Source organism: Klebsiella sp. BIGb0399 (genome assembly GCF_003752615.1).
In the GTDB taxonomy this organism is placed as follows: Bacteria; Pseudomonadota; Gammaproteobacteria; order Enterobacterales; family Enterobacteriaceae; genus Klebsiella; species Klebsiella lignicola.
The window spans coordinates 286,888-344,558 of record NZ_RKHT01000008.1 but is presented as its reverse complement, the minus strand read 5'-3'; the positions used below and the strand labels follow the sequence as shown (position 1 = coordinate 344,558).

The window sequence follows — 57,671 nt, the reverse complement described above, 5'->3', positions numbered from 1 at the left end:
TACTGGTTGCCAAGCTCAGACAGGCGCGCGGCAATCTCGCCGTAACGCTGCTGTTGCTCTTTGGCGAGGCCAATACCGGACAGTTCGAAATCACGCAGCGCGTTATCGACCGCTTTCTTCTGGGCGGTATTCAGGGTGGCGTAATGGTCGCCATCGCGCAGGTCGCGGTAGGCTTTGTACAGGCCTTCGTGCTGGCCAACCCAGGTGCTGTATTCCGACAGCAGCGGCAGGGTTTGCTCGTAGGCTTCACGTAGTTCAGGGCTGTTTTTCACCGAGTTCAGGTGGCTGACCGGGGAGAAGATGCGTCCCAGTACGTCATCCACTTCAGCCAGCGGCTGGCAGAGGGTTTCCCAGCTGTACGGCGCGCCTTGCGCCACCACGCTTTCTACCGATGCCCGGCAGTCGTCCAGCGCTTTGCTGACCGCAGGGACGACATGTTCCGGCTTGATCGCAGAAAAAGGCGGCAAAGAAAAAGGCGTCAGTAATGGATTGGTCATAAGCGCAGTCCTGTTGAAAAGGGTAAATGAAGCGCGCGTTCCGGCGCTTTAGCATGAGATCTAGAATGGGGGATCATTGCGGGAATTTCAATGTCACGCCGTGCCAGGCGCCGGGTATTACTGCAATAAGCCCGGCCGTTGAGCAAAATCCCGGCTGGCACGATGCTTCGCCGGGCTGTGTGAGATCAATGCGCTTTCTGCGCCATCTGATAAGCCGCCGGCAGATTCAGCCGCTGCCAGAACTGCTGGTCGGCGCTCTCACCCGACAGCGGGTAGCCCGCCGGTAGCGCGGTTTTCACCATCAATGCCCGACGCTGCGCCCCTGAAAGATGAGGCAGTGCGGTCTCCAGCAGCACCTCCGCCCCTTCAGGCGCCGTCAGCTCGGGCTTCTCGCCCTTCTGCTGCGCCAGATTATAGGTCATGGTGAACTGGTAAAAGGCGTTCATGGCCGGGTCGCGGTAGGGATCGTCTTTCCCGGCGGATTTTGCACACTCGGCAAGCGACGTGCCGCACTCTTTTTCCAGCGCCGCGCGCAGTTGATCGCGCGCCTCATTGAACAGCGCGTGATACTTCGCGTCGTTGAGGTAATGCGCAACGTTACGTTGCGCCACCATCCGCGACCCCATCACATCCAGCGGATAATGCACGCCGAGCACGATGCGGGAGTATCCATAGCGCGCGCCGCGCGTCACCAGGGCATCAAAGCGCTCCGGGATCATTTCCGCCATCAACAGCGCATCGGTATAGCCGGTGTTGGTGTGTCCGCTGGGGAACGAGCCGCCGTCGGCGGTATAGGGCTGGTTATCCTTGACCACCACGTCGTCCGGCACCAGATGAATGGTATTGCCCTGGATCAGGAACGGGCGCGGGTAGTTAAAATGCTTTTTCGCCGCCCCGGTGCTGACTTCACTGGCCTTAATCAACGCCGCCGCTTTACCCAGCTCGCCTTTATCGTAAGCGGTGAGGAAGGCTTTCCCCAGCCGCGGGCCCAGCGCATCGCTGAGGAAGTAGAGATAGCTAATCCCTTCCGCATCCGCCAGCGCCTGATGACGGGTCGCCTGAGTCGCATCGCGGTTAATGGCGGTCACCGTTGCCAGGTTGGCCTTCACCACCGCATCCGGGAGGGTGCTGAAAGCGGCAAGCAGCGCAATGCCCGCCTGTTGGTTTTCTTTCCCCTGAAAATCATAACCGCTGGCCTTCAGCCAGGCCTTATCTGCCTGGGTTTTATTCTGTTTCGCGTGCTCCAGTTGGTCGCGGGTGAGGGTCGCGGCATCACCTTTCAGCGCCGCGCGTAGCCGGCTCAACGCCTGACTTTCAAGGTCGTCAAACGCCGGGCTGGCCGCCGCGGGCGTGACGCTACCGGCGATTGCCGCCGCCTGATTTACCGGTACCGCGTGCGCCAACGCCGGCAGCGCCAGGATCAATGCTGATGTCAAAAGTGTGATTTGCAGTTTCATTATTTTTCCTTTTATTCAAACAATTACCTTGCCTGCAGGCGACGCTAGCGCAGATTTTTGACACTTTTATGACCCATTCACGTTTTGCAATCCTTTCACCACGATTGAAACAGCGTGGCGCCGCAGCGGTAATCCGGGCGGATCTGCGGTAAACTATCGGTAATCTTGTTCAATTCCCGGAATCTCTGCATCCATGCTCAGTTATCGCCACAGCTTTCACGCAGGCAACCACGCCGACGTCCTTAAACACACCGTTCAGAGTCTGATCATTGAATCGCTGAAAGAGAAAGAAAAACCGTTTCTCTACCTGGACACCCACGCTGGCGCGGGTCGCTATCAGCTGAGCGGCGAACACGCCGAACGCACCGGTGAATACCTCGAAGGGATCGCTCGCATCTGGCAGCAGGACGACCTGCCGGCCGAGATGGAAGCCTATATTTCCGTGGTCCAGCATTTCAACCGCAGCGGTCAGCTGCGCTACTATCCGGGTTCTCCGCTGATTGCCCGCCAGCTGCTGCGTGAGCAGGACAGCCTGGATCTGACCGAACTGCACCCGAGCGACTTCCCGCTGCTGCGTTCTGAATTTCAGAAAGATAACCGCACGCGGGTGGCTAAGGCCGATGGCTATCAGCAGCTGAAGGCGAAGCTTCCACCCGTCTCCCGTCGCGGCCTGATTCTGATCGACCCGCCGTATGAAATTAAAAGCGATTACCAGGCCGTGGTCGCCGGGATCCATGAAGGCTATAAACGCTTTGCCACCGGCACCTACGCGCTGTGGTATCCGGTGGTCCTGCGCGCGCAAATTAAGCGCATGATCAAAGAGCTGGAAGCCACCGGTATTCGCAAAATCATGCAAATTGAACTCGCCGTGCGTCCGGACAGCGACCAGCGCGGCATGACCGCTTCCGGGATGATCGTTATCAACCCGCCGTGGAAGCTGGAACAACAGATGAACAACGTGCTGCCGTGGCTGCATAAGAAGCTGTCGCCGACGGGAAATGGCCATGCCACCGTCAGTTGGATCGTCCCTGAGTAATCGCAACCATCGGTGGAACCTTTTACGCCTCGCGCTACAATCGCGGTCAATCAACGATTAAGAGCCTGCTCGGACAGGCTCTTCTAAGGATATACGCTATGAGCAAACATTATGACTACATCGCTATCGGCGGCGGCAGCGGCGGTATCGCCTCCATCAACCGTGCGGCAATGTATGGCCAAAAGTGCGCGCTGATTGAAGCTAAAGATCTGGGTGGCACCTGCGTGAACGTCGGCTGCGTACCGAAGAAAGTGATGTGGCATGCGGCGCAGATTCGCGAAGCGATTCACCTGTATGGCCCGGATTACGGTTTCGACGCCACCATCAATCACTTCGACTGGGATAAACTGGTCGCCAGCCGTAGCGCGTATATCGATCGTATTCATACCTCCTACGACAACGTGCTGGGCAAAAACAAGGTCGATGTAATCAAAGGCTTTGCCCGTTTTGTCGACGCGCACACCGTGGAAGTAAACGGTGAGACCCTCACCGCCGATCATATCCTGATCGCCACCGGTGGCCGTCCGAGCCATCCGTCGATTCCGGGCGCTGAATATGGCATCGACTCCGACGGTTTCTTCGAGCTGCCGGCACTGCCGAAGCGCGTTGCCGTGGTCGGTGCGGGCTATATCGCCGTTGAGCTGGCGGGCGTGATCAATGGTCTGGGTGCCGAAACCCACCTGTTCGTGCGTAAACACGCGCCGCTGCGCAGCTTCGATCCGCTGATCGTCGACACGCTGGTTGAAGTGATGAACGCCGAAGGGCCGCAGCTGCACACGACTTCAATCCCGAAAGCGGTAGTGAAAAACGCGGACGGCAGCCTGACGCTGGAGCTGGAAGATGGCCGTAGCCAGACCGTCGATTGCCTGATCTGGGCTATCGGTCGTGAACCGGCGAACGATACGATCAACCTGGCAGCCGCTGGCGTAAAAACCAACGACAAAGGCTATATCGCGGTCGATAAATTCCAGAACACCAATGTGGCAGGGATCTACGCCGTCGGCGACAACACCGGTGCGGTAGAACTGACACCAGTAGCGGTAGCCGCGGGCCGTCGCCTGTCCGAACGCTTGTTCAACAACAAGCCGGACGAGCATCTGGACTACAGCAATATCCCGACCGTGGTCTTCAGCCACCCGCCGATCGGCACCGTCGGTTTAACCGAACCACAGGCGCGCGAGCAGTATGGCGATGACGCCGTGAAGGTCTATAAATCCTCCTTCACCGCCATGTACACCGCCGTTACCTCACACCGCCAGCCGTGCCGCATGAAGCTGGTTTGCGTCGGTCCGGAAGAGAAGATTGTCGGCATTCACGGCATCGGATTCGGCATGGATGAAATGCTGCAGGGCTTCGCGGTCGCGCTGAAAATGGGCGCCACCAAGAAGGACTTCGACAACACCGTGGCGATTCACCCGACCGCAGCGGAAGAGTTCGTCACCATGCGTTAATCCTCCCGGCCCCGTGTTCTCACGGGGCTTTTTTTATCGGCTCCTGGTTTTGCAGGATCGCGTGGCCGATGTAGTTACTCCAGTTAAAGCTGTTTTGCAGCACCACCACCGCATTCTGATGCGCTTTATCGAAACCGATATAGCTGGCATAGCCGCCGATATACCCCACCTGATAGGTAATTTTCTGCTCGCCAAGGGTATCGGTCACCCAGGCAATATTGGCCGCCTCTTTTTCCCGCGCATAGTACTCGACGCTGACGTCGGCAAAAGCCTTATCCAACGCAGCATGATGGGTCGGCGAGAAATGGGCGCGGGCGTATTCAATCAGGTCGCGGGCGTTGCTGTACAGACTCGCCGCCCCCACCATATTGTTGCTGAACTGCCAGTCCGGGGTCAGCGCGCCGCGAGATTTAAACTTCGGCTGGTCCCCCGCATGACCAAGGGCCCGCTGCGGATAGCCGCGCAGCGTCTGCGGCGCGTAGCTGGTATTGCGCATTGCCAGCGGCTGAAAAATCATCCGCGCCGCCAGGGTTTCCACCGACTCACCGGTCTGATAGTTGAGGATGTAGCCGAGGATCGCGTAGCCCAAATTGGAGTATTCGGGTTCACGGCTCGCGGGGGCGTTAAAGGTGCGCAGATAGCCCAGCACCTTGTCGCTATCCAGCTCATGGTAGAAGTTTTCGCCGTCGCTCAGATAGGCCAGCAGATGTTCCAGCGACAGCAGGTTCATCGGCTGGCGCGGCAGGCCGGAAGTGTGGGTCACCAGCTGTAACAGAGTGATTTTTTTGGCATCGTTGCTCAGCGGCGTGCCCGGCGGCAGCAACGTCAGCAGCGTATCATCCCAGTGCAGCCGACCCTCGTTCACCAGCAAGGTAATCACCTCGGCGGTGGTTCCTTTACTCAGAGAGCCCAGCGCAAAAAGCGTGTCCGGGGCGATCGGGTACTGGTTTTTGCTGTCGGTTACCCCATAGCAGTGAAACTCTGCCGGGCCATTATGCTGGATGATCGCCACCACCACGCCGCTGACCTGCTTTTGCTGCATATAGCGGGTGACGAAGGCATCGACGGGCATCGGTTGCCCGTTTTGCGCAACCAGCGTGGTGGCATCAGAGGGAACGCTCATTTGCGAGAGCGTTCCGGAGCATCCTACAAGCAGCAGTGACGCCAATAACACAGGGCTCAGCTGCCTGTTCAAACCACACCTTCCTGCCGTACTGAAACCAATGGGGAGAAGCCAAGAGGCCTGGATCGTAACGGCTGTCAACGATCATTGCAAAGCGAACAGGCTGAAAATATCACCGTTTTTATCCAATTCTGGATAATCACGCCGTACCATTATTGCCATGACGCATAAATGCCGGACGTTGGTTCAGCGCCATATACCAGTGCTCCACTGCCGGCATCTCCGGATGGGCAAACGGGGTCATTTTCCAGCGATGTACCGACAGGCCAAGCACAATATCCGCTAGCGTAAAATGCGCCCCCGTGACCCAACCACCGGTGTGCTGAAGCTGCGACTCGACGATCTGTACGCAGCGGGTCCACGCCGCAATGCTCTCTTTGAGCGCCACCGGATCCTGAAAACGCGGGTCTTTGCGCACCAGGCCCATAAACGCATAGCGCCAGGCATTGTTGAACTCGGTGGCCTGCCAGTCCATCCAGCGTTCAACATCCGCTGCCTGTCGTGGCGCTACGGGCAGCAGATCTTCCCGTCCGGCTTTGCGCGCCAGATACCGGCAGATGCTATTGGACTCCCACAGAACCATATCGTCATCCAGCAGCACCGGCACCAGACCGTTAGGGTTGAGGGCGAGAAACGCCGCCGTGTCGGTCGGCTGGAAGCCGCTGCCGTAATCCTCCTGCTGATATTCCAGCCCTGCTTCCTCGCAGGCCCATAACACTTTACGCACGTTAATTGAGGTACGTTTACCCAGTATGCTTAGCATTGTGAATTCCTTTAGCGATGAGACGTCTCTTTCACCCTACTCTAACAGGCAGCTTGTCGGATAATGTGTATAGTTGATTTCAGCCTTTTTTGCTGACACAGGAACCCGCCATGCTGACTCCGTTTAACGTTTTAACGCCGGGCAATATCCGTTTTGGTCGCGGTCTTGCCGGGAGCGCCGCCCCCTGGCTGGCGCAGCATACCGCTCAGGTCCTCCTGATCCACGGCGCCAGCCCGCAGCGGGCGCAGTTTTTACTGGACGCCCTCCATGCCCAGGAAATCCACGTTGTCACCCTGTCTATCACCCGCGAACCGTGTCTGGAAGATATCGAACAGGGGGTACGTCTGGCGCGTGAACAGGGCATCGGCGCGGTGGTCAGCCTCGGCGGCGGTGCGGTAATCGACGCGGGGAAAGCCATTGCCGCACTGGTGCCGGCATCCGGGCCGGTGATTGATTATCTGGAAGTCGTGGGCAACGGGCGGCAATTAGAAGCGCAGCCGCTGCCGTTTGTCGCGATCCCGACCACCGCCGGCACCGGCGCGGAAGTCACGAAGAATGCGGTGATTAACGTCACCCAGCAGCAGCGCAAAGTCAGCCTGCGCGATGACCGCATGCTACCGGACCTGGCGATTGTCGACCCGGCACTCACCGATAACGCCCCGCGCTCGGTAACGCTCGGTTCCGGCCTTGACGCCATTACCCAGCTTATCGAACCCTGGCTGTGCACCCGGGCGAATCCCTTTACCGATGCGCTGTGCCGGGCGGCGATTCCACGGGGGATCAGGGCGCTCAATACGCTGATGGCAAGAGAGTGTCCGGACAGCCGCGATGAGATGGCCTGGGTCAGCCTGTGCGGTGGCCTGGCGTTAGCCAATGCCGGGCTTGGCGTGATTCACGGGCTGGCTGGCCCGTTGGGCGGCCTGAGCCCCGCCTCGCACGGCGCACTCTGCGGCAGCCTGCTGCCTTACGGGCTCGCGCTCAATGAGTCACAGATTAGCGATCCTGCCATACTCGGGCGCTTTGCCGAGGTCCGGCAGTGGCTGGCTGACGGGCTGAACATCGAGGCGGAGACCGCCTGGGACAGCCTGCGCGACTGGAGCCGCCGCGCCGGGCTGGGGAATCTGCGCGATCTGGGGGTGCCGCACGAGGCCCTGGAACCCGCGGCGCTGGCCGCCAGCAGCTCTTCATCAATGAAAGCCAATCCCGCACGCCTCGATAGCGAGCAGCTGCTGGAAATGCTGGAGGCGGCCTGGGAGTAATTTCCCCATCCCATCCGCCATAATTAGATTTTGTTGCAAAAACAATGGCGCCGCAGCCGGATGCTCACGGCGGCGCCATTGAGAATATTTTATGTTTAAAATCAAAGCATTGTAAAAACAGCGTTTTCTTCCCTCGCTGATAACTGTGACGCGACGCACAGTTTTTCTCCCGAACACCGAAGCGAATGACTACGCTTATTAATCAGGCCGGGAGAGGCCCGGCGTCCTGAACTGACGCGATCCGGAGGTCCGTATCACTATGTCCAGCCAGACATTACGCAACGATAATAGCAGCGCGCTGCCGATCGAAGACGAACTGCGCTACGGCGTCGATCCGTATGAGTTAAAACTGGATGAAATGTTCGATGCCGAACCGGAGCCGGAGATCATTGAAGGCTTTCCGGCTTCGGATGCCCTGACGCCCGCAGACCGTTATCTGGAGCTGTTTACCCACGTCCAGCGCTCGCGCATCTTTGCCGACAGCAAAACCTTCCCCGACTGTGCGCCCAGGCAGGATCCGCTGGATATTTTGATTGCCTACCGTCGGCAAAAGCGGATGCCGGAGTTCGATCTGCGGCAGTTCGTCGAAGATCATTTCTGGCTGCCGGATCATCGGGCGGAAGATTACATCTCCGATCCAGACCGATCGCTAAAAGAGCATATCGATCACCTTTGGCCGTTCCTCACTCGCGAGCCGCAGGATCATATTCCCTGGTCGTCGCTGCTGGCGCTGCCGCAGTCGTATATCGTGCCCGGCGGGCGCTTTAGCGAAACCTACTACTGGGACTCCTATTTCACCATGCTGGGGCTGGCGGAAAGCGGCCGCGAGGACCTGCTGAAATGCATGGCGGATAACTTTGCCTGGATGATCGAGACCTACGGGCATATCCCCAACGGCAACCGCACCTACTATCTCAGCCGCTCGCAGCCGCCGGTCTTTGCCCTGATGGTGGAGCTGTTTGAGGAAGATGGCGTGCGCGGGGCGCGGCGTTACCTTGATCATCTGAAGCTGGAGTACCAGTTCTGGATGGACGGCGCCGACTCGTTAATCCCCAACCAGGCCTATCGCCATGTGGTGCGTATGCCGGACGGCTCGCTGCTGAACCGCTACTGGGACGACCGGGATACGCCGCGCGATGAATCCTGGCGAGAAGATGTCGAAACCGCAAGGCACTCCGGGCGCCCGGCCAATGAGGTCTATCGCGATCTGCGCGCCGGTGCTGCCTCCGGGTGGGACTATTCCAGCCGCTGGCTGCGCGAGATGACCCGGCTGGCGAGTATTCGCACCACCCAGTTCATCCCCATCGATCTGAACGCGTTCCTGTTCAAACTGGAAAACACCATCGCCAACCTGAGCGGGCTCAATAGCGACCGGGAGGCGGAAACCGCTTTTCGCCACAAGGCCAGCGAGCGTCGGGCCGCGGTAAACCGCTATCTGTGGGATGAGGAGAGCGGCTGCTTCCGCGACTACGACTGGCGACGTGAGCAGCTGGCGCTGTTTTCCGCCGCCAGCATCGTGGCGCTGTATGTCGGGATGGCGACCCACGAACAGGCTAACCGGCTCGCCGCGGCGGTTCGCGCCCGCCTGTTAACCCCCGGCGGGATCATGGCCACCGAGTACGACAGCGGTGAGCAGTGGGATAAACCCAACGGCTGGGCGCCGTTACAATGGATGGCGGTGCAGGGCTTTAAAATGTATGGCCAGGACGCGCTCGGCGACGAAATCGCCCACAGCTGGCTGCACACGGTGAACCACTTCTACAAGCAGCACCACAAGCTGATTGAGAAATACCATATTGCCAGCAGCGTTCCCCATGCCGGTGGCGGTGGTGAATATCCGTTGCAGGATGGCTTCGGCTGGACCAACGGCGTGGTGCGTCGGCTGATCGGGCTTTACGGCGAACCCTTATAACCAGGTGCTATTCCGCCCGCTCCGGTCCTGTTATCGTCATACAACAACTCCTCGCAGGAATCGCTGTATGACCGAACTGATTACGCCACGACTGCACTGCACACCGCTGAAGCTGGAAGACTGGTCTTTTTTTCTCACTCTGCAGCGGGACCCGCAGGTGATGCTCTATATCGCCGATACCCGCCCGCTGTCAGAAATCCGAGAGGCCTTTGATTCACGCATTCCGCCGTGGTCGCCAGGGGCAAAACAGTGGCTGTGTCTGGTCGTGCGCAATCTGGAAACCGGCGTACCGCTGGGTCTGACCGGCTACCGGCACCTCGAGGGCGATTGTGCGGAAGTCGGTTTTTTATTTACCCCCACCGCGCAGGGTCGTGGCTATGGCTATGAATCCCTGCGGGCGCTCTGCGATTTCGCCTTTCACACCGGCGGCATACGGCGCCTGACCGCCACCGTCACCGTCGGCAACATCGCCTCTCGCAACCTGCTCCAGAAGATGGGCTTCCTGCAGGAAGGCGAGCTGCGCGAATGCTACTGGCTGAACGGCCGCTGGCACAATGACTGGCTGTTTGGCCTGCTGCGCCGCGATTACCACCCGCCGGAGTGAACGGCCGCCCTGGCCGTCCGCATCCCACGCGAGGCGTTGGATGATTACAGGAACATCCCGCCGGAGACTTCCACACGCTGGGCGTTCATCCATCCCAGGTCATCGCTCAACAGCGCAGCGATAGCATCGCCAATATCATCCGGTAAACCAACCCGTCCGAGGGCCGTTTGCGCCGCAATATGCTGATTAAGCTGCGCATTATCACGCACCGCGCCGCCGCCAAAATCGGTCTCAATCGCGCCAGGAGCAATAATATTCACCGAAATGCCGCGCGCCCCCAGCTCCTTCGCCTGATAGCGGGTCAGCACCTCCATCGCCCCTTTCATCGCCGCATAGGCGGAAAAGCCCGGCAGGGCAAAACGAGCCAGCCCGCTCGACACATTGAGGATGCGACCCTTATCCGCGATCAGCGGCAGCAGGCGCTGGGTCAGAAAGAACGGGCCTTTAAACTGGATGTTCATTAATTCATCAAACTGCGCTTCGCTGGTCTCAGCAAAGGGCACGTTCAACCCCACGCCAGCGTTGTTCAATAAATAATCAAAGGTGTCACGCCGCCAGCGCTGCTTCAGCACATCCGCCACGTTTTGCGCAAAGCCTTCGAAGCTCGCCGTATCGCCGACGTTTAGCGCTAATGCTGCCGCTTTCACTCCTTTTAGTTCAATTTCCTGCACCACTTCCAGCGCAGCCTGCTGGTTACTGTGGTAAGTGAGAATAATGTCGGTTCCCTTCGCCGCCAGCTTCAGCGCTGCATTTTTTCCCAGTCCACGGCTGCCACCGGTCACTAAAGCAATACGTTGTGTCATCAGAAAACCCCTTCTCGGTTACGTTTGTCTGGTTACAGAGCTTATTAGCTGCAAGTAAATCAATAAATACGCTAAATTACGTTTTACTGTTTCAATCTGAACAACAATAGAGTATCGGTATGGATAAAATTCACGCAATGCAGCTGTTCATTCGGGTGGCAGAACTGGAGAGTTTTTCCCGCGCCGCCGATACCCTGAGCCTGCCGAAAGGCAGCGTCTCGCGCCAGATTCAGGCGCTGGAAAACCACCTCGGCGTCCGCCTGCTGCACCGCACCACCCGCCGGGTACAGCTCACGCAGGATGGTATGGTCTACTACGAACGCGCCAAAGACCTGCTGAGTAATCTCGACGAGCTGGACGGCATGTTTCAGCACGATCCCTCCAGCACCAGCGGCCGCCTGCGGGTGGATATGCCGGTTGGGGTGGCCAAAAAACTAATTATTCCGCGCCTGCCGGCGTTTTTGCAGCAGTATCCAGGGATTGAACTGGAGCTCAGCAGCAGCGACCGACTGGTGGACGTGATTCGCGAAGGTTTTGATTGCGTGGTGCGCGTCGGCACGCTGAAAGATTCCGGCCTGGTTGCCCGTCCGCTGGGCAAGCTGACGCAAATTAACTGCGCCAGCCCGCAATACTTATCCCGGTTCGGTTACCCGACCACGCTTGAAGATCTGGCGGATCATGCCCTGATCCACTATGCGAGCACCCCCGGCGCGCGGCCGCTGGGGTTTGAAGTGGTGGGTGACGGCGTGGTCCGCTGGGTGAAAACCGGCGGGGTGCTCACCGTCAACAGCACCGAAACCTATCAGGCCGCCTGCCTGGCAGGGCTGGGGATAATTCAGGTTCCGCGCACCGGCGTGCGTGAAACGCTACGCACCGGCGAGCTGATTGAAATTCTGCCGCAGTATCGCGCGGAGCCTCTGCAGGTGTCGCTCATCTACCCTCACCGCCGCAACCTTTCCCGGCGGGTGCATCTGTTTATGGAGTGGCTGGGAGGCGTCATGAAAGAGTACGTCGATTAAGCGCCGCAGCGCTTTATGCAGTGGTCTGACGGTGCCGGATTGGGTGCAAGGCAAGCCCCTCGCAGGTTTTACGTATATATACCCGTCATACTTCAAGTTGCCTGGGTGTTGGCTGCTCCCGTTCACCCAGTCACTTACTTGAGTAAGCTCTTGGGGAGTTACGGTCTTGCCGCCTACAAGCAACTCGAATTATTTAGGGTATAATTTTGTAGAACCTCGTTGTAAAAAAAGGAAGAAATAACGAATGACACCGGAAAACGACAGTAAGCGCCCACCCCAGGAGCCGGGCCAGTCGCCAGAAAAAAGCAAAAGTAAGCTGGCAGCTATCAACGATTCTGCCGTGGCGCAGAAGGCCAATCAGGCGTTGAAGAGCGTAACCGGGACCGCCGAGAAAGTGCAGCGCAACCCGATTATTGCGCACCTGCTGCGTGCCGCCGAACGCTTCAATGACCGAATGGGAAACCAGTTTGGCGCGGCCATCACCTACTTCTCGTTCTTGTCGATGATCCCCATTCTGATGGTCTCCTTTGCCGCCGCCGGTTTTGTTCTGGCCTGGCACCCGACGCTGCTGCAGGATATTTTCGATAAGATCCTGCTCAACGTCAGCGATCCCACCCTGGCAGCGACCCTGAAAAACACCATTAATACCGCCGTGCAGCAGCGTACCGCCGTCGGCCTGGTGGGTCTGCTGGTGGCGCTGTATTCCGGGATTAACTGGATGGGCAACCTGCGTGAAGCCATTCGCGCCCAGTCGCGCGACGTGTGGGAGCGCACGCCGCAGGACCAGGAAAAAATCTGGGTGAAATACTTCCGTGATTTTATCTCGCTGATTGGCCTGCTGGTGGCGCTGGTGGTCACCCTGTCGATCACCTCGGTGGCCGGCTCGGCGCAGCAGATGATTATCTCGGCGCTGTATCTCGATTATATCGAGTGGTTAAAACCGGCCTGGCGGCTGATCGGTCTCGCCATTTCTATCTTCGCCAACTATCTGCTGTTTTTCTGGATCTTCTGGCGTCTGCCGCGCCACCGTCCGCGGCGTAAAGCGCTGATTCGCGGCACCCTGATCGCTGCCATCGGCTTTGAGATCATCAAGATGATCATGACCTGGACGCTGCCGGCCCTCGTGAAATCGCCGTCCGGCGCGGCATTTGGCTCTGTACTGGGGCTGATGGCCTTCTTCTATTTCTTCGCCCGTCTGACGCTGTTCTGCGCGGCCTGGATTGCCACCGCCGAGTACAAAGACGACCGCCGGATGCCGGGAAAAACGCACGATTAACGCCGCCATCGGACTGAGTAAAGACGCAAAATTCAGTCCGATTCATCATTTCAGCAGATAAATCCAACGTGTAACTTTTATTTAACTTAAAACTGGTTTTATCTGCTATTTTTTTATTTATGTTAAGTGTTTCATAGAAGTTATTTTTCTGGCGTAAAAATTATCCGCTTTTTGCCTGTTTTTTAGCCTCCGGCAGGCTCTGTTACAGATTGAAATGTCCCTTTTGCTGTGGCTATATGACCTTTCGTCCGCAAAAAATAAGAAAGATTTATGCAAGCCACAGCCACCACACTCGACAATTCGCAGGAAACCGCACCGGTTAACTCGCGCAACAAAGTCGTCGTCGCGTCACTCATCGGTACCGCCATTGAGTTCTTCGACTTCTATATCTATGCCACCGCCGCGGTAATCGTTTTCCCGCATATTTTCTTCCCGCAGGGCGATCCTGCTGCCGCGACGCTCCAGTCGTTGGCGACATTCGCCATTGCCTTCGTCGCACGTCCGATTGGCTCCGCGCTGTTCGGCCACTTCGGCGACCGCGTCGGGCGTAAAGTCACCCTGGTGGCCTCTCTGCTGACCATGGGGATTTCGACGGTCATTATCGGCCTGCTGCCTGGCTACGAGAGCATTGGTATTCTGGCTCCGATGCTGCTGGCGCTGGCGCGCTTTGGTCAGGGTCTTGGCCTCGGTGGTGAGTGGGGAGGCGCTGCGCTGCTGGCGACCGAAAACGCCCCGCCGCGTAAACGTGCGCTGTACGGTTCTTTCCCGCAGCTGGGCGCGCCTATCGGCTTCTTCTTTGCTAACGGGACCTTCCTGCTGCTCTCCTGGCTGCTGACCGACGAGCAGTTTATGGAATGGGGCTGGCGCGTGCCGTTTATCTTCTCCGCCGTGCTGGTCATTATTGGGCTGTATGTCCGCGTTTCGCTGCATGAAACGCCGGTATTCGCCAAAATCGCCGCGGCGAAGAAACAGGTCAAAATCCCAATGGGTACCCTGCTGACAAAGCATGTGCGCGTCACCGTGCTGGGTACCTTCATCATGCTGGCCACCTACACCCTGTTCTACATCATGACCGTCTATTCCATGACGTTCAGCACCGGCGCGGCGCCGGTCGGTCTTGGCCTGCCGCGTAATGAAGTGCTGTGGATGCTGATGATGGCGGTCATTGGCTTCGGCGTGATGGTGCCGGTTGCCGGCCTGCTGGCGGATGCGTTTGGTCGTCGTAAGAGCATGATCGTCATTACCTCGATGATTATCCTCTTCGCGCTGTTCGCCTTCAAACCGCTGCTGGGTTCCGGCGAGCCGATCCTCGTCTTCGCCTTCCTGCTGCTGGGCTTAAGCCTGATGGGGCTGACGTTTGGCCCGATGGGCGCGCTGCTGCCGGAGCTGTTCCCGACCGAAGTCCGCTACACCGGTGCCTCGTTCTCTTATAACGTGTCGTCGATTCTCGGCGCCTCCGTTGCACCGTATATTGCGGCCTGGCTGCAGGGTCACTACGGTCTGACGGCGGTGGGCATCTACCTGGCGGCGATGGCCGGGCTGACGCTGATAGCACTGCTGTTAACCCACGAAACGCGCCACCAGTCACTGTAATCACCTGCTGCCCGGCGCATGTCGTCGGGCAGCACATTCTCACGCCAGCCCCGTTGTTCCCCACTTCTGCTGCGATTGCCTGTACCTCACGTCGATGAACAATCCTGTCGGGATCGCCATTTTGCACTGACAAATGCGTTTTTCGTCACATTACGCGCGTCAGGTCAAAAAAATAATGGAACATTGTTTTAATATAATTGACCATAAAAACGGCACAGCGCACACTAGCGTTAAATTCGATTCCATCTCAGGTCATGACTATGTCTAAAAAAATTGCCGTCATTGGCGAATGTATGATTGAGCTGTCAGAGAAACACGCGGCGGTAAACCGCGGATTTGGCGGCGATACCTTAAACACTTCCGTCTATATTGCGCGTCAGACCGATGCCAGCGATCTCGCCGTTCACTACGTGACCGCGTTAGGTACGGATGCATTCAGCCAGCAGATGCTGGACGCCTGGCAGCAGGAAAACGTGCAGACTGACCTGATTCAGCGCATGGCTGACCGCCTGCCGGGGCTGTACTACATCGAAACCGACGAGACCGGCGAGCGGACCTTTTACTACTGGCGCAACGAAGCCGCCGCGAAATTCTGGCTGGAAAGCGAGCACTCCGCCGCCATCTGCGAAGAGCTGGCGACCTTTGATTACCTCTATCTCAGCGGGATTAGCCTGGCGATCCTCAGCCCCACCAGCCGTGAGAAACTGCTGACCCTGCTGTGCGAATGTCGCGCTAACGGCGGCAAGGTTATTTTTGACAACAACTACCGCCCGCGTCTGTGGGCCAGCAAAGAAGAGACGCAGCAGGTCTATCAGCAAATGCTGACCTGCACCGATATCGCCTTCCTGACGCTGGATGACGAAAACGCGCTATGGGGTGAAAAGCCGGTCGATGAGGTGATTGCCCGTACGCATGCCGCAGGCGTGACCGAAGTGGTGGTAAAACGCGGGGCGGACTCCTGCCTGGTGGCCGTTGCGGGTCAACCGTTGCTGGACGTACCGGCCGTGAAATTGCCAAAAGAGCAGGTGGTGGATACCACGGCGGCCGGGGATTCCTTCAGCGCCGGTTATCTGGCGGTGCGCCTGACCGGTGGCGATGCTGAGTCAGCCGCCAGACGTGGGCACCTGACCGCCAGCACGGTAATCCAGTATCGTGGGGCGATTATCCCGCGCGAAGCAATGCCGCTGTAACTTACCGTCGTGAATGGCGCGATTCGGGGAGGTTTCCCGGTCGCGCTGCGCTGACCGGGGCTATCTGTGAGGTTGCCGTTGTGATGTTGCAGGTGGCCCGGGAAAGCTCCCGGGCCTGCGGGCGCATTACTGGGCCGGTGGAATGTCGGTAACGTCGCTATGCACTTCCCCGGCGCTGTCAGCGCTGGTTGCCGCAGCAGGAGGCGGCACCATCAACCGTTCCCACGTCGCCTTCAGTTCCTTCATGTCATATTCCGGTTCACCCTGCGGCTGCTGCAATACCAGCGCCATATCCTGCGACAGCTGCTGACGCAGATACTGGTTCAGCATGTCGACGGTCAGCGAATCAAGGAACTCCTGACGCAGCTTCTGATACTGCTCCGGCGCGATATCGACCACCTGATTTTGCAGCGAACGCGTACGTTGGCTAATCAGGATATCGGTGTCGGTACGCGCATAGGTGGCAAACAGTTTCTGCAGCTCCAGGTTTTTCTGGGCGATCAGGGCGTCAAACTCTTCTGCCGGCAGGCCGTTATCACGCACCTTCGCCAGCTCGCGGGAGACCGCGCTCAGGTTAGCGTTGAGTTTATTGCCCGGCGATTCGATATTGATGGCGCACTGTGCGCGCTGATAGAGCACCCGGCAGTCGAAACCGAGGCTCACGTCTTTGACGTTGCCACGGCTCAGGCTCTGCTGAACATGCCAGAACAGCGCCTCACGCGCCAGGTCATCGCGCCAGTAGCGTTGCAGCGCGACCGAATCACGGATCGGCTGCCACGGTGCATCCCACATGATAGACAGCTTATCCTGGCGCACCGAGTTGCTCATGATACTGACCGGCGTGGTCGGCAATGGCGCCAGCGTCGGCACCGCCGCAGGCGTTTCACGCTTGCCCTGCAGTTCGCCGAAGGTTTTATTGATTTGCTCCGCCACGCTGCGGCTATCGACGTTACCCACCACAATCAGCGTCATGGCGTCCGGGGTGTACCACTTCTTATAAAACGCCTTCAGCTGCGCCGTATCGACCGGCTGTTTCAGCGGCGCGGCCGGGTCGTGGCCGAGCATCGTGGAGCCTTTCAGGCGATAGCGCCACCAGCCATCTTTGGTATCAAGCGGCCAGGTCGCCACCATATCATCGCCCTGCAGAGCGTGATTCACCGATTCCGGCGTGACCACCAGTTTGCCGCTGGCATCGGAGAGCCAGTTCAACGCCTCTTTGAGCAGGTCGTTACGGTTGTTTGGCAGACTGAGATTAAACATGGTGTAGCTGTACGAAACCAGCGCCGGCGGCATAGGACGATTAGGATCGATGCTTTGCTGCCACAACGAACGCGCCTGCATGGTCGGCAGGCTGCCGCTCTGTGTTAAGGCCAGACGCGGGATAAAGCGGGTGAAGCCGCTCTGCTGAGTGCTTTCACTCAACGAGCCAATATTCACGAACAGACGGACTTCAATACGATCGCTGGGACGCTGCGGAGTGGCTAAAACCTGCCACTGGAGTCCGTTGGCGAGAGTCCCCTGTTGCCAGGCCGGGTCCGGCTGGAGCGCTTCTGCTTGCACATAACCGGCCGCTGCCATCATCAGCAAACCACCCGTTAACAGTCGAATTTTTGTGCCCTGCATGTGAACCCCTGATGAACATTCCTGGTTACAAAAGCAACCCGCTCGCGGGCTGCCAAAAAGAGAGTGAGCAAAGTACGTCGTTTAGACCACGTGGAGATGAAAATGTCACACGGAGACGTAAAATAAACATAAGGCATCGTCCCCCGTTGCCAGGGAAGGATGCCTAATTATGCGCAGGAGCCCGGAGTCCAGCAAGGACAACGGGCTTAACAGAAGGATTTAAGAGGATAATTCGTGCGATTTGTTGGCCGGCGTGCGGTTATTCAGGACATCATCCAGCTGTTGGGTGTCCAGTTCCTTGACCCATTTTGCCACCACGACGGTTGCAACGCCGTTACCCACCAGGTTGGTCAGCGCACGCGCTTCTGACATAAAGCGGTCAATCCCAAGAATCAGCGCCAGGCCGGCAACCGGTAAATGGCCCACCGCAGAAATCGTCGCCGCCAGTACGATAAAGCCACTTCCCGTCACGCCCGCCGCCCCTTTCGAGGAGAGCAGCAGCACCACCAGCAGGGTGATTTGATGGAAGATATCCATATGGCTGTTGGTCGCCTGAGCAATAAAGACCGCCGCCATCGTCAGATAGATCGACGTCCCATCAAGGTTAAAGGAGTAGCCGGTTGGAATGACCAGGCCGACCACCGATTTACGGCAGCCCAGCTTTTCCATTTTATCCAGCATGCGCGGCAATGCCGATTCAGACGACGAGGTGCCGAGAACAATCAGCAGTTCTTCACGAATATAACGGATAAATTTGAAGATGCTGAAGCCGGTAATCCGGGCGATAGAACCCAGTACCACCACCACAAAGAGAATACAGGTGATGTAGAAGCAGATGATCAGCTGGCCCAGTTGCACCAGGGAGCCCACGCCATATTTACCGATGGTAAAGGCCATTGCCCCGAAGGCACCGATCGGCGCCAGGCGCATGATCATATTGATGATGCCAAAGATCACCTGCGAGAAGCTCTCAATGACGTTGAAAATGAGCTGGCCCTTGCTGCCGAGGCGATGCAACGCAAAGCCGAACAGCACCGCAAACATCAGCACCTGAAGGATGTTCCCGCTGGCAAACGCGCCAATCACGCTGCCGGGAATGATATCCAGCAGGAAGGCGACAATCCCCTGTTCTTTGGCCTGCTCGGCGTAGACCGCCACAGCATGTGCATCGAGCGTAGCCGGGTCGACGTTCATGCCAGCGCCGGGTTGCACAACGTTAACAATGATCAGCCCGATAATCAGCGCGATGGTACTCACCACTTCAAAGTACAGCAGCGTCACCGCACCGGTGCGGCCAACGGCCTTCATGCTTTCCATCCCGGCAATCCCTGTCACGACCGTACAGAAGATAACCGGGGCGATCACCATTTTAATCAGTTTAACGAAGGCGTCGCCAAGGGGTTTCATCTGCGCGCCAAGTTCCGGGTAGAAATGGCCCAGCAGAATACCGATCGCGATGGCAGACAAAACCTGCACATAGAGGCTTTTGAACAGAGAGGTTTTCATAGGGTGTCCTTAGGTATAACCACAGACATTGAGGGGTCATATGGCGTCTGTGGCCTAAAAGTAACACCAAGGAAACATTTCAGAAATAACTAACCGCAATAATGCAACGGAATTGTTAAAAACTTTGAACTGACACGCACAAGTTTACTCTGGTTTTACAAACTTGCACCCTCTTCACCCTGACGCAGATACTTGCCGCTAAACGCGTCTTGCGCTACCGCATCGCCGGAAAGCTGTCCTTGAACGACATCGACACCGGATGCCTGCAACCAACGATACTGCTCCTGCTTATCGACCCCTTCGGCGACAATGCGCAGATTCAGGCCGCGCGCCAGCTGGATAATCGCCGGGACCATGCTGGTATCCTCGGGCAACATATCAATAAATGCCTTATCGATTTTCAGAATGTCGACCGGCAGCGATTTCAGGTGCTGAAGCTGACGCAGCCCCGCATACCCCATGCCAAAATCATCCAGCGCAATGCGCACGCCAGCATCACGCAGCGGGCGCAGCAGCGAGACCACCATCTGCGGGTCGTCCAGCCGACGGCTGTCGGTAATCTCGAGGATCAGCGTGCCCGGCGCAATACGGTAGCGTTCGAGTAGGGTCAGCATTTCAGCGCCACGGTCGTGATGCAGTAGCTGCAGGAGCGAGACGCTCACCGACAGCGGCAACATCATACCGGCACTTTGCCACGCCGCGAGCTGGCGACAGGCGGCTTCCAGCACCCAGTAGCCCACCGGCACCGTCAGGCCACAGGCGTCGATACGCTCAAGCAGGTTCGGCGGCAGCGACCAGCTGCCATCGGCCTGATGCTGGCGTAGCAGCACTTTCGCCCCGCAGACCTCGCCGCTGGCGGTATTCACCTGCGGCTGAAGCCAGATAGCAAACTGATGGTTATCCAGCGCCGCCAGGATATCGTGCTCTTCCATCAACCGGCGCTGGGCTTTTTCCATCTGGGCGGGGTCGAAAAACTCAATCTGGTTTTTCCCTTTATGGCGTGCGGCAACGGCGGCAGAAAATGCCCGGCGGTAGAGTTGCTCCGCCGTCAGCTCGCCATTGAACATCGCAATCCCCACGCTGGCGCAGGGGCGCAGCTGGATACCGTGCAGCGGCAGCCGTTCATTAATAACAGTAAGTACTTGCTTACTTAATGTCACCGCATGCCAGGGCTCGCTCATTCCCTGGGCCAGAATCGCGAAGTCATACCCGCTGATTTGGGTCAGCACCATCCGCGGCGGGATAATACCGCGCAGTTTTTCCACCAGCGTCAGCAGCAGGATCTCGCGCTGGGTCTCTTTCAGCACGCCCGCCGTGTCCTGCAGGGTTTCACAGGCGATCACCAGCAGGGCTGAGGTTTGCGGTCGGGCCACCGTCTGCTCGAGCAGCGCCATCAAAAAGGCTTTATTGGGCAGCTCGGACACCGGGAAGCGGGTGGATTGCAATGCCAGCTCGTCGTGCTGACGCAGCAGGGTTTGCTGGTTGCGGTTGTAGCTGCGCACCAGCAGGCCCAGTTCATCATCATGGTGCAGCCGCGGCAGGGTTAACTGATGGCCCAGCCGGTCCTGCTGCGCGACATCGTTAAGTTCACGGGCGATTTTACGCAGCGGGCGCACAATCAGGCGGTTGATACACCATGTAATGGCGACCGTCAGTATCAGCACCAAAAGGAAGTAAGCGGTCACTAACGTAGAGAGCACGCTCATGATGAATTTGTAGGTCTGCCAGGAGTCAGCCTGCAGCACCAGGTAGGCAATCGGCTGTGGATTAGCCGGCCTTTCCAGCGAATAGACCGGGAGCGATATCTGAATCGGCAGCTCGAAAATACGGGTGATGGTCACCGGCACAGGGCGTTCAGGGATAAAGCGCATCCGCAGCGCCTGGAATTGATTCGGCAGCACCACATCGGCCCGGCTGACAATGCCAGCAGGCTGAATACGACTGAGGATGGTTTCCGCCTCCGGAATATCCCCCTTCAGGATGGCCGAAGACAGCGGTTCGCGAACCGCACGAGCGATACTTTCTAAGTGCGTGGCCGTCGAAAAGCGATTCTGTTGCACAAAGTGAAACAGCAAAATAGAGCAGAAGACCAATACAAATGCCATGGACACGCCCGCGACCATCGCCATTTGTTTAATTGTAAGTGAACGGCTGACGCGCAACTGGGTTCTCCACTGATACACTGATACCTGACACATACCCGGTTTAGATCCATCAAACCGGTCTTTTTCAGGCTGATTATATACTCAACGCCCGCCAGCCTGTAGCCCGGTCAGCGTAGCGCCGCCGGGGGAATGAACGACCCATGTAGCCAAAGACGGACGAAGTGTGACGAGTATACGCGAACGGACGGGTGGAGTGACGTCCGAAAGCGTAATTCAGGCGATTCTGTTACCAGTCAGCATAGGGAACGAGCGGCTGCGGCGGCATGTCCATATCGCCCTGCCAGCCAGCGGCGGAGTAGCGGACGTAGAGCAGCGCATGGCTCGGGGTGTAATCCTTCGCCTGCTGAATATCCACCGCCGCGCCGACAAACCAGTTGCTGGTGACCCGACGCTCAACCAGCGCCCGGGCGGTATAACCAAAGCCCTGGCTGCTGCTGCCTTCTTCCGTCAGCTGACTGGCGTCAGCACGGTATTCTGAGGGGATCAAATTCAACAGCGGATAGCGCGCCTGGGTTTTGGTCCGTGAATGCGACCAGGAGACGGAGCCCCCCAGTTCCCACGACCAGTTCTCCGTGCGCTGACGCCAGGTCACCGGCACCGCGAACGAAATATACTCCTGCGGACTGTAGTAACCGCCTTGCCCCAGGGTATAACCGCTCAGGTCCTTGTCGTAGTGCCAGAGCATATTGTTCAGGCCTACCGTAACACGGCGATTATCCTCATTGATGACTTTATAGTAGTAGCCGGTCATCCAGCGCACGCGCCAGTTGTCCTCGACGTTTTTCCCCGTGAGCTGATCGACGCCCAGCGAAGACCAGACCCCGTTGGCTTCACCTTTGTCGTAGCTCAGGCTCACGCCACCGCCGTCAGCACGCACGCCGCCCCAGGTTGTCCCGGTATGGCTGCTGCTGTCTTTCTGCCCGCCAAAGGCCAGCAGCGAGCTGGAAATCGGTCGACGATGCATATTGACGGTATAGCCGATCGGCCCGAGGTCGTTGCTGTAGCTGAGTCCACCCACCACATCGACGACGTTAAAGCCCATCGGCGTAGTGCCGATATCCCCGCTCCAGGTATCGTTCTTCCAGCCCACCGCAATACTGGCCCCGCCGTCACTCTGGTTCTTGCTGCCGCTGGTACAGGCAATTTCGCCGCAGGTCCCCCAGCTCGGCGAGTAGCTACCGTCGCTGTTAGTGGAGAAACTCCCGGCGTCCATATTGACGAGGTCGGTACGGAAGAACATCCGCCCGTCGGCAAGCGGCGCATCCACGTGCAGCATGGTGGTGTGCGCTTTCAAATCGGAATAGCCGCCGGTACCGCTGGAGCCCCAATAGTCATGCTCCAGGGTTACGTTGAGATCCTGCTGACGATAGAGATCGGCAGCATCGCTGCGGACCCCACGTTTCAGCCAGTCATCGCTGCTGTCGTTGCGGGTCAGGCGGGTAAAGGTGTCGTTATCCTGCGGGCGGACAGGAGTCACACCCGCGGCCACCATCGCATCTTTGTAACTCTCCAGCGCCTGCTGCGGCTCGCCGTTTTCGGCCTGGAAACGGGCCGCATCGCGCAGTACCAGCGCGCTTTCCATCGACGGCGGCTGGGATTTCGCCTGCGGAATAATGCGCTCAAAAATCTGCTGCGCCTGGGCGGTATCGCCAAATCCTGCCGTCGCCAGGGCGATCCGCCGCTGCATATTGATGGAGTCGGTTTCGTCGCCCTTCAGCTTGCTGACCTGCGCGCGGGCAGCATTTTTATCACCCTCGGCAAGATACACTTCCGCCAGTCCCAGACGCGCATCGCCGTTGTCCGGCTCTTTACCCAGCGCGTCATTGTAGCGGGCGATCGCCGTCTGGTTATCGCCACGCTGCTGCGCCCAGTCCGCCAGCGTCAGATCGTAACGGATCAGCGGCGGCTGCTGTTTAATCAGGGCGATCGCCTGGGCTTCCTGGCCGCTATCACGCAGCTGGTTGGCCTGGCGAATCACTTTGTCGCTTTGCAGACGCGCATCCAGCTCCCGGATATTATCCGTCCATTGGCTCTGCGGCAGCGCGTTAATCTGCGCCAGCGCCCTGTCATCCTGATTATTACCGGATAAATAGAGTCCGTAGGCATACACGCGGTCGGCATCGCCAGGTTTACGGTTGACCATATCGCGCATCAGCGTATCGGCTTCCGTCTGCTGGCCTGCGCTCACTAAATCGCGAGACAGGCGGTAGGTGATCCACACGCTGTCCGGGTCAAGCGCCAGACGTCGGCGCTGAACTTCCGCCGCCTGCGCCCAGTTCCCTTTGCTCTCCAGGGCTTCGGCTTGTTTTTCTAACCGTTCATTGGCCAGGCTGCGTTCAATATCGTCGATGCTGCGGCGCTGGCTCGGCGATAGCGTAGCAATATAGGCGCTGGCTTTTTCCGGCGATTCGGTTCGATAGAGGTTAGCCAGTCCGCGGACCGCCAGGCTGTTACCGCGATCCATCCGCAGGGTACGCTGATAATAGCGCTCCGCCGCGGCCGTATCTTTGCGCGCTGCCGCTACATCGCCAAGTCCGAGAACCGCATAGCTATCGGTATTGTCGACCCGCTGCGCCTGTGCATAGGCGTTTTGCGCCTGATCCAGCTGCCCGGCTTTCAGCGCGTTATCGCCCTGCTTGATCAACAGCCAGTAGCGGTTGGTCTGCAGCAGGCTGTCCCATTTATCGCGACTCGGACTTTTGGGATCCATCGCGATCGCTTTGTTCAACTGGGCGACGGCCCGGGCTCTGTCACCACGCTGCGAATAGGCCTGACCCAGCGCCCCCACCGCGTCGCTGTCCCTGGCATCGGCCCGGACGGCCTGTTGTAAACTGGCAATCGCCTGCGCCGGGTTGTCGTTTTTCACTGCCGCCAGCCCTTCGGATCGTTCGCGGAACGCCGGATCCTGGAGCTGTGCCTGCTGCTGAGCCAGCAGCACCCGGGCATTTGCTGCCGATTCGCCGGTTTCGAACAGTGTCAGAAAACGCTGCAGCTCCTGTACGCTGCCCTTGCTGACCGGCATGTCCTTGATTTCGCTGAGCCACATATCCGCCGCAGTGCCGCGGCCGGCGGCCGAGCGCGACATCTGCTCTAAATAGGCAAACCCTTCCGCCGGCTTGTTGTCGGCAAACATCTGTTTAGCCAGTGTAGCCTGCAGATCGGGGTTACCAGGCGCTCTGGCATCCAGTTTTTTCAACTGCGCGACCGCTTCTTTATGGCGGGCCGGAAGCCGCGCTACCAGCGCCCAGTATTCGATCGCCAGCGAAGGATCGGGCGGCACGCCGCCGAACAGCTTGTCAAAAGCAGCAATGCCCTCTTCCACTCGCCCGGAGACCCCTAACAGGCGTGCCTGCTGCAGCTCCTGACGCCCGTCACTGGTGCTGAGGCTCATTTCGCTACGCGAAGATTTCAGCTCCGCGGAATCCGGGGCCACCTTCGCTAATTTTTCGAGCTGTTTTTTCGCACCGGCGGTATCGCCCTGGCGCAACAGATAGCGCATGTGCGCAGCCACATAGGCGGGATTATTCGGGTCAATCAGCTCCAGTCGGTATAAGGATTGCTTCACCAGATCTTCACGATGGCTCGCTTCACCCAGCCGGACTTGCTCCAGCAGATGTTCCTGAGCGGGCGTTGTCGCCGCCTGTACCGCCGGCAGCAGCACGATGCCCAGCGACAGCGTGATAACATTTAGTCTGAACTTGCGCATTCCTTGTTCCAGTCAGGTCGTAATTCGCCTTCCACAGAGAAGCGAAAACGATGTTGATCCCATCCCTGGCCAAAAAGAGTCAGGACCGCGTTGTAGTAGGCATCTGCGCCGGGATAGTGGTCTGCGACGCGTTGGCGTTGCACGGCCCGGATGTCATCATTTTGCAGGAACGGCAGCAGCGACGCCGAGAAGCCAACCGGGCCGTTGCCGGTGGTTTTCCCGGTAGCAATATTCACTTTCTCCGGCGGTACGCCGAGGTGAATCGTCTGCGCCTCCATCGGCGCAAAGCGGGACAGCAGCTGTGCTTTCTGTTTATCACCGTCATCCAGCATCCCGGCCCATAAATAGACCCGAATCGCGTCATAGCTGCCAATAATCGGTTTGTCGGCTTTCAGCTGCCAGCCTTTGCCTTTTTCGTAACGTACCCAGTCAGGGGAGAAGCCTTTTGGCGCCGTCTCCAGCAGCAAACGTAAGTTGCTGTCGCGCAGCGCCGGCCACGGGGCGTCAAAACGGGCAAAGTAGCTGGCCAGCTGCGGTGGAAGATAGCTAGGGTTAAAGCGCCAGCCTTTATCGTCAGCAAAGCCGACTTTTCCCGGCAGCACCATTGGACCCAGCCCAGGTACGTCCACCACTTCTTCATCGGCGATACGGGACAGCAGCGCCTTGCCCACTTCCGTGTACTGCGGCACCTGCCATAAACGCCCGGCTTCCAGTAGCGACCAGGCTATCCATAAATCGGAGTCAGAGGCCGAGTTGCTATCCAGTACCGTCCACTCTGCTTCGCTTTTCTTACCCCACAGCCAGCCCGGCAGGTGCGCACGCAGGTCGCCCTCTGCCAGGTTGTTCTGCGTCCACTGAAACAGGGTATCGAAGCTCTTGCGATCGTTGGCCGCCAGCGCAAAGAACAGCGCATAGCTTTGCCCTTCAGAGGTCGTTATTTTCCGGGCATCGCTGGGGTCAACCACGCGTCCTTCGGTGGTCACAAAATCCTTCTTAAACTGATCCCAGGCCGGCCACTGGCACGCGGCATTCACCTGCGCCGCCGCCAGCATTAACACCGACATGATTGCTCCACGTACCGCTTTCATCATGGTTTACTCGTCATCAAGATGGAGGCGACGACGGCTGACAATACGCAGCATCCGCCACAGCACCCACGCCAGCAGCACGATACTCACGGCCGCCAGAATCGCCAGCAGCACCGGATGGCTCGACAGCGCAAACCAGATGCGCTCGAACCACGGCAGGTGGCCGACATAATAAATATCGCCCACGCGCAGGCTGTTGACGCCCGATTCACGAATCACCGCGGCGGAACCAAACATCGCCGCCCGCTTACCGGTATCGTTCAGGGCGCCGTTCAGCAGTTCGTTACCGCGGGCGCTATCCGCCAGCAGCGCGACCACGCTACGTTGATCATAGTACGGCGACTGGAAGCTGATAATGGCCGCCATCGGTCCGGAAGAGGTGATATCCGTACGGGTGTTCGGCGTTCTGGCTTCGTCATCCGGGTAAATGCTCGGCAGGTCGTAGTGACGCATCGGCATTTTCACCCAGCTTTTGGTCGCTTCAACCAGCAGGTTGATTTTACTTTCGTCTTTCAGCTCGGGCGGGATCGCGCCAATCAGCAGCAGGTCGGCGTCTTTGCCCTTAAGCTTGCTGCCATCATCGGTGACCTGCATGTTGATCGCGGCGAGGCCCGTCTGGGCGCCAATACCACCAACAGAGCTCAGCAGCGTTGCCACCTGACCTTCGGTCGGCGCTTTCGGAACCACGATCAGGGTGTCGGTGAGGTCGGCCATCCGGCTATACGGGAAGCCGGCATTGGCAAAGACGCGCAGGTCCGGCATCGCGATAAAGTGGTAATACTTCGAGAAGTCGATAGTCGAGTCATCACCGATCACCACGTGGTTGCTCACCGGCTGGAAGGTAATACAGTTATCGATAGAGCCACCCGGCATCGGGTTCATGTACTGGAAATCAAAGCGCAGCTGGTTCATCGCACCCAGGCGCAGCGCCGGGATCGTCATTTCTGACTTGCCGTCCAGCAGCCCTTGCAGCACCGGCAGACGCAATATCAGTTTACTCACTTCCTGAGTACTGCTGAGGCTGAACGATTGCAGGAACTGGTCGTTGAGGCTGACATCCATGCGCGAACTGTCCTTGATCGGCGGCATGGTGTAGCGATAGTTCAGATTCATATCAATGCCGTTGGCGCGCAGCAGATAGAGATCCGGCGGCAGGTTCAACGCCACGTTGATGGAGTCCGGCACCAGACCGCTGGACTGCAGCTGCTGCTCATAGGTTTTCAGCTCGCCAAAGGTCACTTTACGGTCAGTACGTACCCAGTTCGGCGCATCGTATGGTTTACGCTCCTGCAGCTGTTTGACGCCATCGACTTCGACGCTGCTGCCACGGAACAGAATATTGCCCTGGGCGATGCCCTTGGCCGCCAGCAGCAGGTCTTTGTCATCGCGCCCGAAGACCACCAGCAGTTTGACGTAAGGGTTATTCGGGTGGTCGATCATTTCGATGGTCGGCGCCTTCACCGGCGGATGCTCACGCAGGAAGTCCGGGCGCTTGTCGTTGGTGGCAAACACGATGGCGTTGCGTTCCGGCAGTTGGTTAAACAGCACCGGGAAGGTCTGGCCACGCCAGCCGGCTTTGCTACCAAACCACGACGCCACGATTGCCGCCGCATGCTGCTGCTGTGCATCCGGCGAGGAGGCAAAGACCATCGGCAGAGTCAGCGGACGGTTGTCACGCGGATCGTAGAACGGGACCGGGAAGTGGGACAGGTCGTTACGCACCGCCAGCGCCTGATAGGTCAGATCGAGGTTACTGTTACGCCCGACGTCCAGCCACAACGTGCTGCTGGCCGGGTTCTCACAGACATCGCGATAATGGCCAACAAACTCCAGCCGCACGCGGTTAAAGTCGGTGATATACAGCGGATCGATAGGGATCTGCGCGTTGATTTTTTTACCCAACTGCTCTTTGGTGACCGGCAGGACGCCCATCAGCTCATCGTTGAGGTACACCTTCAGCTGCGACTGCACCGGCAGTAACGACGGCGACGGCGTGTAGTCGAGATTAAGCACCGCTTTAGTCACGACTTCATCGCTGCGCATGCCAAATTCAACCGCGCCGTCAGGATGCGCGCCGCGCAGTACCATGCTGCCCGGCGCCGGGGCGATAGTGGCAAATGACAGTTTCACGTCGCGGCTCGGCACGTTTTCCACCACCACCGGCGCGGCGGCGGGATCCACCACGGTCGCCGTCGGTTGACCTTCGGCGACAACCGGCGCGGGGATCGCCAGCGGATCCGTCGCCGTAGCAGCCGGCGTTCCCGGAACGGCAGGGGCCGCCGGAGTCGGGGCTGCCGCAATCGCGGTCGTGGGTTCCGATAAAGTCGCTAAGGGATACCAGCCAGCTATTCCCACCGCTACTGCACAAATTAAAGAGAGTTTTCTTTTCATCGCATTATCATCATTGTTGAGCCATTTCTGGTTCTGAAGAGAGTATCGCTGCGGCGCGTTCAGGCCGGCGAGGAACAAACGAAACTATCCAGGCAACCAGCATGGTGAGCGAGCGGAAAATAACCTTCACCGACGGCGGGGAGAACTCCGCCAGGTGACGATATCCACGGAACCCCAGTTTCAGGATATCCAGCAGGCTTTCCATCGGTTTATCTTCCGGGAAGCTATCCTGCCAAAGCGCCCACGTATCAGCGCGGGCAAACGTACACTGTACAAAATCAATATGTTGTTGATTGGTCAGCGGCATTAACTGCAAACCAACCTCACTGCCATTCACGCGCGCGACCCGTACCGGGAAGGCATACTCCTGTTGCCCGCGTTTCAGCAGCAGTTTCACCTGCTGCCCTTCCAGCACCTGCGCCTTACCGTGAATTTTGATCCCCAGTCCGCCATCAGAATAGTCATGAACGGTACAGGAGAACAGATGACCATCTTCGCGGGCAATTGCCGCCGGCATGCTCATTTCCACGCGGTGCGAGCGTCGAACCTGCTTACTCTCCACCGATACCGCCACTGCGCCACCGAGGATAATCAGGTTGTAGAACACCCAGACAATACTGACCCAGACGGTGAGGACTTCGTTTTCCGGGCCGTAGAAATGACGCCAGATCCCCACCGCGACCCCCACCAGGTTCAGCAGCACCAGGTAGATATAGGGTCGTGAAATCACCCAGTCGACATATTCGTCTTCGACCAGGCCACCCTTCGCCGTCACGTTGAACTTGCCTTTATGCGGGTTAATCAGCGCGACAAAAGTCGGCGGCGCGATGTACCAGGCCAGGGTGGTTTCGTAGATTTCACTCCAGAAAGAGTGGCGATATTTGCCCTGGATTTTCGAGTTCGTCAGGCTGGCGTGAATCATATGCGGCAGAACGAACAACGCGATCATCAGTGCCGGGGCATAGATGATGTAGGCGTGCAGCAGGAGAAATGCCAGCGGGGCGACCAGGAAGATCAGCCGTGGAATACCGGACAGGAAGTGCATCATCGCGTTGACATAACAAATCCGCTGCGCGAACTTCAGCCCTTTACCAAACAATGGGTTATCAAGACGGAAGATCTGCACCATCCCGCGCGCCCAGCGAATACGCTGGCCGATATGCGCCGACAGACTTTCGGTTGCCAGCCCGGCGGCCTGCGGAATACGCATATAGGCCGAGGTGTAACCGCGACGGTGCAGACGCAGGGAGGTGTGGGCATCTTCGGTAACCGTTTCAACGGCGATACCGCCAATTTCATCCAGCGGACCGCGACGAATCACCGCACAGGAACCGCAGAAGAAGGTGGCGTCCCACATATCGTTGCCATCCTGCACCAGACCGTAAAACAGCGTGCCTTCGTTGGGCGTTTTGCGGAATCGACCGAGGTTACGTTCAAACGGGTCCGGGGAGAAGAAGTGGTGCGGCGTCTGCATCATCGCCAACTCTTTCTCTTTCAGGAACCAGCCCATGGTCATCTGCAGGAAGGAGCGCGTCGGGACGTGGTCACAGTCAAAAATGGAGACGAATTCGCCTTTGGCGTATTTCAGCGCATTGTTGATGTTCCCGGCCTTGGCATGCTCATGGGTAGTACGGGCGATGTAGTGCACCCCGACATCTTTGGCGAACTGACGAAACTCTTCGCGCCCGCCGTCATCGAGGATCCAGATGTTGACTTTATCTTTCGGCCAGTCGATACCCTGCGAGGCATAGATGGTGTTTTTCACCACGTTAAGGTCTTCGTTATAGGTCGGCACGAAGATATCCACGGTTGGCCATTCGGCCATATCTTTTGGCAGCGGCACCGGCTGGCGATTGAGCGGCCAGACCACCTGGAAATAGCCCAGCACCAGCACCAGCCAGGCATAGGTTTCGGCAAATAACAGCACCAACCCGCACACCAGACTGACCGGATCATTCCAGTTCAACGTCGAGGTGTAGCGCCACCAGATATAGCGACAGGAGACGGTCAGCGAGAGGACAATCAGCATCAGGGCGGAGAAACGCCCCGGAATACGGCGTACCAGCAGCGCCACGCCCCACAACAGCAGCAGGAAAATAAACTGCGACAGCGGGTTAAACGGCTGCGTGATACAGAGCAGAGCCAGTATCAGCGAGAAGACCACCACCACGCCGAGGATAGCCTTACGCAGTTTCGGGTTCAGGTGCGCCAGCTCTTTTTGTTTATTCAGGTGGTTGGTTCGGGTGTTGACTCGTTCGGGAAGCGTCTCCATCCATTGCGTATAGCGCCCGTGAACGCCTTCGAGGGCGACAAAGGCCCGCCAGTTAGCCTTTTTCTCAGGTTCCGGTGCCTGCGTCACCAATAGCCACAGAGACTGCAACAGATAGCGCAGCGGATCCAACAGACGCGGGCGATGGGGATTAATATGCGGAAAATAGTCGCGATGGTTATTCAGAATGGCCTGCCAGCGTGGGGTTTCCAGCGGCATCAGCGCCCAGACGATTGACGCCCACAGGCAGCCCATCGCCGCAGCCAGCCACGAGGCGCCGTGCTGACGATAGTCACGGTAGCGTTCGCTCAGTCTTTCCGCCACCGGAGGCGCCAGCAACAAGGCGCTCAGGCGTATCATGGAGCCTCCACGCGGGCATAGTGCAGTAAACACCAGCTGGCGAGGGTCAGGATCTCTTCCGCGGCCAGCGAGTCCTGGCGATATTCACCGAGCGGCTGCTTCGACGCCAGGCACTCCGCCATCGCTTCGTCACGATGAATAGTGACAGGCAGAATACGGCGCTGGCTCTCCAGCCACAGCTGGTATAAGTCTTCCTGCAGCTGGCTACCGACACGCAGATCGTTGATCAGCACATCGCCGTTAACCGGGAGCGCCTGCTGATGCAGGCGAATATGGCAGTTGCCATCGGGATGCACCACCACCAGCGCGCGGTCGCAGGCGCTAATCAACGCGCTGGACAGCGAGGAATACCCTTCGGGTAAATCCAACAGCACCCAGCGATGGTCGCCCTGCTGCACCAGTTTTTCGACGATCTCGGCGATCGGTTCCAGCGTCGGATAGAGCGAATCAACATGCTCTCTCTCGCCTGGGGTGAGCTGACCAAATGGCAGAATATCAATATGCGAGGTATAGCGAATACCGGCATCACGCCAGTCACGTCCGTCAAGCAACGAGCGCGCCCAGCCATCCTGATGGGATGCCTCGACGTTAAAGAAAAACCGCAGCATGTTGTCCGGGCTGGCATCGACCACCAGAACCGTTTCACCAAGCAGCTGTAACGCCCAGGCCAGCGCCGCGGTAATCGACGTGGTGCCCACGCCACCGCGTATGCCCTGTAATCCAAGAATAGCCATCGGCAGCGTCCTTACTTTTTCTCTGCGAATTCAGCCAGGAGTGGCCAGCGTTTCAGCGCCGCGGCCAACTGCTCGCGCCGGGAAATGTCATGGTAGTCAATTTCAGGCAAAGAAAATGCCCGGCTTAGCGCCAGGAAATCATTTTGAAAGGTATAGCCTAGTGTGGCATCAGAAGGTCCTACAGGCTCTTTTCCCGGCATTTTACTTTCCATTCACAAATAACACATAAATAAAGCCCAGGGGCAAAAGGCTTAATCTCAAATAACCTATACCCAAAATAATTCGAGTTGCTTGTAGGCGGCAAGGCCGTAAATCCCCTGGAGCTTACTCTAGTAAGTGACTGGGGTGAACGGTTGCAGCCAACACCCAGGCAACTTGAAGGATGAAGGGTATATATATGCTAAAACTGATACCCTTTAATTTCAATGTTAGGTTTACTCTGCCGCTTTCGCTAGTAAACTATTCTAGTGTAAATCAGTTCTCGCGAGGGACGCCGTGGAAAACGTATATACTTTGGGCATTTCATCATTGTGGGATGAAGTCTGCCATATGCCCGTAGGCGGCGTATGGTGGCTTAACGTTGATCGCTACAAAGATGCGGTAAGCCTGCTCAATCAGACGCTTGCAGCACAAGATAAAGACTGCAAAGTCGCGGCCATCGTGATGGGAAATACACCGAGTAAAATCATTTCAGTCGATCCTCAGCGCGGTCCGGCAAAAATTGCGGCGTTCACCATGCCGGATAGCACAGAAGCGCTGGAAGAATTGCATCGCGATTTACTTTGTAGCCTCGATCCGGATAACTATCTCTTTATTCTGCTGGCTTCAGAAAATGCCTGGCAGAATATCAAAAAAGAACAATTATGCCGTTGGGCTGAAAAATCTCACCGATGGACCAAATATCATCATTGTTCATTGTTAGTGCTTAATTCCGGTCAGGATGTTGATAAGCAACTTTCCCCCCTGCTAAATGAATACCGGTCGCTTTCCGGGCTCGCCAGCCTGCGCTACCAGGGCGATAGTTTTTTATTTGATATTGCTTTCTGGGGCAGCGAAAAGGGAATGAGCGCGCAGCAGCAGCTGACGGTTTTACACGGCGACGACGGCTGGCACCTGGCGCAAGATGAAGAGACGCTGGTGCAACCGCGCAGCGATGAGAAGGTGGTACTGAGCAACCTGCGGGTGCTGGAAGGTGCGCCTGCGCTGTCCGAGTACTGGACGCTGTTTGATACCAACGATGCCGTCTTTAATGCCGCACGCAAATCACAGGCGGCCACCCTGCTGTTCTCCATCACCCAAAACGAACAGATTGAGCAACTGGGCCGCTATATCCATATCTTGCGTAAGCAGCGCGGCAGCGCCTTGAAAATTGTCGTACGCGAGCAGACGCCAAGCCTGCGCACCACCGATGAACGGCTGCTGTTAAGCAGCGGCGCGAATATGGTGATCCCCTCCAGCGCCCCGCTTTCCCGCTGCCTGACCTTAATAGAAAGCGTGCAGAAGCAAAAATTCACCCGCCATATTCCAGAAGAGTTTGACACCCTGCTGAGCTGGAGCCAGCCGCTCAATCTGCGCGGTTTCCAGAAGTGGGGCGATTTCTGCACGGCGGTGCACAACATCATGACGAACACCATGCTGCCTGAAGACAGCAAAGGGGTGATGGTGGCGTTACGTCCGGCGCCGGGCCTGCGGGTCGAGCAGGCGTTAACGCTGTGTCGCCCGAATCGTATGGGCGATATCATGACCATCGGTAATAACCGATTAGTGCTTTTTCTGTCGTTTTGTCGCGTGAATGACCTCGACACCGCGTTAAACCATATTTTCCCGTTGCCCACCGGCGATATCTTCTCTAACCGTATGGTTTGGTTCGAAGATAAACAGATCACCGCCGAAATTCTGTTGATGCGCGGAATCGATCCATCTCAATGGAATACGCCGTTGCCGATCTCGGTCGAGAAAAATGTCACCATCAATGCCACCCATGATGGACGCCACTGGCGACGGTTCCCTGAACCGCATCGTCTGTCCACTGACAGGGAGAAAACGTCATGATGTCCATCAGTGATATTATTCAGCTGGTCGTACTATGCGCCCTGCTTTTTTTCCCGTTGGGATACCTGACGCGCCATTACCAACGCCGTATTCGCACCACCTTACGGTTGATGTTCTTTAAACCCCGTTATGTCAAACCGGCTGGCGTCTTACGCCGGGAAGCAACAACTCAGCAAGGCAAACTGAATAAATGACGAATGAAAAAACTAACGCTACGCCGCTTCCGCTCTGGCAGTACTGGCGCGGCCTGGCCGGTTGGAATTTTTACTTTCTGGTAAAGTTTGCGCTGCTTTGGGCGGGGTATCTTAACTTTCACCCGATGTTAAACCTGGTGTTCCTCGCCTTTTTGCTGGTACCCCTGCCAAAGTACAAGCTCCACCGCCTGCGCCACTGGATTGCCATTCCCCTCGGCATTGGGCTGTTCTGGCATGATACCTGGCTGCCGGGACCGGAAAGTATCTTTAGTCAGGGTTCACAGTTAGCAGGCTTCAGCGCCGATTACATCTGGGACCTGGTGACCCGCTTTATTAACTGGAATATGGTCGGCGCCTTCTTCCTGCTGCTGGTGCTGTGGCTGTTCATCAGGCAGTGGTTGCGCGTCACGGTATTGGTCTCCGCCATTATGATCTGGCTGACCATCAGTCCGCTGCTCCCGGCCTTTACGCTGTGGCCTGCCGGCCAGCCGACAACTGCGGCCGCCACCACCGCGCGGACCAACAATAACGCCGCTTCAGCCGCCAGCACGACGGCGGCCAACGGCGATATTCCGGCGCAGACCGAACCGCCAACCTCCGCCAATTTAACCAACTGGCTGAACACCTTCTATGCTGCGGAACAGAAACGCAAAACGCCGTTCCCGGAACAGCTGCCGGCGGATGCCCAACCGTTTGACCTGCTGGTAATCAATATTTGTTCGCTGTCGTGGTCGGATATTGAAGCGGCGGGGCTGATGGACCATCCGCTGTGGAAGCACTTTGATATTGTGTTCAAAAACTTCAACTCGGCGACCTCCTACAGCGGCCCGGCGGCGGTACGTCTGCTGCGCGCCAGCTGCGGTCAGCTGTCACACTCGAACCTGTATCAACCGTCGGGGAGCGACTGCTACCTGTTCGAAAACCTGGCAAAACTCGGCTTTACCCAGCAGCTGATGCTCGGCCATAACGGTCTGTTCGGCGACTTCCTGAAAGAGCTGCGCAGCTTAGGCGGCATGCAAAGCCCGCTGATGGATCAAACCGGGCTGCCGGTAAGCCTGCAGGCCTTCGACGGTTCGCCGGTGTATGACGACTTAGCCACCCTGAACCGCTGGCTGGAAAAAGAGAACAAAGAGGGCGACGCGGCCCGAAGCGCTACCTTCTACAACATTCTGCCGCTCCACGACGGCAACCACTTCCCGGGTCAGAGCAAGACGGCGGACTACAAAGTACGTGCGCAGAAGCTGTTCGACGAGCTGGATAACTTCTTTACCGAGCTGGAAAAATCGGGCCGTAAAGTGATAGTTGTGGTGGTTCCGGAGCACGGCGGTGCGCTGAAGGGTGACAAAATGCAGGTGTCTGGCCTGCGCGACATCCCAAGCCCGTCGATCACCAACGTGCCAACCGCGGTGAAATTCTTCGGCATGAAGGCACCGCACCAGGGCGCGCCGGTCATCATTGACCAGCCGAGCAGCTACCTGGCAGTGTCTGAACTGGTGGTTCGCGCGCTGGATGGCAAGATGTTCACCGAAGATAACGTTGACTGGCAGCAGTACACCGCCGGCCTGCCGCAAAGCGCGCCGGTGTCAGAAAACGCCAACGCCATTGTCATGCAGTACCAGGGTAAACCGTACGTTCAGCTGAACGGCGGAAGCTGGGTACCGTACCCGCAATAACCTGACTCGCGGCCGCAGAGGGAAACCCTGCGGCCGCGCTTTCGCCCCCCGGTTCTTCTCCGTTCTTCCCCTTATCCAGCCCCTTGTTCTGCCCTGTCCCCGCGGCTTTGCGGTCTTCTGCGCGGTTCCCTTCGCCGTTGATGCGGGCAAAAACGCCGTGACAGCCGTCGTTTCAAAATATACGATGTATATATGAATCATTACGGAACATATATATGGGCATTGTAAAAATCACTGACCTGCTGCACGACGACATTCGCGATGCCAGCAAGGCCATGTCACGTTCGGTGAACGCGCAGGCGGAATACTGGATCCGTCTGGGCATGATGAGCGAGCTCTATCCGGAGCTGAACCATCAACAAATTAAGATGATGATGCTGAAATCCGGTTCCGACCGTTTGCTGGAGGTGATCAATGCCATCAATTCGCATTAAAACCGCCGATGAGCTTGCCAGGCAGCGCCACGCCGGGGAGCTGTTAGCCTCGGTATTTGACATGCTGGATGCCTTTATCCAGCCCGGCGTCACCACCATGGCGATTAACGATCGGGTGGAAGATTTTATCGTTAATCAGCTGCACTCCCGCCCCGCCAGCAAAGGGCAGTACGATTTTCCGTATGTGCTGAACACCTCCATCAATGAGGTGGTCTGTCACGGGATACCGAAAGAGGCGGAGCACCTGAAATCCGGGGCCATTGTTAACGTCGATATCACGCTGGAAAAAGAGGGGATGATCGCTGACTCCAGCAAAATGTATCTGATTGGCGAAGTCTCCCCGCTGGCCCGTCGGCTGGTGAAGAAAACCTACGAGGCGATGTGGAAAGGCATTCACGCCGTCAAACCCGGCGCGACCCTGGGGGATATCGGCCACGCGATTCAGAGCCATGTTGAAAGCCATGGCTACAGCGTGGTGCGAGAGTATTGTGGCCACGGGATCGGGCAGGAGATGCATGAAGACCCGCAGGTACTGCACTACGGAAAACCGGGCGAAGGCACCGTTCTGAAAGAGGGGATGGTCTTTACCATCGAACCGATGGTCAACCAGGGCGACAGCCGGATTAAGGTCAAAAAGGACGGCTGGACCGTGGTGACCCGCGATAAGAAATTGTCCGCGCAGTGGGAGCACACCGTGGCCGTCACCGCCGACGGCGTTGAAGTCCTGACGCTACGCCAGGGCGAAATTATTCCGCATTGATCCTAGCGAGGCGTCCGACGGCTAACGCGACTGGTCGTGGCTGGCCAGCCAGACCAGCAGTTTCAGGCTGGCGGAGTAGTAATCATCCTGCGCGGTGATTTGCGGGTCACCCTGCGGCTCCCCCATAGTCAGGTCGCGCACCGCCAGCAGGCCGCCGGTCATAAACCATGACGGAACGTTGTCGTTGCTGACGTTGATCCAGGCCGGCGTCTGCAGACGCGGATAGCTGTTGAACCAGTTTTTCCATGGCGTCAGCAGGGCGCTGCGCGGATCAGCCCAGGAGAGATACAGCGGGATGCGAATCGCGTCATAGCTCATGCGTGGTGGCCACTCTTTCGCCGGCTCCATCCTGCCGTCCGCTTTCAGCGCGACCCAGTCGGTAGGCAGTTTTGATTTACCCCAGCCCATTTTCCCCAGCAGCGTCAGACCATCGCTTTGCAGCTTGCGCCAGGCGGTCAGATGGGTGTGCTCGGCAAACGCCTGCCAGGCCGGGAAGATAAAGTAGGACGGGTTAATATTAAGATGATCGTTGAGGTTGAAGCCTTTCGCACCAGGCAGCATCACCTGATAACCGGCGAAGGTCACCACCGTATTTTTCAGCAGTGCCGCAGTAATCGCGTCGGAAGCCGCACCGTAGGACTTGTCGCCCCACTGCTTCTGGGCGCGCAGCAGCGCCCAGGCAATCATGGTATCGCCATCGGTGGCGTCGTTCTTATCCGCGATCGGGTTCGGCGCGATGGGGTTATAGCGCCAGTAAAACAGGCCATTGTCTTTATTGCGCAGCGTTTTATCGGTCCATTGCCACAGCTTGTCGAAGGCGGGACGATCGTTTTTCGCCACCGCCAGCAGCATCGCGAACCCCTGTCCTTCGGTATGAGAAATACTCCCGTTGCCGGTATCAACGATTCGCCCGTCGGCCATCATAAAACGTGATTTATAGCTTTGCCACGCGTCATCAGCCCACGCACGAGGAAGCACCATCATCGCCACTATGACCGCTATTACTGCACGCAAAGACATAAGGTCACCCGTTATGGATGGAAGTAGAGGAACTGAACATCCGAGACCGAGAACAGTCTTTCACGTTGCAACACCACGTGCGTACTGCCGCCCTGCCCCTGTAGCCAGCGAGAATAAAGCCCCTCGAGTATGGCACAAAATGCATTACACCAGCGCACCCGGTGCGCGTCATCGCGACTCACCGGCAGCGCGCGATGGCGCAGTCGTAACCCGTCGTCACCCACATCGACGCTGACCACGCCCCACTTGAAGCGGCTCAGCCACTGGTTGATATTGGCTTCCAGCTGGCCCACGGTTTCCGACTCGGGCAGCGGGTAGCGATCCGCCAGCATCTCCCCCATCTGGCGTAAGAAGGGCTGACTTTCCAGCTCCCCGGCGTTGTTCAACATGCCATCGACCATGATCAGCAGCAGGTCAAACCATCCGGCTGGCGTCTGCTGCTGTTGAAACCAGGTCATGACTTCCGCGTTGTTATTCTCTGTCATGATCAGTTGTCTCCCAACATATAGCGGATATAGAGACCCGCGGTGCTCTCGTTATAGTCACCGAAGGTGTCGTAGCCAATCTGGCCGCCCAGCGTCATCTGCTTGTTCACTTTGTAATCGGCCCCGGCGCGCAGCGTATAGCCAATGCCGTTCTTCGAGGTCGCCGAATAGTAAGCTTCCTTCGCAAAGCCGTTGCTGACCGCGGTCTCCAGAGTTTGCTGCCATTCAGAGTTGGTCGGGAAGTAGGCGCTCTTATCCTGGCTGTAGGATTGATAACCCACTGACCCGCCCAGCTTCATCGTCCAGTTGTCATACTTCTCGGTCAGGTTAACCGGCAGCGAGACGCTCACGTAGTTCTGCGGGCTGAAGTAGCCGCCCTGACCATAAGTGAAGTAGCTGAGGTTTTTCGAGTAGTCCATATAGCTCATACTCAACCCGGCCTGCAGCTGGCGATAATCATCGTGATAAGGCCGCAGATAGACCCCGGCGTTAGCGTTAACGCTGGTGTTGCTGGCGACGTTGGAGCCAATGTAGCTGTAGCCGCCGCCGCCCACATAGAAACCGGCATCGCCATCGTCATAGCTCAGCTGCAGGGTGCCGCCGTTTTTGGTCACCTGCCCCCAGGTTTTTCCGGAGTAGGAGTCTTTCAGGCCGACGTAGGAGAGCAGGCTATCGGTCAATGAGCGGCGCTCGCCGGTGAAGATCAGCGACAGGTAGTTGGTCAGCTTCGGCGACCATTTCACGCCCCCGACCACGGTATTAAGATCCTGGCCCAGCGGGGTGCTGCCAATATCGACACGATAATTATCGCCGCTCAGGGCCATGGCCAGCTCAACGCCATTAGCCTTCTGGGAATCCGTTGAGCCGCTGGCCTGATCGACGTTCGGTTTCAGGCTGGATGACGCCAGATAGCTGGCCACCTGGCCGGAATCGTAGGTACCGAGTTTCGCCAGATTCTCCATCCCGCTGCTGGTGGTGGCGTTAAAGTCGGAGGCGTTCAGCGTCCCCAGAGTACTTAATGCCTCAGCCCCAGGATTGCTGGCAAAATAGGTTTCCTTTTCCGTATCGGTCATCGCGGCAATCGCCGCCTGCTCGCTGGTGGCGGTGGAGATCATATTGGAAACCGCATTGGAGAGCGGGTTCGCACCGTATCGCCGCCAGGCATCGCCGGTGGCGGTGCCGGCATTCAGCGTGATCGGCGTGACGGTAAAGTCAAAACGCGAGTCGCCAAACGGCGATGAGGACCACGTCAGCGGAGTTTTCATCTCCGTCAGCTTACTGGTACCGGATTCGCCATCACGCCCACGCACTTCCATGCCGCCCTGCAGCCAGGTGCCGGTTTTTTCCTGTAACGCTTCCATCATGCTGTCTACCTGACGCAGCGTACGGGTTTGCGCGGTCTCTACCGGCAGGTCGGGACGCTGGATCCCCGGCAGGGTCGTGCCGGGTCCGGTCGACACCTGGGCGACCTGCCACGGCATATACTGTCCATAAGCCGATGCCGTCCGCGTCGGGGTGGTGGTGCGGGAGACGCCCACAAAGGGGTTATCCGCCGCCAGCACGCCGCCAACGGTTGGCGTCTGAGCGCTGTTGCTGCTCTGCAGCCCCAGCAGCTTGCCGCGCGCGCTGCGCAGATAGGTCATCGCCTGCTGGTGGTGTCCCTGCGATTCCGCCACGCGCGCCAGCAGTACCAGGCGATCCGGCGAGTTATCCGGACGCAGTCCGCCAGCCAGCTGTTCGGCCCGGTCGTTGTTGCCTTCCGATAGCGCAACGTCAATCGCGCCGGTACGCGCCGCCTGGTCCGGCGTGTCGCGGGTCATCAGATAGTCATAGACCACGCCCGCTTCTTTGTTCATTTTTCCGCTCTGATAGAGTCGCGCCATGGCGAACATCAGGTCGGTATTTTGCGGGTCGCTTTGTATCGCCCCCATCAGTTTGTCGTAAGCCCCGGCATAGTTGCCCTGTTCGCGCAGCCGGTCCGCTTCGTTGATCACGTAGCCGTTGCGGATGCTCGCCAGCTGCGTCGGCGTACTGGTGGCCTGCAGCTGCGGGTTGGTCAACAGTGCCTGGGCTTCGTTGGTCAGCCCCGCCTGATTGAGCACCGAGACCTGATCGGCATAATCGCCGGCATTGCCGGTGATACCGCCGCTGATATTATTGCGCACCAGCGTGACGGCCCCGGAGACATCGCCGCTCTGGGCCAGCATGCGCGCCAGCTTGCCGACGTCCGCCGGTGATTTTGGCGGCGTCGCGGCCATCGCTCTCAGGGTATTCGATGCCGCGACTGTATTCCCTTGCGCCAGGTAGTTCTGCGCGGTCACCAGCTGCAGGTTGTAGTTCACCCGCTGGCGTAAATCGCGCATCTGGCTGGTCTGACTGGCGGCGGGGATCCGCCCCAGCAGCGTCTGCGCCTGCTGCCAGGCACCGTTTTCACTGGCAAACAGCGCGGCGGCGTACAGCGAATTGCTGCTGGCGCCAGGCCGATAAGCAGCCGCCATGGTCGACGCGGCTTCGCTCTCATTGCCCGATTTTTGCAACAGCCGGGCGAGATCCAGACGCATCCAGGCATCGTCCGGGTAACGGGATACCCCCTGACGCAAGGTCGCGATTGCCGCCGTGACGTTACCGCTGTTGGCCTGCTCTTGTGCCTGACGACGCAGTGAATCTCCCGGCATCCCGGTCACCACGCGAGGCTGCAGCTTCTGCTGCATGCTGGCCGGCAGCGTGCGCAGCATCTCCTGCGCCTCCGCCGATTTATTCTGCTCCCGCAGGACGTAGTACAGGTTCTCGCGCGCCGGGCCGTTTTGCGGCTGGTCGTTGAGCAGCGAGCGCAGGGTTTGCTCCGCCTGAGGAAGGTCTTTGTTATGGCGCAACACATCGGCACGGAACAGTTTTGCCGACGCGCCACGCGTGCCGCTCTGCTGAGCCAGCGGCGCGGACAGCGCCAGCGCCTGGCTGATGTTGCCCTGTTTGTAGGCCTGCTGCGCCTGCGCCAGTTGGCCGTAGAATAAGGCATCAGCCGCCTGCTCGCGGCGGGCGGCTGAGTCAGCGCCGCCAAGATCCGCGGCCCGACTTAAATATTGCGACGCGGCCTGAAAGTCCCCGTTACGTTGCGCGATATAGCCCATCCCGGCCAGCGCATCGGCATCCTGCGGGTTGGTCTGGAGCACCTGTTCAAACTGCTCTTTCGCGGCGGTGGTATTGCCGCTATTGAGGTTAACAAACCCCTGACCGCGCGCCTGACCGCTGATCCGCTGACGGTAGTAATTCTGGACTTCAGTATCCTGCGGGTGACGCTGCATCCAGGTATCGTACATCGCTTCATCGCCAGCCTGCGGCCCCAGCCACAGCAGCGCCTGACGCAGGCCGCTGTCGACCTCTTTGCTGCCGCTGGCCATCGATTCCAGCATCGAGATCCCTTCCCGGCGGGTGTCCTCCCGCCAGGTCAGCGCTTTGCCTAACGCCACGCGGGCGGCGTTCTCCTGCGGATGCTGCGCCACGTACTGACGCAGTTCGCCGACCGCCTGCGGGTAGAGCGATTTGTCGCTGGCCATGGTCATGTAATATTCGGCAGCCAGGCTTGATGGCGGGGTATTGCCATTAAACATGCCCCGCCAGGTCGTTAATGCCGCCGGAATATTGCCGCTGCGCGCCTGCTGTCTTGCGAGGCTGAGCTGCCCCTGCGGGACCTTGGCCATTTTCCTGGCGTTATCCAGCTCCTGCAGATTGGGGCTATCAGGCGAGACCTTCGCCAGCCGGGCGCGCCACTGCACTGCCTCCTGAAGATTCCCGCCCTGCTGCGACCACAGCGCCATCAGGTACATGGCCTGAGTATTATTGGCATCGACCAGCAGCACTTTTTGCAGCGACTCCTTCGCCAGCTCATCGTGCGATTTTTCATGCCAGTAGTTTGCCTGGGCAAACAGCGCCTGCAGCGCGGCATCATTGCCGGCGGCGAGGGCATCACCGAGTGCGCCAAATGTCAGCGCGCCTGACAGGCAAAGGGTGGATAATTTACGGGTCGACCGGCGATTCATTTTAATCACTCTTTTCATTGGCTTTCCCCCGAATTCAGACGCTTGCGAGCATGGCGTTTAAACATTGCGGTGAGCGCCAGACCAATCATCGAGGTGGCGAACAGTCCCAGCAATGCCAGCAGTCCAGAGTGCTGGCTGGCATACCACACCGCGATCATGTACCACGGCATCTGACCGCTCGGGAAAGGCGTGTTGACCTGGAAGCTGCGCACGCCATTGTCGCTGGTGATGATTGCCGTATCGCCCCGGATACCGGCGTTGATGTGCGGTGAATCGAGGTCGACTTTCAGTCTTGCCAGTTGGTCATCGTTGCTGGCCATCGCCACCACCACCGTGCGCTGAGAGCTCCACGGCGAGCGGTAGCTAATAAAGCCGCGCCAGGCGTTGCTGGAAGAGAGATAGCGATCGGCGTCGACGCTGGCGGACGTCCAGTCGCCGCTCAGCCAACGCTGCACTTTTTCTCCCAGCCCCGACTCGCGCACACCCAGCTGGTTATCCGCCTGATAATAGGGCGAGTCCGCCAGCAGGCTTTGGTTAAATGTTTTCTGATCGAGGCCGCTGACCGCGAGGACATCGCGTTCGCGCAGATACTGCAGGCCCGCCCCACCGCTCGGAACGCCCAGCACCACCCGGTTGTTCGCCAGCGCCGTTCCGGTCGCATTCCCCGAACGGGCCGCCAGGTTGAGCAGCGTTGCCACCTGGGTTTCTGACGGTTTTTCTGCCATCAGCAACACGGTTTGCGAGTAGTCCGCGAGGCGTGAGAACGGGAACGACGCCCCGACGAAATAGGAGAGGTTTGGCAATAGCGAGAAATGGCGCGTATTGCTTAAATCAATCCATGAATCATCGGTAATGCGGCTCTTGATGTTGTTATTCATCACCACCGCACAGGGCGCGTTGTCTTTCGGCACCACGTTAAAATAGAGCGACAGCTGGTTATCCCCGTAGATCAGGTACGGCGCCAGCGGGATGGTAAACTGCTCCTGACGGGCATCGCCCCCCAGGCGGCGCCACAGTTTCTCCAGCGGCCCTTGCTTGTTCAGCGGTAAATTGTGCAGGAAGGTGTTGTTGAGCGTGACGCTCAATAACGACTTATCTTCGTTGATCCAGTTTTCCGACGGGAAGCGGTAGCCAATCTGCAGCGGAATAGTTTCGCCATCCCAGAGGTACAGGTCCGGTGCCGCGCGGAATGCCACCCGCAGCGGCTCATGCCAGACGCCGTTGACTGTCATACTTTGGTCTTTACGCAGCAGCTCGCTGATTTTTACCGGCCGATCGGTGGGGATCCAGCGCGGCGCATCATACGGTTTGCCGACCGGGATCGCCTGCGGATCCACGCTCAGGCTGGCGGTCTGCGGGGCAATGTTGCCACGGGTCAGACGCCAGGCCGCGGCGCGCAATGCCGCATCGTTTTGCCCGACGATCAACAGCAGTTTGTAGGTCGGGTTACCCGGGTTATCAACAATCTTCAGCAGCGGTTTGTCGGTTTGCGGCAGGGTGATCCCGCCCACCTGGTCGCCCGGATGACCGATAATAATGCCGTGGCGCTCCGGTAAACGATCGCGCAGCGCATTGAAGGAGATACCGCGATAGTCCGCCTGAATCCCCAGCCAGGAGGAGATTAACGCCGCGGCGCTATAAACATCCGCGCCGGCGTTTTCCGGGAAGGCCACGGCGATATCTGCAGGGGTCATCTGCATGTTGTCAAAGAACGGCCGCGGGAAATGGCTTAAATCATTGCTCAGATTCAGCGGCTGGCTTTCCCAGCTGAAGCGCGACGCCGCGAGAATGGTGACGCCCGATGTATCCTGGCTATTGAGCAGGCACTGCATGTTGTCGCCATCATTCACCTTAAAGCTCAGGTTATTGCTGGAAACCATCAGCGCCGCCGGAATATCCAGCTGGTAGTGGGAAATATCGGCCCCGTCGGTACCCAGCGGCACCGTGCCCAGCGGCTGGCCGTTAAGCATCAGCTGCAGGGTGGCATTACGGGTCGCCATTTCTGGTGACACCCGCACGTCCAGCATCAGTTCAGCATGGGTCACGACCTGGTCCGAAGGCAGCGTAAAATCCGCGCCCCCCTGACGTTGCCCGCCGCTGAGGATAATGCCGTCCGGCATCCCCATTTGCGCCAGATTAAGCGTGCCGCTAACGACCGGCGTTAACGGTACGGCCACTGGCGCAGGGGTGTTAACCGGCGGCGGTAGATCAGGCAGCGAGGCCGCCGCCGGATCCGCTGCGGTTGTGGCGTCGTCGGCCGTCGTCGCGTCAGTTGCTGGCGCGGGTGCGCCTGCAGAGGTCGATTCTGGCGTTGCCGTTGGGTCCGGGGTCGTCGCGGCATTGTCGGCGGTCGTTCCATCGACAGCAGCGCCCGGCAGCGGGAAGTTCAGCGTCGCCGTCGGTTCGGCAGGCGTCTCTTCACCGTGCAGCGCAGGCACGGAAAAGATCCCGGCCAGCAGCGCAAGCGTGGTCAATCGCTTCATAGTTGGCCATCCTCCTGCGCGGGGCTCGCAACAGGTTTCTGCCGACGGCGGGCGCCGCGGGTTTTCCAGGACAGCCAGAACAGTTCAAAGACGCAGCGCAAGATGGTCACGAACGAGCGGAACGGGTTGTCCTGCGGACGCGGCGGGTTGATCCAGGCATCCGCACGCGCCAGCACCACACGCACCAGCTCGCGGCGCAGCGATAGCGGGATATTTTCATCAAACTTGAGACGAATAAATTGCTGGTCGGCGGTCACCTGCTCTGCCGGAATACAAATGGCCCCGGATTGCAAAATCAGTTCAATCTCTTCGATATCGTCCTGCAGATGGCGGTCATCGGGCACCGCAATACGACAGCCGCCCATCGACAGGTCAGCGGTATGGCTACGTGAAACCACGCCGCTGGCGTAGTGAATCAGCACCGGAATATCCACATCGATACGGATAGTCTTACGTACCTGCCGGGTTTCGCGCGCCACGGCAATCGCTGCCAGCAGGAAGATCAGGCTGTAGAGTCCCCAGCCCACGTTCAGGGCGATAACGTTGGGGTCAGAACCGAAGTAGTCATGTCCAATGGCGCGAACGATACCGACAATGACGCCGACGCCCAGTAAACAGGCCACCACCAGATGCGGCCTGACGACGGTAAAGTCGAAGTAACCGACATCCAGCAGCCCGCCTTTATCGGTCACGTTGAACTTGCCGCGTTTCGGGAAAATCATCGTCACCAGCGTCGGCAGCACCAGGTGGAAGGCCAGCACGATGTCGTAGATTTCACCCCAGAAGCTGTAGCGATAGCGGCCGTTCATCCGCGAACCGACGTAGATCGCGAGGAACAGGTGCGGCAAGGCATACGACACGATCAGGCTCGCCGAGGAGTAGATAATATTCAGGTTAAACAACAGGTAGGCTAACGGCGCGGTGACGAACACCACCCTCGGTAACGCAAACTGGTAGTAGAGCATGGCGCTGAGGTAGCACAAGCGCTGCTGGATAGTCAGCCCCCGTCCCAATAGTGGGTTATCGAGGCGGAAAATCTGGGTCATGCCGCGCGCCCAGCGGGTTCGCTGAATCACGTGTACCACCAGACGTTCGGTCGCTAAACCTGCCGCCAGCGGAATATCGAGAAACGATGATTTCCAGCCCAGACGCTGGAATTTCAGCGCAGTGTGCGCATCTTCGGTGACGGTTTCAACCGCAAACCCACCGATATCTTCCAGCGCTTTCCGGCGGATCACCGCGCAGGAGCCGCAGAAAAAGGTCGCGTTCCAGTTGTCGTTGCCCTGCTGAATCGGGCCGTAGAACAACATCCCTTCGTTGGGAATATTGCGTCCCACCGAGAGGTTACGTTCAAACGGGTCCGGCGAGTAGAAGTAGTGCGGCGTCTGGACCAGCGCCAGCATCGGATCCTTGAGGAAACCGCCGACGGTCGCCTGCAGGAACACGCGGGTAGCCACGTGATCGCAGTCGAAGACGCAAATCAGCTCGCCCTTGGTGAGGGTCATCGCATGGTTCAGGTTGCCCGCTTTGGCGTGCTTATTGTCGTTTCGGGTGATATATCCCACCCCGACATCGGCGGCGAACACCGCAAATTCGTTGCGTTTACCATCATCCAGGAGATAAATTTTCATCTTATCCGCAGGGTAATCAATACACTGCGCAGCCAGCACGGTATCACGGACCACGTCCAGCGGTTCGTTATAGCTAGGAATATAGATATCGACCGTCGGCCAGGTGCTCATATCATCCGGCAGCGGGACGATCTCGCGCTTAAGCGGCCAGACCGTTTGCAGGTAGTTCAGCAGCAGCATCACCCAGATATAGACTTCCGCCAGAAACAGTCCCATCCCCAGAACCGTCTCGATACCGGAGTTAAAATGCAGGGTTTGCGTCAAGCGGAAATACATATAACGGGTCGACATCAGCAGCGAAGTCACGACCATAATGACCGAGATGCTGCGTTTTTTGCTAAACCCCATTAAAAACAGAATACCGATACTCAACAGACCAAAAAGATACTGCTTTTGGCTGTCCATCGGCGTAATAACCACCAGAACGGCAACGGGCGATAGCACCAGTACCAGCAACCAGAAAAGAGACTTTTTCATTCAGCAGCCCTGCAATAAGTTAAAGCCCTGACATGCGAGGCTGGCTGTGCACCGTGCCGTCGCCAATTTTGATACCCAACAGCGCAGAGATTTTTTTTGCAATGATTTCAATATCAAAGGCGGCTGCAGAGGAGGAGCTAAAGTCGAGAACCGACTTCTGGGACGCATTCGCCTCCACCACGCTTTCGTCACGGTGGATGATGCCCAGCAACCGATCGCCCAGTTTGTCCTCCATCAGCGCGGTCACGTCGCGGCTGACCTGGCGACGATTATCACTCTGATTCAGCACAAAATAATGCCCGAGTTTGTTGTTTAACTTACTGCCCGTCAGACGCTGTTTTTCCACGTGCGACAGGGTCGACATCGATGCGGTATCCGCCAGCAGCGGCACCAGGTGGAGATCCGCCAGCGACGTCAGCGCCGTGAGCGCTGGCGACGGGCCAGGGGGCAGGTCGGCGATGATAATCAGCCCGGGATAATTCAATAACGCCGCCAGGCCCCGGGTCAGAAAGTGAGGGTCAGTGGCCAGGTGTTGATCAAACGCCTGATGCTGCGCCTCGCTGACATCGCCATATGGCAGGACAAAAATATTGCTGCCAGCACTGAGTACGCACTGGCTCCAGTCATGAAGTTCCAGCGCTTTCGCGACATAGCCGCGTTCATCGCTCAGCGGGACGCCAAAATGCAGGCGCAACGCATTCTGAACGTCAAAATCGACCACCAGAACTTTGCTACCCGCGCGCGCCAGGGAATAGGCAAGATTAGCCGCGAGGGTCGTTTTTCCTACGCCGCCTTTTGGAGAACACACGCAGATCAACGGCATGTCGCAATCCTTTCTAAAAGTGATTTCAGCGGCTGATCTTTATTTTTTGCCGCCGGTTCAGCGGCTTTTGCCGCAAATAAATGTGCAAAGCCGTCGTTGGTCTGTGTCGGTGTTACCGCCGGACGCGGCGCCATTCGCGGTGCAGGTGCCGGTGCTGCGGCGATGGCTGGAGCGGGTTCCGCCATGACCGGCGGCGCCGTTGGCGTCACCAGCGGTGGCGGTTCAACAGGCGCAGCAGCAATCACCGGGGATACAAGCGGCTCAGGCGTCGGGAACGTAGCCGCCTGCTCTACCACAGGCGTCGGCGCAGGAGATGGCACAGGTTCTGCTTCCACCCAATGGAACATATCCGCTGGCACGGGTTGTGGTATGGGTAGTGATACCGATCCCCCCATCGCCAGAGACGTTTCTTTCTCTTCCCCAGGGGTTAGCTGATTGAGAATAATCCAATCGCCCTGTTCCCGGGTGGGTGCCTGTGATGAGAGGTCCTTGAAATGTAGACTTTGCGTACGAGTCTTTTCCTTGAAGCGCTGCAAATCATCATAATGGTTCATGGATAACCTCATGATTTTAAATACATAATATTTAATCTGTTATTATTTTGACACTACGTCTTTAGAGCATAGTTTATTTTATTGTTTTCATTAGCTTAAGTTGATCAGCATGACCAACAATACAATGACTTTGTATAGGGATATTGGTCAAGGCGGTGTAATTTATTGATAGCTTTGGGATTACCCTACCATTTCTTATACTAAATGATAGCTCCATTTTTTAGGAGGTATCTGTAGGCAAAACCTGAAACTACCTGATTACCAAAAAAAACCAGGATTTTATCTGGTTATTATTAATAATAATGAAGTAAAAAAATAACTATTACCGCGACTGGAATAGATTTTATATCTTTTTTTCATCGTTATATAAATAGGTCAAACTGCTTATTTAAGTGACAAAATATCAGGCGGGTTGTGCAATTGCGGCCGCTGTCTCATCGACAGCGGCGCAAACGATCAGGCGGGGTGTTTTTCCGGGTTTTCGTCCTGGTCAACGGCAAAGCAGGCCACCAGTTGACCACCATAGTTCTTCAACTGCGGCTGCAGCTGGGTGCAGGGGCCAAAGCGACGACGGCAGCGGGCGTTGAATGCACAACCCGGCGGCGGGTTCAGCGGACTCGGCAGCTCGCCGGTCAGCTTAATACGCTCGCGACGATCGTCCGGGTTCAGACGCGGCGTCGCCGACAGCAGCGCCTGAGTGTACGGGTGCTGCGGGTTGTTGAAGATCTGATCCTTGGTGCCCTTCTCCACGCAGCGTCCGAGGTACATCACCATCACTTCATCGGCAATGTGCTCGACCACCGACAGGTCATGGGAGATGAACACGTAGGACAGCCCCATATCCTGCTGCAGGTCCATCATCAGGTTTAACACCTGCGCGCGCACCGAGACATCCAGCGCGGAAACCGGTTCGTCAGCAATCACCACGTCCGGGTCCAGCATCAGCCCGCGGGCAATGGCGATACGCTGGCGCTGACCGCCAGAGAACATATGCGGATAGCGATCGTAGTGCTCGGTTTTGAGCCCCACTTTCGCCATCATTGCCAACGCTTTCTCCCGGCGCTGCTCTTTGTTCAGCGTGGTATTGATCTGCAGCGGTTCTTCAAGAATCTGCCCCACTTTTTTACGCGGGTTTAACGACCCGTAGGGGTTCTGGAAGACGATCTGGATTTTCTGACGACGCAGCTTTTGCGCATGCGGATCGTGCTTAAGCAGGTCTTGTCCCTGGTAGTAAAGCTCACCCCCGGTCGGGATTTCAATCATCGTCAGCAGGCGGCCCAGCGTCGATTTACCGCAGCCGGATTCCCCCACCACCGCCAGCGTTTTCCCGCGTTCGAGGGTGAATGAGACGCCGTCCAGCGCTTTCACCAGGCGCTCAGGCGCGAACAGCCCCTTCTTCACCGGGTAATATTTTTTCAGGTCGATGGCCTGCAACAAAAGCTGTTGCGTGGTGGCCTCATGGGTACTCATAGCGTAGGCCTCCCGGCATCATCCAGTGGGTAGTGACATTTCGACTGACGGCCGCCGTCAACGTGGTTCAGCGTCGGCTCCTCGCTGCGGCACCGGTCGGTGGCGTACGGGCAGCGCGGGTTTAACAGACAGCCGTCAGGACGGTCATATTTCCCAGGGACCACACCAGGCAGAGAGGCCAGCCGCGCTTTATCCTGAGCAAACTCCGGCAGCGCACGCAGCAATGCCTGGGTATACGGATGCCGCGGGGCGCGGAAGATATCTTTCGCATCGCCCGCTTCGACGACCTGACCGGCATACATCACAATAATCTTGTGTGCCGCCTCAGCCACCAGCGCCAGATCGTGCGTGATCAGCACCAGCGCCATATTCTCTTTTTGCTGCAGCTCCAGCAGCAGCTCAATGATCTGCGCCTGAATCGTCACGTCCAGCGCCGTGGTCGGCTCATCGGCAATCAACAGCTTCGGCCGACAGGCAATCGCCATGGCAATCATCACGCGCTGGCTCATCCCACCGGAGAGCTGGTGCGGATAGACATCAAGCCGCGATGCCGGGTCCGGAATGCCCACCAGCGTCAGCAGGTCGATCGCCCGCTGGATGCGGGTTTTCTTATTGCCGCCCTGGTGCACCTTAATGGCTTCCATGATCTGGAAGCCGACGGTGTAGCACGGGTTAAGGCTGGTCATCGGGTCCTGGAAGATCATCGCCACTTCTGCGCCTACCAGCTGGCGGCGCTCTTTTTCTGAAATACGTTTCAGATCGCGACCATTAAATTCCAGCTTATCCGCCATTACGCGACCGGGGTAATCAATCAGGCCCATAATCGCCAGCGAGCTGACCGATTTACCGGAACCCGACTCGCCGACAATCCCGACGACTTCGCCCTGGTTAACGCTGTAGCTCACGCGGTCTACCGCGCGAAACGGGGTGCCTTCGTCACCGAAGTGCACCGATAATTTATCTACATTCAATAACGCCATCTCGAACCTCTTACTGCTTCAGTTTGGGATCGAGCGCGTCACGCAGACCGTCACCCATCAGGTTAAATGCCAGCACCGTGAGCAGAATGGCTACCCCCGGGAAGGTGACCACCCACCAGGCACTCTGCGCGAACTGCAACACGTCGGAGAGCATCGTGCCCCACTCCGGTGTCGGCGGCTGCGCACCCATGCCAAGGAAGCCAAGAGCGGCCATATCGAGAATGGCGTTAGAGAAGCCCAGCGACGCCTGAACGATCAGCGGCGCCAGACAGTTAGGCAGAATATTGATGAACATCTGACGCATGGCGCCCGCGCCCGCAACCCGCGAAGCCGTCACGTAATCACGGTTCACTTCCACCAGCACCGCCGCGCGCGTCAGACGCACGTAGTGCGGCAAGGCGACAAAGGTCAGCGCTATTGAGGCGTTCACAATCGACGGGCCGAAGATGGCCACCAGTACCAGCGCCAACAGCAGGCTTGGCAGCGCCAGCATAATATCGACGATACGCATAATGATGGAGTCAATGACGCCGCCGAAGTAGCCGGCCACCAGGCCAAGCACCACGCCGAGGATCAGCGACAGCACCACCACCAGACAGCCCACCAGCAGCGATAAACGGGCGCCGTACATCAGTCGCGACAGAATATCGCGGCCGACATCATCGGTGCCCAGCAGGTGCGCAAAGCTTCCCCCTTCCTGCCAGGCTGGCGGAGCCAGCAGCACGTCGCGGAACTGATCCGCCGGGTTGTAGGGTGCCAGCACGTTCGCGAACACGGCGATAATAATCATGATCGCCACGTAGACCAGGCCAACGACCGCCCCTTTATTGCGTTTGAAATAGTGCCAGAACTCCTTCATCGGGGTCATTGGCACCGGTGCGGCGACAACTTTATTTTCAGTAACTTGTGACATGATGGCCCCTTACTTCTTATGCCGAATACGCGGGTTCACCACGCCGTACAGCAGGTCGACCAGCAAATTGACGAGGATAATCATCGTCGCGACCAGCAGTACCCCACTCTGCACCACCGGGTAATCACGGCGTTGCAGCGCATCGATCAGCCAGCGCCCTAAGCCTGGCCAGGAGAAGATAGTCTCGGTCAGGATGGCGCCCGCCAGCAGCGTCCCCACCTGTAAACCGATCACCGTCACTACCGGCAGCATGGCGTTGCGCAGCGCATGGACCACAATTACGCGCATGCGGGTCAGACCCTTAGCGCGCGCGGTACGAATGTAATCCTCGCCCAACACTTCCAGCATCGACGAGCGCGTCATACGGACGATCACCGCCAGCGGGATAGTGCCCAGCACTACGGCAGGCAGGATCATGTGCATCACCGCGTCGATAAAGTCGCCGGGCTCACCCCAGATAGCGGTGTCGATCAGTATAAAGCCGGTGAGTGGCAGCGTATCGTCGAGGAATACCGTGTCGCTGATTCGCCCGGAAACCGGCGTCAGGTTCAGCTGCACCGAGACCAGCATAATCAGCATCATGCCCCACCAGAAGATAGGCATGGAATAGCCGGTCAGCGCGAGGCCCACGGAGGTGTGATCGAAGATAGAACCGCGTTTTACCGCAGCCAGTACCCCTACCGGGATACCGACGGCGACGGCGAAAATCATCGCACAGACGCCCAGTTCCATCGTCGCTTTAAAGCGCGGCACGAACTCCTGCCACACGGGAATACGGCTTTTCAGCGAAATGCCTAAATCGCCATGCAGGACGCCCCAGATATAGTGGGCATACTGCTGCCACATCGGCTTATCAAGGCCCATTTCAGCCAGCAGCTGAGCATGACGTTCAGGGGAAATACCACGTTCGCCCGCCATAATCATCACCGGGTCACCGGGGATCATATGGACGAAAGCAAAGGTGAGAAGGGTAATACCGATAAATGTCGGGATGACAAGTCCCAAACGTCGGAGAATGAACTGCAACATAACCCGGATTCTCTCTAGTGACGACCCGCCTGGTGACGGGGCGTCTGTATTGCTCACAAATGTCAGTTCCCTCTCCCCAAGGCGGGGAGAGGGGAAACACGCTGTTATTATTCGATAGAGACGTTATCGAAGTGGTGTTTACCTAATGGATCGACCACGTAGCCTTTGACTTCTTTACGCACCGGCTCATACACAGTGGAGTGCGCGATGATCAGAGCCGGAGCCTGGTCATGCATCACTACCTGCGCCTGTTTGTACAGCTCGATACGCTTGTTGTGGTCGTCGGTAGCACGTGCCGGCTGAATCAGATCTTCAAACGGCTTGTAGCACCAGCGAGAGTAGTTAGAGCCATCTTTTGCCGCCGCGCAGCTGAACAGGGTCGCGAAGAAGTTATCCGGATCCCCGTTATCACCGGTCCAGCCCATCATGACGGTCTGGTGTTCACCGGCTTTCGCACGCTTGAGGTATTCGCCCCACTCGTAGGTCACGATCTTCGCCTGGACGCCAACTTTGGCCCAGTCGGCCTGGATCATCTCAGCCATACGGCGTGCGTTCGGGTTATACGGACGCTGTACCGGCATAGCCCACAGGTCGATCGAGAACCCTTTTTCCATTCCGGCTTCTTTCAGCAGCGCTTTCGCTTTTTCCGGATCGTATGTGTAGTCTTTAACGTCGTCGTTATAGCCCCACATGGTCGGCGGAATCAGGTTTTTCGCGGACTGACCGGCACCCTGATAAACGGCTTTGATAATCGCTTCTTTGTTCACCGCGTAGGTCAGCGCCTGGCGGATCTTCACGTTATCCAGCGGTTTTTTCTCGGTGTTGAACGACAGGTAACCGACGTTCAGGCCCGGCTGCTCCATCAGGTTAATGCTCTTATCTTCCTTCATGCGCGCAATGTCGGCCGGGTTCGGGTACGGCATCACCTGGCACTCATTTTTCTGCAGTTTGGCGTAGCGCACGGAAGCATCAGGCGTGATAGAGAAGACCAGACGATCGATCTGCGGCTTGGTGCCCCAGTAGCCCGGGAAGGCTTTATAGAGAATACGGGAGTCTTTCTGGTACTGCAGCAGCTGGAACGGACCGGTACCGATTGGGTTCAGATCCACTTTTTCCGGCGTGCCGGCTTTCAGCATGTTGTCAGCATATTCTTTGGACAGAATAGAGGCGAAGTCCATCGCCAGGTCTGCGAGGAACGGCGCTTCCGGGCGAGTCAGAACGAACTGGACGGTCTTATCATCCACCTTCTTCACTTCGCTAATCAGGTCCGGCAGGCCCATGCCTTCGAAGTATTCGTAGCTACCGCCAGATACTTTATGGTACGGGTTTTGGGCATTTTTCTGGCGATCGAACGAGAACACGATGTCATCGGCGTTCAGGTCACGGGTCGGTTTAAAGTCTTTGTTGTCCTGCCACTTCACGCCCTGACGCAGGTGGAAGGTATAGGTTTTTCCGTCAGCGCTGACTTCCCACTTTTCGGCCAGGCCAGGAATAACTTCGGTGGTACCGGTTTTGAATTCGACCAGGCGGTTGTAGATTGGCACCGAGCTGGCGTCATAGGTGGTACCAGAGGTGAAAAGCTGTGGGTTAAATCCTTCCGGCGAACCTTCAGAACAATAAACCAGGGTTTTCGCCTGAACGCTTGCGGCAACAGTCAGGGCGACCAGGCTCAGACCAAGCTTCAGCATCCCTGACTTTTTCAAGGAAATACTCATTCTTCTGCTCCAAATGTGATGATGTTGTTTTGCATATATCCGCCAGGCCTTTATTTATTTTTATTCGTCATATTTCGGGCTACGAATGCGTTGGCTACGCTTGCTAACCTCAATCACATCATTATCTGTGCGTCTGGAGATTCTCAAGCTTGCCGCGTTCCCGCAGCTCGAACTATTTAGAATATACCCGGTCCGGTCGGTGGTGCCCGAAGGCGTAGAGAGAGATGGGGATTCCTTTCACAAAAACGACTGAGTTGCAGTGCGGATTCTCCATGAAATGCCCCTCATGCCCTACAATCTGTCAACAGAATGCGTAAACGTCAATACAGCCAACCTGGTTTTACATCCGGGGTGAGAATCCGCAGGCAAAGATTAAAAAAACTTCATGCCGGCATTTTCAGCAGAGAAATTTATGCTACCGGCAATTTGGCAGCACAACCGTCTTAATACCTTGCAACATCTAGTGATAAGCAATTCTGGTAAATGGTGAAAATTTATTGCGATGTGGCCAATATGTGAGCGATTAATAGCGCGAACGTTAAAACGCACAGCGGAAAATGCTGAAGTTATCCATAAGCTTCGCGAAATAAGAACTAACCAGAGATAAAAAAATACAATGGAAGATGTCACAAAATGGTTAACAGGCGCTTGAAAACGGGGATTAATGGTTTTTTGGTAACTTTGGTTAACGGGCTGTGAGGCAGTCCCGGCGTCGCGCTGCTCGGCCGGGCTACCGGGAGCGTGCCGAAGCCAGATGCTGGTGTCAGGCTACAGATGCAAAAAAGCCTGCTCGTTGAGCAGGCTTTTAAATTTGGTCGGTGATAGAGGATGATTCGCCACGTTGTGGCTCACCCTACGGGCCGTTGCTGAAGCAACGTTCCCTCGCTGCGCTCGGGTCGAACTTCTTGCCCCCGGAGGTTCTCATCCTTGTCGGCTACAGATGCAAAAAAGCCCGCTCGTTGAGCAGGCTTTTAAATTTGGTCGGTGATAGAGGATGATTCGCCACGTTGTGGCTCACCCTACGGGCCGTTTCTGAAGCAACGTTCCCTCGCTGCGCTCGGGTCGAACCTCTTGCCCCCGGAGGTTCTCATCCTTGTCGGCTACAGATGCAAAAAAGCCTGCTCGTTGAGCAGGCTTTTAAATTTGGTCGGTGATAGAGGATGATTCGCCACGTTGTGGCTCACCCTACGGGCCGTTGCTGAAGCAACGTTCCCTCGCTGCGCTCGGGTCGAACCTCTTGCCCCCGGAGGTTCTCATCCTTGTCGGCTACAGATGCAAAAAAGCCTGCTCGTTGAGCAGGCTTTTAAATTTGGTCGGTGATAGAGGATTCGAACCTCCGACCCCTTCGTCCCGAACGAAGTGCGCTACCAGGCTGCGCCAATCACCGAATGCGGGGCGCATCTTACTGCTGAGATACACACCCGTCAATGGCTTATTATGAAAAAATCACTCAAGCGGCGAGAAACTCGCCACCCGGCTATTTCTTCGGTGCCGCAGAGGCATCAGGAACGTGGCACCAGTTGTTATGCTGGTTAATCCCGCCGTCCGGCGAAGTATAACCAAGGCATCCCATAATGGTGTCATACAGCTCCACATGACGACGCGGTACCTTCATCGCCGCTTGCTCTTTAAGGTGGGCGAAAGAGGCTGCATGGTCAGGTGATTCCAGATACTTATCCGACATCCATACCATCATCGGCACGCGGAACTGCTCCGGCGGCGCCATCTTACGCGGCGTACCATGCAGGTGCTCGCGCTCGTTGATCGACTCACCGTGATCGGCGGCATAGAACACAATCGCCTTCTTATCCCGCAGCTGATCCAGCACGCTCACGATAAAGTGATCGACATAGGTCACGGTATTATCGTACGAGTTAATCAGCTCGGCCTTGGAGCATTTGTTATCCACGCCCACGCACTCCGGCTGCCATTTGGCAAAACTGCGCGGATAACGCTGGGTGTAGTTAAAGTGCGACCCTTTCGTGTGCAGAATAATCAGATGCTTACCACGGGTATTCTTCGCCAGCGAGCGCTGAACCTCATCCACCAGCAGCATGTCATCCACGCTCTTGCCACGGTTACGCGGCTCGGCGCCAATCTGCTCGCGATAGGCAATATTGTTCACCATGGTATTACTGTAGAACCACATCTCGCTCTGCATCGCGTACAGATCGCCGCTAAAGCCCATCTGATGCAGAACCGAGAACACGTTTTGCTCTTTCAGCGTCCGCTGTGGGTTATCATCCGCCCCGCCTTCCCGCACGAACATGCAGCGCAGAGAGAGTTTGGTGGCCGTATCACAGGAATAACCGCGGAAGGCGACCAGGTTTTTCTCCTGCGCCAGCTTCGGGGTGGTATCCCGGTTGTAGCCTAAAATCCCCATATGATCCCAGCGGGTCGTCTCGCCGATAATGAACACCACGTAGGTATCATCCAGCCCTTCTGGGGCCACATAGGTGAATTTTTTTGCCGGATTGATTAACGACTTGTTGTCGGAGGATTCATCCACCTGCGCCCAGGCATACAGCCCCAGTGCAGAAAGCCAGTTCGACGGCAGATACGAGTTGGCAATGACCCCGCCGTAGCTTGGCATATCAACCTCGGAACTGCGCTCAACGTTCTTCTGCCGCACTTCCAGCAGGCGAATCGGGCCCCAGACCATTAACCCGGCCAGCACCACGATAGTAATATTTTTCAGCCGCTGGCCCGGCGTGCGAATTTGCCGCAGCAGCGTATGGCGACAGCGGTTATTCCAGATCAGCAGGAGCGGAGGCGCGCTGACCAGCACCATCCATAGAATCAGATACCAGCCCACCACTTCCTGAGAAAGGTCGATATCTGTCGTCATGACCGACGCAATAATGCCGTAACCAATGACCACGTTCAGGAAGGTCATGTAATAGCTGGCGGCGGCAGAGAAAATCACGACCAGTGTGGCTAATATTCGCCAGACACGTCTGCCCAGCAGCGACAGCAGACGCAGCAGGAAAAACGTCACCAGTACGGTTGCAACCAATTCCACAATCCCGGAAAGCCCTTTCCAGAGGGTAAACTCC

The 57,671-nt window shown here is 57.6% G+C and carries 40 protein-coding genes, 1 tRNA gene, 3 other RNA genes and 1 pseudogene (2 of these 45 only partly in view); 14 read left to right on the top strand and 31 right to left on the bottom strand.

All coding sequences use genetic code 11. The features are described from left to right. On the bottom strand, positions 1-497 hold the beginning of the coding sequence (gene prlC, locus EDF82_RS19885) for an oligopeptidase A (protein ID WP_123757224.1). The gene continues 1,546 nt to the left of window position 1, outside the view; the window shows 497 of its 2,043 coding nt (coding positions 1-497); the start codon lies at positions 495-497; its stop codon lies off the left edge, out of view. 185 nt (positions 498-682) lie between these two features. After that, positions 683-1,954, bottom strand: a complete 1,272-nt coding sequence (locus tag EDF82_RS19880; RefSeq protein WP_123757223.1) for a phosphatase PAP2 family protein — start codon at positions 1,952-1,954, stop codon at positions 683-685. 193 nt (positions 1,955-2,147) lie between these two features. On the opposite strand from EDF82_RS19880, the gene EDF82_RS19875 reads away from it, so the two are divergent. Together EDF82_RS19875 and gorA are read left to right on the top strand one after the other, a co-directional pair. Beyond that, entirely contained in the window at positions 2,148-2,990 is an 843-nt protein-coding gene (locus EDF82_RS19875; protein WP_123757222.1) for a 23S rRNA (adenine(2030)-N(6))-methyltransferase RlmJ, read from the top strand. A gap of 98 nt (positions 2,991-3,088) precedes the next feature. Beyond that, complete coding sequence (gene gorA / locus EDF82_RS19870) at positions 3,089-4,441, top strand: glutathione-disulfide reductase (protein ID WP_123757221.1); 1,353 nt, start codon at positions 3,089-3,091, stop codon at positions 4,439-4,441. Between the two features lie 19 nt (positions 4,442-4,460). Here the strand turns inward: gorA and EDF82_RS19865 are convergent, their stop codons facing one another. After that, the gene (locus EDF82_RS19865; protein ID WP_199733707.1) at positions 4,461-5,564 is read right to left on the bottom strand and encodes a serine hydrolase; all 1,104 of its coding nucleotides are present in this window, start codon (positions 5,562-5,564) and stop codon (positions 4,461-4,463) included. Positions 5,565-5,763: 199 nt separating this feature from the next. After that, positions 5,764-6,387 (bottom strand): glutathione S-transferase family protein, encoded by a 624-nt coding sequence (locus tag EDF82_RS19860; protein WP_123757220.1) that lies wholly within the window; start codon positions 6,385-6,387, stop codon positions 5,764-5,766. A 110-nt stretch (positions 6,388-6,497) separates the two neighbouring features. Between EDF82_RS19860 and EDF82_RS19855 the strand changes: the two genes are divergently transcribed. From EDF82_RS19855 to EDF82_RS19845, 3 genes are all read left to right on the top strand, one after another. Further along, positions 6,498-7,646: an iron-containing alcohol dehydrogenase gene (locus EDF82_RS19855; RefSeq protein WP_123757219.1), complete on the top strand. Its 1,149-nt coding sequence runs from the start codon at positions 6,498-6,500 to the stop codon at positions 7,644-7,646. Between the two features lie 259 nt (positions 7,647-7,905). Next, positions 7,906-9,558 (top strand): alpha,alpha-trehalase, encoded by a 1,653-nt coding sequence (locus EDF82_RS19850; protein ID WP_123757218.1) that lies wholly within the window; start codon positions 7,906-7,908, stop codon positions 9,556-9,558. A 67-nt stretch (positions 9,559-9,625) separates the two neighbouring features. Continuing rightward, the gene (locus tag EDF82_RS19845; protein ID WP_123757217.1) at positions 9,626-10,162 is read left to right on the top strand and encodes a GNAT family N-acetyltransferase; all 537 of its coding nucleotides are present in this window, start codon (positions 9,626-9,628) and stop codon (positions 10,160-10,162) included. Between the two features lie 44 nt (positions 10,163-10,206). Here EDF82_RS19845 and EDF82_RS19840 read toward each other — a convergent pair whose 3' ends face one another. Further along, on the bottom strand, positions 10,207-10,965 hold the full coding sequence (locus EDF82_RS19840; RefSeq protein WP_123757216.1) for an SDR family NAD(P)-dependent oxidoreductase: 759 nt from the start codon (positions 10,963-10,965) through the stop codon (positions 10,207-10,209). A gap of 119 nt (positions 10,966-11,084) precedes the next feature. On the opposite strand from EDF82_RS19840, the gene EDF82_RS19835 reads away from it, so the two are divergent. The 4 genes from EDF82_RS19835 to EDF82_RS19815 all read left to right on the top strand — a co-directional run bounded on the left by EDF82_RS19835 (position 11,085) and on the right by EDF82_RS19815 (position 16,043). Next, positions 11,085-11,984 carry a LysR family transcriptional regulator gene (locus EDF82_RS19835; RefSeq protein WP_123757215.1) on the top strand — a complete coding sequence of 300 codons (900 nt, stop codon included), beginning with the start codon at positions 11,085-11,087 and terminating at the stop codon, positions 11,982-11,984. Between the two features lie 244 nt (positions 11,985-12,228). Continuing rightward, the gene (gene yhjD, locus EDF82_RS19830; RefSeq protein WP_123757214.1) at positions 12,229-13,260 is read left to right on the top strand and encodes an inner membrane protein YhjD; all 1,032 of its coding nucleotides are present in this window, start codon (positions 12,229-12,231) and stop codon (positions 13,258-13,260) included. Positions 13,261-13,530: 270 nt separating this feature from the next. Next, the gene (locus EDF82_RS19825; RefSeq protein ID WP_123757213.1) at positions 13,531-14,853 is read left to right on the top strand and encodes an MFS transporter; all 1,323 of its coding nucleotides are present in this window, start codon (positions 13,531-13,533) and stop codon (positions 14,851-14,853) included. Between the two features lie 260 nt (positions 14,854-15,113). Further along, positions 15,114-16,043 (top strand): sugar kinase, encoded by a 930-nt coding sequence (locus tag EDF82_RS19815; RefSeq protein ID WP_123757211.1) that lies wholly within the window; start codon positions 15,114-15,116, stop codon positions 16,041-16,043. Between the two features lie 126 nt (positions 16,044-16,169). Here the strand turns inward: EDF82_RS19815 and EDF82_RS19810 are convergent, their stop codons facing one another. The 9 genes from EDF82_RS19810 to bcsR form a co-directional block, all read right to left on the bottom strand. Beyond that, positions 16,170-17,666, bottom strand: a complete 1,497-nt coding sequence (locus EDF82_RS19810; protein ID WP_123757210.1) for a pitrilysin family protein — start codon at positions 17,664-17,666, stop codon at positions 16,170-16,172. Positions 17,667-17,885: 219 nt separating this feature from the next. After that, on the bottom strand, positions 17,886-19,172 hold the full coding sequence (locus EDF82_RS19805; RefSeq protein WP_123757209.1) for a dicarboxylate/amino acid:cation symporter: 1,287 nt from the start codon (positions 19,170-19,172) through the stop codon (positions 17,886-17,888). A gap of 155 nt (positions 19,173-19,327) precedes the next feature. Next, positions 19,328-21,334, bottom strand: a complete 2,007-nt coding sequence (locus tag EDF82_RS19800; protein ID WP_222618241.1) for a sensor domain-containing phosphodiesterase — start codon at positions 21,332-21,334, stop codon at positions 19,328-19,330. A gap of 229 nt (positions 21,335-21,563) precedes the next feature. Next, complete coding sequence (bcsC, locus tag EDF82_RS19795) at positions 21,564-25,043, bottom strand: cellulose synthase complex outer membrane protein BcsC (RefSeq protein WP_123757207.1); 3,480 nt, start codon at positions 25,041-25,043, stop codon at positions 21,564-21,566. Beyond that, complete coding sequence (bcsZ, locus tag EDF82_RS19790; RefSeq protein ID WP_187042320.1) at positions 25,025-26,134, bottom strand: cellulose synthase complex periplasmic endoglucanase BcsZ; 1,110 nt, start codon at positions 26,132-26,134, stop codon at positions 25,025-25,027. The genes bcsC and bcsZ overlap by 19 nt, the downstream gene beginning before the upstream one ends. 3 nt (positions 26,135-26,137) lie before the next feature. Continuing rightward, complete coding sequence (bcsB, locus tag EDF82_RS19785) at positions 26,138-28,522, bottom strand: cellulose biosynthesis cyclic di-GMP-binding regulatory protein BcsB (protein WP_123757383.1); 2,385 nt, start codon at positions 28,520-28,522, stop codon at positions 26,138-26,140. A 10-nt stretch (positions 28,523-28,532) separates the two neighbouring features. After that, positions 28,533-31,151: a UDP-forming cellulose synthase catalytic subunit gene (gene bcsA, locus EDF82_RS19780; protein WP_123757206.1), complete on the bottom strand. Its 2,619-nt coding sequence runs from the start codon at positions 31,149-31,151 to the stop codon at positions 28,533-28,535. Further along, positions 31,148-31,885: a cellulose biosynthesis protein BcsQ gene (bcsQ, locus tag EDF82_RS19775; protein ID WP_123757205.1), complete on the bottom strand. Its 738-nt coding sequence runs from the start codon at positions 31,883-31,885 to the stop codon at positions 31,148-31,150. The genes bcsA (EDF82_RS19780) and bcsQ overlap by 4 nt, the downstream gene beginning before the upstream one ends. A gap of 11 nt (positions 31,886-31,896) precedes the next feature. Then, entirely contained in the window at positions 31,897-32,085 is a 189-nt protein-coding gene (gene bcsR / locus EDF82_RS19770; protein ID WP_123757204.1) for a cellulose biosynthesis protein BcsR, read from the bottom strand. Between the two features lie 295 nt (positions 32,086-32,380). Between bcsR and bcsE the strand changes: the two genes are divergently transcribed. From bcsE to map, 5 genes are all read left to right on the top strand, one after another. Then, complete coding sequence (gene bcsE, locus EDF82_RS19765; protein WP_123757203.1) at positions 32,381-33,937, top strand: cellulose biosynthesis protein BcsE; 1,557 nt, start codon at positions 32,381-32,383, stop codon at positions 33,935-33,937. Beyond that, positions 33,934-34,131 (top strand): cellulose biosynthesis protein BcsF, encoded by a 198-nt coding sequence (bcsF, locus tag EDF82_RS19760; protein ID WP_123757202.1) that lies wholly within the window; start codon positions 33,934-33,936, stop codon positions 34,129-34,131. Before bcsE ends, bcsF begins: the two co-directional genes overlap by 4 nt. Continuing rightward, positions 34,128-35,804, top strand: a complete 1,677-nt coding sequence (bcsG, locus tag EDF82_RS19755) for a cellulose biosynthesis protein BcsG (RefSeq protein ID WP_123757201.1) — start codon at positions 34,128-34,130, stop codon at positions 35,802-35,804. Before bcsF ends, bcsG begins: the two co-directional genes overlap by 4 nt. A 215-nt stretch (positions 35,805-36,019) precedes the next feature. Then, on the top strand, positions 36,020-36,238 hold the full coding sequence (locus EDF82_RS19750; RefSeq protein ID WP_123757200.1) for a ParD-like family protein: 219 nt from the start codon (positions 36,020-36,022) through the stop codon (positions 36,236-36,238). After that, positions 36,219-36,998, top strand: a complete 780-nt coding sequence (map, locus tag EDF82_RS19745; RefSeq protein ID WP_123757199.1) for a type I methionyl aminopeptidase — start codon at positions 36,219-36,221, stop codon at positions 36,996-36,998. The genes EDF82_RS19750 and map overlap by 20 nt, the downstream gene beginning before the upstream one ends. A 21-nt stretch (positions 36,999-37,019) precedes the next feature. Here the strand turns inward: map and EDF82_RS19740 are convergent, their stop codons facing one another. From EDF82_RS19740 to eptB, 17 genes and pseudogenes are all read right to left on the bottom strand, one after another. Then, the gene (locus EDF82_RS19740) at positions 37,020-38,018 is read right to left on the bottom strand and encodes a glycosyl hydrolase family 8 (RefSeq protein WP_123757198.1); all 999 of its coding nucleotides are present in this window, start codon (positions 38,016-38,018) and stop codon (positions 37,020-37,022) included. A gap of 11 nt (positions 38,019-38,029) precedes the next feature. Next, positions 38,030-38,506, bottom strand: a complete 477-nt coding sequence (bcsD, locus tag EDF82_RS19735; RefSeq protein WP_174510214.1) for a cellulose biosynthesis protein BcsD — start codon at positions 38,504-38,506, stop codon at positions 38,030-38,032. Next, positions 38,506-42,558 carry a cellulose biosynthesis protein BcsC gene (locus EDF82_RS19730; protein ID WP_123757196.1) on the bottom strand — a complete coding sequence of 1,351 codons (4,053 nt, stop codon included), beginning with the start codon at positions 42,556-42,558 and terminating at the stop codon, positions 38,506-38,508. Before EDF82_RS19730 ends, bcsD begins: the two co-directional genes overlap by 1 nt. Then, positions 42,555-45,023, bottom strand: coding sequence for a cellulose biosynthesis cyclic di-GMP-binding regulatory protein BcsB (bcsB, locus tag EDF82_RS19725; RefSeq protein WP_123757195.1), 2,469 nt, complete (start codon positions 45,021-45,023; stop codon positions 42,555-42,557). Before bcsB (EDF82_RS19725) ends, EDF82_RS19730 begins: the two co-directional genes overlap by 4 nt. Continuing rightward, on the bottom strand, positions 45,020-47,131 hold the full coding sequence (gene bcsA / locus EDF82_RS19720) for a UDP-forming cellulose synthase catalytic subunit (RefSeq protein ID WP_123757194.1): 2,112 nt from the start codon (positions 47,129-47,131) through the stop codon (positions 45,020-45,022). The genes bcsB (EDF82_RS19725) and bcsA (EDF82_RS19720) overlap by 4 nt, the downstream gene beginning before the upstream one ends. A gap of 19 nt (positions 47,132-47,150) precedes the next feature. Next, a pseudogene (locus EDF82_RS19715) lies at positions 47,151-47,943 on the bottom strand (cellulose synthase operon protein YhjQ/BcsQ). 1 nt (position 47,944) lies between these two features. Next, positions 47,945-48,508, bottom strand: a complete 564-nt coding sequence (bcsO, locus tag EDF82_RS19710; protein WP_123757192.1) for a cellulose biosynthesis protein BcsO — start codon at positions 48,506-48,508, stop codon at positions 47,945-47,947. 456 nt (positions 48,509-48,964) lie between these two features. Next, positions 48,965-49,978, bottom strand: a complete 1,014-nt coding sequence (gene dppF / locus EDF82_RS19705; protein ID WP_123757191.1) for a dipeptide ABC transporter ATP-binding subunit DppF — start codon at positions 49,976-49,978, stop codon at positions 48,965-48,967. Continuing rightward, positions 49,975-50,958: a dipeptide ABC transporter ATP-binding protein gene (gene dppD / locus EDF82_RS19700; protein WP_123757190.1), complete on the bottom strand. Its 984-nt coding sequence runs from the start codon at positions 50,956-50,958 to the stop codon at positions 49,975-49,977. The genes dppF and dppD overlap by 4 nt, the downstream gene beginning before the upstream one ends. Before the next feature lie 10 nt (positions 50,959-50,968). Continuing rightward, positions 50,969-51,871, bottom strand: a complete 903-nt coding sequence (gene dppC / locus EDF82_RS19695) for a dipeptide ABC transporter permease DppC (RefSeq protein ID WP_123757189.1) — start codon at positions 51,869-51,871, stop codon at positions 50,969-50,971. A gap of 9 nt (positions 51,872-51,880) precedes the next feature. Then, positions 51,881-52,900 carry a dipeptide ABC transporter permease DppB gene (dppB, locus tag EDF82_RS19690; protein WP_123757188.1) on the bottom strand — a complete coding sequence of 340 codons (1,020 nt, stop codon included), beginning with the start codon at positions 52,898-52,900 and terminating at the stop codon, positions 51,881-51,883. A gap of 107 nt (positions 52,901-53,007) precedes the next feature. Then, entirely contained in the window at positions 53,008-54,615 is a 1,608-nt protein-coding gene (gene dppA / locus EDF82_RS19685; protein WP_123757187.1) for a dipeptide ABC transporter periplasmic-binding protein DppA, read from the bottom strand. An 812-nt stretch (positions 54,616-55,427) separates the two neighbouring features. After that, positions 55,428-55,560, bottom strand: a non-coding RNA gene (locus tag EDF82_RS19680) — RtT sRNA. 33 nt (positions 55,561-55,593) lie between these two features. Then, a non-coding RNA gene (locus tag EDF82_RS19675) (RtT sRNA) lies at positions 55,594-55,726 on the bottom strand. A gap of 33 nt (positions 55,727-55,759) precedes the next feature. Further along, a non-coding RNA gene (locus EDF82_RS19670) (RtT sRNA) lies at positions 55,760-55,892 on the bottom strand. Positions 55,893-55,925: 33 nt separating this feature from the next. Next, positions 55,926-56,002: transfer RNA gene (locus tag EDF82_RS19665), tRNA-Pro, on the bottom strand. A 90-nt stretch (positions 56,003-56,092) separates the two neighbouring features. Continuing rightward, positions 56,093-57,671: the 3' portion of a kdo(2)-lipid A phosphoethanolamine 7''-transferase gene (gene eptB / locus EDF82_RS19660; protein ID WP_123757186.1), read on the bottom strand. 113 nt of this gene lie beyond the right edge of the window; 1,579 of the gene's 1,692 nt are visible here — the last part of the coding sequence; its start codon lies off the right edge, out of view; its stop codon occupies positions 56,093-56,095.

Bases quoted from the DNA above. Each gene is read 5' to 3' on its own strand.
- EDF82_RS19880 (WP_123757223.1), bottom strand. From the start codon at position 1,954: ATGAAACTGCAAATCACACTTTTGACATCAGCATTGATCCTGGCGCTG.
- EDF82_RS19875 (WP_123757222.1), top strand. From the start codon at position 2,148: ATGCTCAGTTATCGCCACAGCTTTCACGCAGGCAACCACGCCGACGTC.
- gorA (WP_123757221.1), top strand. From the start codon at position 3,089: ATGAGCAAACATTATGACTACATCGCTATCGGCGGCGGCAGCGGCGGT.
- EDF82_RS19865 (WP_199733707.1), bottom strand. From the start codon at position 5,564: ATGAGCGTTCCCTCTGATGCCACCACGCTGGTTGCGCAAAACGGGCAA.
- EDF82_RS19860 (WP_123757220.1), bottom strand. From the start codon at position 6,387: ATGCTAAGCATACTGGGTAAACGTACCTCAATTAACGTGCGTAAAGTG.
- EDF82_RS19855 (WP_123757219.1), top strand. From the start codon at position 6,498: ATGCTGACTCCGTTTAACGTTTTAACGCCGGGCAATATCCGTTTTGGT.
- EDF82_RS19850 (WP_123757218.1), top strand. From the start codon at position 7,906: ATGTCCAGCCAGACATTACGCAACGATAATAGCAGCGCGCTGCCGATC.
- EDF82_RS19845 (WP_123757217.1), top strand. From the start codon at position 9,626: ATGACCGAACTGATTACGCCACGACTGCACTGCACACCGCTGAAGCTG.
- EDF82_RS19840 (WP_123757216.1), bottom strand. From the start codon at position 10,965: ATGACACAACGTATTGCTTTAGTGACCGGTGGCAGCCGTGGACTGGGA.
- EDF82_RS19835 (WP_123757215.1), top strand. From the start codon at position 11,085: ATGGATAAAATTCACGCAATGCAGCTGTTCATTCGGGTGGCAGAACTG.
- yhjD (WP_123757214.1), top strand. From the start codon at position 12,229: ATGACACCGGAAAACGACAGTAAGCGCCCACCCCAGGAGCCGGGCCAG.
- EDF82_RS19825 (WP_123757213.1), top strand. From the start codon at position 13,531: ATGCAAGCCACAGCCACCACACTCGACAATTCGCAGGAAACCGCACCG.
- EDF82_RS19815 (WP_123757211.1), top strand. From the start codon at position 15,114: ATGTCTAAAAAAATTGCCGTCATTGGCGAATGTATGATTGAGCTGTCA.
- EDF82_RS19810 (WP_123757210.1), bottom strand. From the start codon at position 17,666: ATGCAGGGCACAAAAATTCGACTGTTAACGGGTGGTTTGCTGATGATG.
- EDF82_RS19805 (WP_123757209.1), bottom strand. From the start codon at position 19,172: ATGAAAACCTCTCTGTTCAAAAGCCTCTATGTGCAGGTTTTGTCTGCC.
- bcsC (WP_123757207.1), bottom strand. From the start codon at position 25,043: ATGCGCAAGTTCAGACTAAATGTTATCACGCTGTCGCTGGGCATCGTG.
- bcsZ (WP_187042320.1), bottom strand. From the start codon at position 26,134: ATGATGAAAGCGGTACGTGGAGCAATCATGTCGGTGTTAATGCTGGCG.
- bcsB (WP_123757383.1), bottom strand. From the start codon at position 28,522: ATGAAAAGAAAACTCTCTTTAATTTGTGCAGTAGCGGTGGGAATAGCT.
- bcsA (WP_123757206.1), bottom strand. From the start codon at position 31,151: ATGATACGCCTGAGCGCCTTGTTGCTGGCGCCTCCGGTGGCGGAAAGA.
- bcsQ (WP_123757205.1), bottom strand. From the start codon at position 31,885: ATGGCTATTCTTGGATTACAGGGCATACGCGGTGGCGTGGGCACCACG.
- bcsR (WP_123757204.1), bottom strand. From the start codon at position 32,085: ATGCCGGGAAAAGAGCCTGTAGGACCTTCTGATGCCACACTAGGCTAT.
- bcsF (WP_123757202.1), top strand. From the start codon at position 33,934: ATGATGTCCATCAGTGATATTATTCAGCTGGTCGTACTATGCGCCCTG.
- bcsG (WP_123757201.1), top strand. From the start codon at position 34,128: ATGACGAATGAAAAAACTAACGCTACGCCGCTTCCGCTCTGGCAGTAC.
- EDF82_RS19750 (WP_123757200.1), top strand. From the start codon at position 36,020: ATGGGCATTGTAAAAATCACTGACCTGCTGCACGACGACATTCGCGAT.
- map (WP_123757199.1), top strand. From the start codon at position 36,219: ATGCCATCAATTCGCATTAAAACCGCCGATGAGCTTGCCAGGCAGCGC.
- EDF82_RS19740 (WP_123757198.1), bottom strand. From the start codon at position 38,018: ATGTCTTTGCGTGCAGTAATAGCGGTCATAGTGGCGATGATGGTGCTT.
- EDF82_RS19730 (WP_123757196.1), bottom strand. From the start codon at position 42,558: ATGAAAAGAGTGATTAAAATGAATCGCCGGTCGACCCGTAAATTATCC.
- bcsB (WP_123757195.1), bottom strand. From the start codon at position 45,023: ATGAAGCGATTGACCACGCTTGCGCTGCTGGCCGGGATCTTTTCCGTG.
- bcsA (WP_123757194.1), bottom strand. From the start codon at position 47,131: ATGAAAAAGTCTCTTTTCTGGTTGCTGGTACTGGTGCTATCGCCCGTT.
- bcsO (WP_123757192.1), bottom strand. From the start codon at position 48,508: ATGAACCATTATGATGATTTGCAGCGCTTCAAGGAAAAGACTCGTACG.
- dppF (WP_123757191.1), bottom strand. From the start codon at position 49,978: ATGAGTACCCATGAGGCCACCACGCAACAGCTTTTGTTGCAGGCCATC.
- dppD (WP_123757190.1), bottom strand. From the start codon at position 50,958: ATGGCGTTATTGAATGTAGATAAATTATCGGTGCACTTCGGTGACGAA.
- dppC (WP_123757189.1), bottom strand. From the start codon at position 51,871: ATGTCACAAGTTACTGAAAATAAAGTTGTCGCCGCACCGGTGCCAATG.
- dppB (WP_123757188.1), bottom strand. From the start codon at position 52,900: ATGTTGCAGTTCATTCTCCGACGTTTGGGACTTGTCATCCCGACATTT.
- dppA (WP_123757187.1), bottom strand. From the start codon at position 54,615: ATGAGTATTTCCTTGAAAAAGTCAGGGATGCTGAAGCTTGGTCTGAGC.